A 55,120-nucleotide genomic window follows, 5' to 3' on the forward strand; every position below is an offset into this window, starting at 1 on the left:
GGAGATCATCTTCGACTTCTTCGACGCGCTGAAGTCCCGCACCCGCGGCTACGCCTCGCTGGACTACGAGGAGGCGGGCGAGCAGCAGTCCGACCTGGTCAAGGTGGACATCCTGCTGCAGGGCGAGCCGGTGGACGCGTTCTCGGCCATCGTGCACAAGGACTCGGCGTACGGCTACGGCACGACCATGGCCGCCAAGCTGCGCGAGCTGATCCCGCGGCAGCAGTTCGAGGTGCCGATCCAGGCCGCGGTCGGGTCGCGCATCATCGCGCGCGAGACCATCCGAGCGATCCGCAAGGACGTGCTCGCGAAGTGCTACGGCGGTGACATCAGCCGCAAGCGCAAGCTGCTGGAGAAGCAGAAGGAGGGCAAGAAGCGGATGAAGACGATCGGTCGGGTCGAGGTTCCGCAGGAGGCCTTCGTCGCGGCGCTGTCGACGGACTCGAGTGCGGAGAAGCCGAAGAAGTAGGTGCGGCTCGCTGGTGAACCGGGGAGCCGGGGAGTGGGGCTCTGGGGGAGACCGGGGAGCTAGAGGTCGTCGTCGGCCGGGGTGGCCAGGTCTTCGAGGAGCTGGGCGAGCTGGACGCGTTCGGGGGTCCGGCGGGCACCGAGGGCGGCGCCGACCCGGCGTTCGATGCTCCCGCACACGCGCTCGACGACCTCACGACCGCCCGCGGCGAGATGCACCAGCACCCGTCTTCGGTCCACGGGGTCGTTCTGCCGGTAGGCGTGGCCGTCCGACACCAGCCGGTCGACGACGCGGGTGGCGGTGGGGGCGGGGAGCGCGGTGTGGGAGGCGATCTCACCCATGCTGCGGCCACCGCCGCGGGCGAGCATCAGCAGGACGCGCCAGCCGTCTCGGCTGACACCCTGTGCCGAGGTCGCCGGGACGAGCGACGCCGCGACGGCGCGCTCGACCCGGTCGAGCAACTCGACGAGACCGGGAACTCGCGGCGCCGGGACGGTCGCGGTCCGACCGCGAAATCCCGGCGCCGTGGGACTGTATGGCTCAGGCACGATGACCGACTGTACTTGCTCGTCCGCCCGAATGCCTCAAGGAACGAGGAAAACGGACGCACAGCAACGTTACCCGTGTCAGTGAGTGAACACGATCTTGCCCGCTGTATCCCCGTCGAGCATCGCGCGAAAGCCCTCCTCGGCGCGTTCGAGGGGCAGCTCCAGGCCGATCTCGGGGCTGATCCCGGCGTTCGCGACGAAGGTCAGCAGGTCCGCCAGCTCCTGCCGGGTGCCCATCGTGGAGCCGATGACGCTCAGCTGGAGGAAGAAGAGTCGCTGCAGGTCGGCGCCGGGGTTGGGGCCGGAGGTGGACCCGCAGCAGACGATCACGCCACCCGGTCGCAGGGCCCGCATCGAGTGCTTCCAGGTGGCCTCGCCGACGGACTCGAACACGGCGTCGACCTTGCCGGGCAGCCGGGCGCCCGATTCGAACACCGCGTGCGCGCCGAGCTTCTCGGCGAGATCGCGCTTCTCCTCGGTGCGTCCGGTCACCCAGACGGTCATCCCGGCGGCCCGACCGAGCTGGACGAGCGCCGTGGACACCCCTCCGGAGGCTCCCTGGACGAGCATCGTCTGCCCCGGCATCAGCCCGGACTTGGTGAACAGCATCCGGTAGGCGGTGAGCCACGCGGTGCCCATGACGGCGGCCTGGCTCGCGGTCACCCCCGCGGGCTTGGGGACGGCGTTGCGGGCCGGGACGACGATGTGGTCGGCGAACGCGCCCTGGTGCTTCTCGGTGAGCAGCGTGCGTTTCGGGTCGAGCGTCTCGTCCCCGCTCCACGTCGGGTCGCCGATGATCGAGTGCAGGACGACCTCGGTGCCGTCCTCGAGCACCCCGGCGCCGTCACAGCCGAGGATCATCGGGAACTGGTCGGGCTTGATGCCGACCCCCCGCAGCGTCCACAGGTCGTGCATGTTGAGGCTGGCGGCGGTCACCTTGACCTTCACCCAGCCGTCCGGGACCTCGGGCTCGGGGCGCTCGCCGACGGTCAGCGAGTCGAGCGGAGCGTCGGCGTTGGGCTCTGCGGCGTACACGGCGAACATACCCGTGAACTTAACGCGCGCTCGGCGCCGCTACCGTGTGACGCATGACGAGGGCGATCGCGGACTGGTGGGACGCGCTGGAGCTGTGGCTCACCCAGCTCGCCTTCCCTCTCCAGGTCGCGCTCGCGATCGTCGTGCTGCTGCCGCTGTGTTGGCTGGTCGCGGGCCTGGCGGACCGGGTGGCGGGCACGCTGGTGGACGCCCTCCGCCGCCGCCGGTAGGCCCGCGGAGTCCGCCTCGCGGAAAGGTGAGTCCGCCCACGGACGTCCGACTCACCCGTCGGGGGCGGGGGACTCGTGGGTGCCCCGGGCGGGGTCAGGGGGCGAGGTCGCGCCACTGTGGGATCGGGGTGTCCTCGGCGGGCTCCGGGGTGGCGCCCGCCAGGGCGGAGAGGACCTCGGAGGTGCCCGCGTGCAGGCGGAGGACGGCGTGGGGGTCGCCGCGGGTCTCGCCGCGGTTGACGATCACCACCGGCACCCCGTGCTTCGCCGCGTGCTTGACGAACCGCAGCCCGGACATCACCGTCAACGACGAGCCCGCGACCACCAGCGCACCGCCGCTCGGGACGAGCGCGTCCACCATCGCGTAGGCCCGCGCGACCCGGTCCCTGGGCACGTTCTCGCCGAAGAACACCACGTCCGGCTTCAGCGGTCCGTCGCAGCGGGTGCAGGCGACGAGCCGGAACCCGTCCGTCTGCTCCAGCACCGCGTCCCCGTCCGGGGCGGTCTCGATCTCCGGGCCCACGGCGTCGGCGAAGCCGGGGTTGGCCTCCTCGAAGCGCTCCTGGAGCACCGTGCGCGAGGTGATCTCCTTGCAGAACAGGCAGACCACGTCCGCGATGCGGCCGTGCAGGGTGATCAGCGCGCGGCTGCCCGCCTCCTCGTGGAGACCGTCGACGTTCTGGGTGATCAGGCCGCGCAGCCTGCCGCGGCGCTCCAGCTCGGTGAGCGCGAGGTGTCCGGGATTCGGTGCGGCCCTGCGCATCCGGGCCCACCCGACGTGGCTGCGCGCCCAGTACCGGCGCTGCGCGGCGGGCCCGGAGACGAACTCGCCGTAGGTCATCGGGCGGCGCAGCGGCGAGTCCGGGCCGCGGTAGTCCGGGATCCCGGAGTCGGTGGACAGGCCCGCCCCGGTGAGCGCGACGAGCGGGCGGCCCGCGAGCACGTCGAGGACGCGGTCCAGTTCGGGGGACGGGGGAGCCTGCACGCTCTCAGGGTACGTCCGTCCGGCGGCGGGGGCCGGGGGTTCAGGCGAGGTCGGTGACCCAGCGGGGTGGGCGCTTCTCGGCGAAGGCGCGGATGCCCTCCTGGCCGTCCTCGCCCGCGAAGTAGCGCGCGGAGAGGGCGTTCATCTCGGCGAAGTCCTCGCTCATGGACGCGGGCCGCGCGCGCAGCAGCAGGTCCTTGGTCCCGGCGAGGGCGGCGGGCGCGCCGAGCCGGAGCATCTCGACGTACCGGGCCACCTCGGCGTCCACGTCCGCGACCGCGCGGGTCAGCAGCCCGATCTCGGCGGCGCGGGCGGCGTCGAAGGTCTCGCCGGTGAGGAGGAGCTCCTGTGCCGCACGGGGACTCAGCCGCGGCAGCACCGGGACGGAGATCACCGCGGGGATCAGCCCGAGCCGGACCTCGGTGAACGCGAACGTGACCGTCTGCGCGGCGACGGAGATGTCGCACGCCGCGACCATCCCCACCCCGCCCGCGCGGGCCGCCCCGTGCAGCTTCGCGACGACCGGCGTCGGCGAGGTCCACAGTGTCTCGAGGATCCGGGGGACCTCGGTGACCCCCTGGTCGTCCGCGCTCGCCCCGCGGGACTCCTTGAGGTCCATGCCCGCGCAGAAGACGGATCCGGTGTGGGTCAACACGATCACTCGCGCGGTGGGGTCGGCGATGGCCGCGTCGAGATGGTCGGTCAGCTCGCGGCGCAGCTGCCGCGACAGGGCGTTGCGGTTGGCGGGGGAGTCCAGGGTGATCGTCGCGACGCCTGCAGTGGTGTCGCGGTGTACGAGCTCGGTCACGCGCGGAGCGTAACCCCGCGGGCACCGGCGGCGAACGATCCGTTGTGGAGATCGCCACCCTCGTGGTGCAGGCGCTGGGCACGCTGGCCTGGCCCGCCGTCGTCGCGTTCGTCGTGTGGACCTTCCGCGGGCCGATCGGCACGCTGCTGACCAGCGGGACCGTGTCGGTCAAGGCGGGTGGGGTCGAGATCAGCACGGCCGCGCGGGCCGCGGCGGCCGGCGCGCTGCAGAACGCGGCCGCCGACAAGTCGACCCCGCTGGACGCCCTGGCCGCGGGCTCCCGGGTCGAGGCGGGCGCCGCCGCCGTCACCGCGCGGTCCAGCCCGCCCCGGGTGCTCTGGGTGGACGACCAGCCCGCCCGCAACGGACACGAGCGTGAGACGCTCATCCGGCTCGGCATGCTGCTGGAGCAGGCGACCTCGACGGAGCAGGCCGTCCAGGCGGTCATGCGCTCGGCGCCGTTCGACGTGATCGTGTCCGACATGTCCCGCGCCGACGACCCGGCCGCGGGCTACGACCTGCTCGAGCGGCTCCGCGGCGCCGGGGTGCGGACCCCGTTCGTCGTGTACTCGTCCTCCGCCGACCCGGCCCACGACGCCGAGGCGATCAGCCGCGGGGCCATGGGCAGCACGAACGACCCCGCCGAGCTACTCGACCTGATCGTCGAGGCGCTGCGTCGCCAGCCACCTCCGGGCGCGGGCGGGTGAGGCTCGGGCGAGCCACGCGTCCTGCACCACCTCCGCCAGCTCCTCCCGGCTGATCTCGCCCAGCCGCGAGGCCCGGACCAGCACCGACGGGTGGCCGTCGAAGTGCGGGGTGGTGAAGAACGGCGGCTGGGCGAGCAGCGCGAGCTTGTCCTCCTCGCCGCCGACCCAGAGCACGATCACGTCGGTGTACCGCTCGCCGGTGTCCGGGTCGACGGCGTCCGGGCGCGGGGTCCGGAAGAACACGAACGACTTCCCGCCCACCTGGTAGACCGGGTTCTCCTTCGACCCGTGCACCACCGTGACGTGCGGCATCCCGGCCGCGAGCTCGTGGACGTCCTCGACCCCGGCCATCGCCCTACCCCGCGAACAGCTGCGACGGATCGGCGAAGGCCTTGAACTCCAACGCGTTCCCGGCCGGGTCCCGGAAGAACATCGTGTGCTGCTCGCCGGGCTCGCCCGCGAACCGGACGTACGGCTCGATCACGAACCGGATCCCGGCCGCCCGCACCCGCTCGGCCAGCGCCTCGAACTCCGGCACCGGCAGGACCACGCCGAAGTGCGGGACCGGGACGGCGTGGCCGTCCACCTCGCTCGTGCCCGCCGAGCCGGGGTGTCGCGCCACCCGGTGCGTGACGACCTGGTGGCCGTGTACGTCCCAGTCCGTCCAGGCCTCGGCGGAGCGGCCCCGCGGGAACCCGAGCACCTCGCCGTAGAAGCGCCGGGCCGCGTCGATGTCGTCCACCGGGATGGCCAGGTGGAACGGGGGGAGGGCCATCAGACCGGTCGTTCGAAGGTCACCAGCAGCCCGTCGACGCCGCCCGGTCCGACCCGGCCCTTGACGTCCGCGCCGGTGATGGCCTTGAGCTGCCAGCCGTCCGCGGCCTCGCCGTTGAGGATCTTCTCCAGCTTGGAGTCCGACAGCTTCCCGCCGATCAGACCCTCGCGCAGCTGGACCACCTTGTACTCGAAGCGTCGTGCCATGACCCGAGGATGCCGGCAAAGCCCTCCGTTCGGCCGAATGCGAGCCGCCTGGTCGATGCGACACTCGCCTTCGTGCTGCTCATGGAGCGAGACGACGCCCTCGACGGGCTCGTCGACCACGCCCGGGCGGCGGTCCGTGGGCGGGGGTCGGTCGCCCTGGTGACGGGCGAGGCGGGCATCGGCAAGACGGTGCTGCTCCGGGCCGTGGCCGAGCGGGCGCGCGCCGAGCTGCCCGAGGCGGCCGTCCTCTGGGGGATGTGCGACCCGCTGAGCACTCCGCGGCCCCTCGGCCCGCTCCGCGACGTCGCCGGGACGCTCGGCGCGGACCTGCCCGGGCTCATGCGCGGTCCGGCCGACCAGCACGAGGTGTTCGGGGCGGTGCTGGACGCGCTGCGCGCCACGCCTCGGGTGTTCGTCGTCGAGGACCTGCACTGGGCGGACGAGGCCACGTTGGACATGGTCCGGTTCCTGGCCCGGCGGATCGACGGGCTGCCGCTGCTGTTGGTGCTGTCCTTTCGCGAGCCGCTGCCCGCCGAGCATCCGCTGGTCCCGGTGCTCGGCGACCTGGTGTCCGCCCCGGGGGCGCGGCGGGTGCCGCTGGCGCCGCTGAGTCCCGCGGCGGTCGGGAAGATCCTGGCCGGGCACGGGGTCGACGCGGCCGAGGTGCACCGCCGCACGGCGGGCAACCCGTTCTTCGTCAGCCAGATCGTGGCGCAGCCGGACTCCCCGCTGCCCGGGAGCGTGCGGGACGCCGTGCTGTCCCGGATCGCGGGGCTGGCGCCGTCCGCCCGGCGCAGCCTGGAGCTGCTGTCCTGCAGCCCGGAGCCGATGGGGCGGGCGCTGCTGGCCGCCCTCGACGTGACCCCCACGACGACGGGGGTGCTGTGCGCGACCGGCCTGGTCGACCCCGTCGGGCACGGGGTGGCCTTCCGGCACGAGATCGCGCGGTCCGCCGTACTCGGGGCGGTCGCGCCGGGGACGGCGCCGGAGCTGCACGCCGCCATGATCTCCGCCCTGGAGACGGTCGGCTGCGAGCCGAGCGTGCTGGCCCACCACGCCGTCGCGGCGGGGGACGCCGAGCGGATCCTGCGCTACGCGTCCGAGGCGGCGGTCCAGGCCTCGCGCGCGGGCGCGCACCGCGAGTCCGTGGCCTTCTACGAGTCCGCGCTGGGCGCGGCCCAGGACCCGGCGACCCGCGCGCCGCTGCTCGAGGCCTACTCGGACGAGCTCTACCTCACCGACCGGCTGCCCGCGGCCATCGCGACCCGCGAGCAGGCCCTGGAGCTGCGCAGGGGGCTCGGCGAGCGGGCCGCGGTGGGTGCCGCGCACTCCGCCATCTCGCGTTTCGCCTGGTACGCCGCGGACCGGGCCACCTCCGAGGCCCACGACAGGGCGGCGATCGAGATCCTGCTCGAGACCGACGACCACCGGACCCTCGGTCTCGCCATCGCCTACCACGCCCTGCTGGCGGCCCAGTCCGGGGACCCGGGCGAGGCCTGGCGGGCCGCGGACCAGGTGGCCCGGATCGCCGACGGCCTCGACGATCCCGTGCTCCTGCACAGCACGGCCGCGATCGGGGTCGCCGTGGCGCGGCTCAGCGCCGGGGACACCGCGGCGCGCACCGACCTGATCGCGGCGAGCGAGGTCGGCGTCCGGCACCGGATGGACATGCTGGCCACCATGCCGATGAGCAACCTCTGCATGCTGGACGTGGCCCAGGGCAGGTTCGCCGACGCCGAGGTGACCATCGCCCGGGCCCTGGAGATCAGCGAGGTCCGGGACACCCCCATCTGCACCGCCCTGCAGATCGGCGTGCGGGCGCGGCTGCGGTTCCTGCAGGGCCGGTGGACCGAGGCCGAGCGGGACGCCCGCACCGTCCTGGAGACCAGCGAGCTGCCGCTGAGCCGGGTCTGGCCGCACCTCGTGCTCGGGCTGCTCCTCGCGCGCCGCGAGGCCCCGCCCGCCAACCCGCACCTGGACGAGATGTGGCGGCTGGCAGGCGGGCTGGACGTCCCGGGCACGGTGGCACCCGCCGCGGCCGCGCTCGCCGAGAACGTCTGGATCACGCGGACCCCGGACCCCCGCCTGGAGGACCCGCTGGTCACCGACCTGTTCACCCGGGAGTACCCGGGACGCGAGGTCATGACGGACGAGCTGCGGCACTGGCTGAGCCGGCTCGACGGGACCGCCGAGCCGCGGCCCGCGCCGCCCGAAAGGCCGTACGAGCGCGCGCTGGCGCTGTGGGACGCCGGATCGACCGAGGACCTGCTGGCGGCGCTGCCGGTGCTCGACGAGCTGGGCGCCCGGGCCGTCGTCGACCTCGTCCGGGCGCGGCTGCGGGAGGTGGGGGTCACCCGCATCCCGCGCGGGATGCAACCCACGACCCGGGCCAACCCCGCGGGGCTCACCGCCCGGCAGCTGGACGTCCTGGCCCTGCTCGCGGACGGGCTCACCAACGCCGAGATCGCCGCCCGGCTGGTGATCTCACCGCGGACCGCCGACCACCACGTCTCGGCGATCCTGGCCAAGCTCGGCGTGCACTCCCGGGCCGAGGCGGCCGCCGCGGCCCGCCTGCTCGACGCACCGTCCACGGCGTAGGAGGAGAACCCGTGCTGCTCAGGGAACGCGAGCATGCGCTCGACCTGCTGGAGACCCACGCCCGGTCGGCCGTGCGCGGGTGCGGGTCCGTCGTGCTGGTGACGGGTGAGGCGGGCATCGGCAAGACCGTCCTGCTCCGGGAGCTGGTCGAGCGCACCCGGTCCGCGGCGGGCTCGCTGTGGGGGATGTGCGACCCGCTCAGCACCCCGCGCCCGCTCGGCCCACTGCGGGACGTGGCGCGCGCGCTCGGCGGGGGCGTGCCCGAGCTGCTGCGCGCGGGCGCCGACCAGCACGAGGTCTTCGCGACGGTCGTCGATGCGCTGCGGGGGAGGCCGCGCGTGTTCGTGGTCGAGGACCTGCACTGGGCGGACGAGGCCACCCTGGACCTGGTGCGGTTCCTGGCCCGGCGGATCGAGGCGCTGCCGCTGCTGCTCGTGCTGTCCTTCCGCGAGCCGCTCCCGCCGGACAACCCGCTGGTCCCGGTGCTCGGCGACCTGGTGGCGTCGGCGGGGGCGGGCCGGGTGTCGCTCGCGCCGCTGAGCGTCGAGGCGGTCGCCGCGCTCCTCGACCGGGACGAGCGGGATGCCGCCGAGGTGCACCGGCGGACCGCGGGCAACCCGTTCTTCGTCAGCCAGATCGCGGCGCAGCCGGACTCCCCGCTGCCCGGCAGCGTCCGGGACGCGGTGCTCGCCCGTATCGCGGGGCTGGCCCCGTTCGCGCGGCACTGCCTGGAGCTGCTGTCCTGCACGCCGGAGCCCGTCGGGCGCGAGCTGCTGGCCGCGTTGGACATGACCCCGACGACGGTCGGGGTGCTCTGCGCGACCGGCCTGGTCGACCGCCGAGGGCACGGCGTGGTGTTCCGACACGAGATCGCCCGCTCGGCGGTCCTGGAGGCGGCGGCGCCGGGCAGCGAGCCCGCCCTGCACGCCGCGATGACCACGGCACTGGAAGCGGTCGACGCCGACCTCAGCGTCCTCGCCCACCACGCCGCGGCGGCGGGGGACACCGCGCGGATCCTGCGGTACGCGTCCGCGGCGGCGGTCGAGGCCTCACGCTCCGGCGCCCACCGGGAGTCGGTCTCGTTCTTCGAGACGGCGCTGCGCGTGGCGGAGGACCCGGCCACCCGGGCGGGCCTGCTGGAGGCGGTCGCGGACGAGTACTACCTGACCGACCGGCTGGGCTCCGCGATCGGGGCCCGGGAGCGGGCCCTGGAGCTGCGCCGGGGGCTGGACGACGCCGTCGCCGTCGGGTCCGGACACTCCGCGCTGTCGAACTACGCCTGGTACTCCGCCGATCGGGCCGCCGCCGAGCGGCACGACGAGGCCGCACTCGAGATCCTCGCGGCCGCCGGGGACCGGTGGGCCTTGGGCATGACGCTCGCGCACCACGCGTTCCTGGCGGCCCAGCGCGGCGACGTGGACGAGGCGCAGCGGTCCGTCGAGGCGGCGACCCGGATCGCGGACGAGCTCGACGACTCCCGCGGGGCCGCGGTGCTGCGCGGCGCCGCCCGCCTGGGGCGCGGGGTGACCCGGCTGGCGAACGGCGAGGTGGCGGGCCGGGAGGACCTGCTCGCCGCGGCCGAGGCGGGCCTGCGGCACCGCGACGACGACCTGACGACCACCCCGATGAGCAACCTGTGCGCCTTCGACGTGGCACAGGGCCGTTTCGCCGAGGCCGAGGTGTCGGTGGCGCGGGCGCTGGAGGTCAGCGAGGACCGGGACACCCCGATCTGTTCGGCCTGGCAGCGCGGCGTGCGGGCCCGGCTGCGGCTGCTGCAGGGCCGGTGGGCGGAGGCCGAGCGGGACGCCCGCACCGTCCTGCGTTCCGGCGACCTGCCGCTGAGCCAGCTGTGGCCGAACCTGGTGCTCGGGCTGCTGCTGGCCCGCCGCGAGGCGCCGCGGCACAACCCGTACCTGGACGAGCTGTGGCGACTGGCGTCCAAGCTGGACACCCCGGGTGTGGTGGGGCCCGCCGCGGCAGCGCTGGCCGAGAACGCCTGGATCACCCGGACCCCCGATCCGCGGTTGGACCGTCCGCCGTTCGCCGAGGCTCCCGGGCTCGCGGTGTGGACGCGCAGGCTGACCGGCGAACCGGGTCCTGCGGAGCCGCCGTCGGTGCTGCCGTACGAGCGGGCGCTCGCCCTGTGGGACAGCGGATCGGGCGAGGACCTGCTCGCGGCGCTGGCCGCGGTGGACGAGCTGGGCGCCAAGGCCGTCGCCGACCTCGTCCGGGCCCGGCTGCGGGAGGCGGGCGTCAGCGGCATCCCGCGCGGCCGCCAGCCCGCGACGAGGGCGAACCCGGCCGGGCTGACCGCCCGGCAGCTGGACGTGCTGGCCCTGCTCGTGGACGGCCTGACCAACGCGGACATCGCGACCCGACTGGTGATCTCGCCCAGGACCGCCGACCACCACGTGTCGGCGATCCTGGCCAAGCTCGAGGTGCACACGCGGGCCGAGGCGGCGGCCGCCGCGGTGCGGCTGGGCGTCACGACCGCCTCGCGGGCCGCCGGGTGAACCTCCCGTCGACCACCACGCCCAGGTAGACCCCCGCGGCCACCCCGAGGGCGTAGCCGACGACGTTCGCGGGCCGGTCCAGGTGGGTGACCACCTGGCCCAGCGCGACCACCGAGATCACGGCGTTCACGGCGCCGAGGGCCGCCGCCACCCGCTTGTTCCCGCGGGTCGCCATCGCGACCCGCACCTGCCAGACCGCGACCTCGATCACGACGAGGACGGCGATCAGCACCGGCTGCAGGACCGTACTCACCACCGTGCTCACTCCCGCACACACGCGGTGACGACCACGTACTCCCACTCCAGCACCGTGGACCCGGTGCCTCGGTCGAACCGGCCCGCGACGGCCAGCAGCGCGCGGTCGAGGGCGGCCACCCGGTCGGGGTCGTCGGCGATGCCGCGGTAGGCCGCGACGGTCGGTCCGTAGACCGTCTTCCAGTGGTCGAGCCAGGCCTGCGGCGTGGCGAACCGGTCGATCAGCACCGACGCCCGGGTGACCCCGACGTCGGTCACCCGGTCGCCGAGCAGCGACCGCACGTACTCCACGTCCCCCCAGAGCGCGGCGGGCTGCACGCCGGGCGGCGGCGCGGGCACGTAGGGCTTCATGGCCCGGAACATCTCGCCGACGAAGCCGTCGACGGCCCAGTTGAGGACGCCGACCGTGCCGCCCGGGCGGCACACCCGGACCAGCTCGTCCGCCGCCCGCCGGTGGTGCGGCGCGAACATCACGCCCACGCAGGACAGGACGCGGTCGAAGGACCCGTCGGCGTAGGGCAGGTCCTCGGCGTCGCCCTCCTCGAACTCCACCGTCGCGCCGTGCCGGTCGGCGAAGGCGCGGCCGGCGACGAACAGCTCGGGGGTGAGGTCCGAGGCCGTCACCCGGGCGCCGGTCAGGGCGGCGGGAACGGCGACGTTCCCGGCTCCGGCGGCGACGTCGAGCACCGTCTCGCCCGCCCGGACCCCGGCCGTGGCGACCAGCACCGGTCCCAGCTCCGCGATCAGGTCGATGGCGACGGACGGGTAGTCGCCGAGCGCCCAGGTCGCGCGGTGCGCCGCCTTGAGGGCCCGGTCCGCCTCGGTGGTGGTCGTCGTAGTGGTCATCTCGTTCTCCTGGTCGGTTCTCCGTGGAATGCGTGTGTCGTGCACGTAGAGGACGCTAGGAGTGGGGAGGGGGTCGGCTCGTCGGGTGCACCACCCCATCTCGGTGGCGCCGACACCTATGCCGGGCGTGGGTACCCCGCGCAGGAGTAGGGTCGTAAACGGAGGACATTCCGATTACTCCGACGAACGAGGAGCGCACGGTGGAACTCGGCCTGCACATCGCGGACTTCACGTACCCGAGCGGCCCGACCGGCCTCGCCGACGACCTCACCAGGATCGCCGTCGCGGCCGAGGAGTCGGGCTTCGCACGGGTCAGCGTGATGGACCACGTGTTCCAGATCGGCCCGGTGGGCCCGATCGAGAACGACATGCTGGAGGCGTACACGACGCTGGGGTACCTGGCGGCGCGCACCGAGCGCGTCGAGCTGCTGGCGTGGGTGACCGCGGTCAGCTACCGCGACCCCGGCCTGCTGGCCAAGATGGTGACCACGCTGGACGTGCTGTCGAAGGGTCGGGCCATGCTCGGCATCGGCGCGGCGTGGAACGAGGAGGAGTCCCGCGGGTTGGGCCTGTTCTTCCCGTCGACGAAGGAGCGCTTCGAGCGGCTGGAGGAGACGCTGCAGATCTGTCTGCAGATGTGGAGCGACGAGGACGGTCCGTACACGGGCACGCACTACCGGCTCGAGCGGACGATGAACGTGCCGCAGTCGCTGCGCCGCCCGCACCCGCCGATCCTGATCGGCGGCGCGGGGGAGAAGAAGACGCTGCGGATGGTCGCCCAGTACGCGGACGCCTGCAACCTGTTCGACGGCCCGGATCTGCCGCACAAGCTGGACGTGCTGCGCAGGCACTGCGACGACCTCGGCCGCGACTACGCCGAGATCGAGAAGACCGTGATGGGCCGCGGCTACGGCAGCGACCCGAAGGAGCTGGTCGCGCACCTGGAGGAGCTCGCGAAGCTCGGCGTCCAGGAGTACCACGGCCTGATGCCGAACGTGTCCGAGATCGAGCCGATCCGCGAGGTCGGCCGGGAGGTCGTCCCGGCCGTCGCGGGCTTCTGAGACCGCTCCGCCGCCTGCGCACGAACGGCACTCTCGTGCGGTAGGTCCGCACGAGAGTGCCGTTCGTGCGTCATGGGCTCAGGCGGCGGCGGCGTCGCGGCGCGCGACCTCCTGGCGGACGAGCGGGATGACCTGCTCACCGAACTCCGTCGCGTCCTCCAGGAGGTCGTAGCCCCGTGCGGACAGGATCCGCACGCCGAGGTCGTAGTAGTCCAGCAACGCCGCCGCGACCGTCTCCGGGGTGCCGACGAGCGCGGTGGAGTTCCCTGCGCCGCCGGTGGCCCGGGCGGTGACCGTCCACAGGGCCCGGTCGTGGCGCTCGCCCTCGATCGCGAGCAGCCGCTGAGAGCCCGCGTTCTCCGGGCTGGTCAGGGAGTGCCTGCGGGTGAGCTGCCGCCCGCCCGCGGTGCGCTCACGGATCCGCGCGACGGTCGCGTACGCCTTCTCCCAGGCCTCCTGCTCGGTGCGCCCCAGGATGGGGCGGAACGCGACCTGGAAGGTGGGCGCGGGACGCCCGGCCTCCTCGGCGAGCCGGGTGATCGTGGCGATCTGCTCGGCGGTGCCCGCCAGCGGCTCGCCCCAGAGCGCGTAGATGTCCGCCTCCTCGGCGCCGACCTTGTACGCGGCGGTGGACGAGCCGCCGAAGGAGATCTTCGGCCGCGGCTGCTGCGCGGGCCGGACGTCCAGGACGAAGTCGGAGAAGTCGTAGTGCTCGCCGTGGAAGTCCCACGGCTCGGTCTCGGTCCACGCCCGCTTGAGGATCCGGATCGCCTCGCGGGTGCGGTCGTAGCGGCGGTCCTTGGGCAGGGTGTCGCCCTCGCGCTGCTGCTCGTGGTCGTTCCCGCCGGTGATCACGTGCAGGGTGAGGCGGCCGCCGGACAGCGCGTCCAGCGTCGCGACGGTCTTGGCGGTGAAGGTCGGGTACGAGACGTTCGGCCGGTGCGCGAGCAGCAGCTGCAGGGTGTCCGTGTGGTCGGCGATGTAGGCCGCGGCCTGCGCCGGGTCCGGGCTGCCGGAGGAGTAGGCGGTGAGCACCCGGTCCCAGCCACTCGCCTCGTGCGCGCGGGCCAGCGCGAGGGTGAACTCGGGATCGAAGGCGGGACCGGAGCGGGCACGGGTCTCCGTGCCGTCGTTCGTGGCTCCGATGCCGAGGAACTCGACGGGCATGGTGGTCTCCTGACGTCGGTGGAGTGCGGACGGCAGGCGACTAGAGGGCCGAGGCGGTGCGGCCGAGGTCGATGTGCCGACGGGAGACCAACGGCGTCATGGCCCCAGACCAGCACTGCGCGGCCCCGCGGTCAACCGGGCACCCGAGCCGCTCACAGGCCGGAACACGGCAGTGACCGGCGCCGCACCGGGAATGCGGGAGGGGGTGCTCGGCGCTACCGTCGGGTGATGGACAAGGCACGCTCGACATGGCCGGCGCTGCGCCGCCACGTCGACCTGTGCCGCACCGCCGCCGCGCTGTAGCCCCGCTCTCCCCGTCGACCATCCACCGGAGAGAGGACTGCTGTGGCCGCCATCGCGATCGTCGGCGCCGGACCGCGCGGGGTCGGGATCCTGGAACGGATCTCCGCGAGCGTGCGGGAGCTGTACCCCGGCGAGCTGGACGTGCACCTGGTCGACCCGTACCCGGCGGGAGCCGGGCGGATCTGGCGGGACGCGCAGTCGCCGCTGCTCGCGATGAACTCCATGGCCGCGGACGTCACGATGTGGACGGACGCCTCGGTGGTGTGCGACGGGCCGATCGTGCCCGGACCGTCGTTCTGGGAGTGGGCGCAGGCCGGGCCGGACGTGTCCGGGTGGCCCGCGGACCTGGTCGCAGAGCTGCGGGCGGTCACGCCCTCGACCTTTCCCAGCCGCCGGCTGCAGAGCCGCTACCTGGGCGGGGTGCTGGACTCGGTGGTCGCGGACCTGCCCCCGGGGCTGCGGGTGCACGTGCACGCCACCCGGGCCACCGGGCTGACCAAGCGGGCCGGACGGCAGGTCGTGGCGCTGGAGGGTGAGCCGTCGCTCGTCGTCGATGCGGTGGTGCTCGCCTCCGGCCACCTGGACGCCACCCCGGCGCCCGCCGAGCTGGACCTGCTCGCGGCGGCGCGGGAACGCGGGCTGCGGTACATCGCGCCGGAGCAGACCACGGACACGGACCTGTCGATCGTCGAACCGGGGGAGACGGTGCTCGCGCGGGGGCTCGGGCTGGCGTTCGTCGATCTCGTGGTGCTGCTGTTCGAAGGCCGCGGCGGGCGGTTCGTGGACGGGCAGTACATCCCGTCCGGGCGGGAGCCGCGCCTGGTCGCGGGCTCGCCGCGCGGGGCGCCCTACCACGCCAAGCCGGAGTACCGGCTGCGCGCGGGCAGGCCGCCGACGCCCCGGTTCCTCACCCCCGAGGCCACCGACGCCCTGCCGCGCCCGCTCGACCTGGCCCGCGACCTCGGCCCGCTGATGGACAAGGAGATCGCGTTCGGCTGGTACCACGAGCTCTTCGGCGGGCACCCGTCGCTGGTCGCCCTCTCGTGGGAGGACTTCCTGGCGCGGTACGCGGAGCTCGAGTGGGGCACCCCCGAGATGGAGGCGCTGCTCGCGTCGGCGGTGCCCGACCCGCTGGACCGCATCGACTTCGACCGCCTGGACCGGCCGTTCGAGGGACTGGCCGCGGACACGCTGGAGGAGCTGCAGCCGCTCGTCCGGGAGCGGATCGCGGAGGACCTGCGCCAGCACCGGGACGAGCGGCACACCCCGCACCTGGGTGCGTTCACCGCGATGCTCACCGTCTACGGCGAGGTCATGCGGGTGCAGGGCGACCTCACGGCCGAGTCCGCGGCGCGGGACCTCCCGCGCTGGCAGAGCTTCTTCAACTCGGTGGCCAGTGGCCCGCCCGGCTTCCGGGTGGAGCAGATCCTGGCCCTGTCCGAGGCCGGGTTCCTGCGGTTCACGGGCCCGGGCATGGCCGTCACGCTGGACGGGGACGGGTTCCGTGCCACGAGCACGGCGGTCGCCGGGGGCGAGCCGGTCCGCTCCACCGTGCTGATCGACGCCCGGCTCGCCGATCCCAGCCTCGACCGCACCGCCGACCCGCTGCTGGCCGGGCTGCTGGCCGCCGGGGAGGCGAGCGAGCAGATCCTCGTGTCCGCGGACGGGGTGGAGCTGCGCCGGACCGGGCTCCTGCGGGTCCGGCCCGCGGACGGCGCGATCCTGGACGCCGCCGGGCGCCCGCAGGAGCACCGCTTCGCCGTGGGCCCGCACACCACCGTCAAGGTGGCGGGCGCCTTCACCCGCCCCGGCATGAACGCGCAGAGCCTGCGCTACAACGACGCCGTGGCCCGCGCGGTCCTCCGCTCCCTACCCGGCGCCGCGACCGCCGCCGCCTGAGCGCACGTTTCGTGCTCTGAGCGGGGCCCGGGATCGCACGTTCCGTGCTCTCAGGGCTGCATGATCGTTGGTTCCGTGCCTCCAGCGCTGCCGGCACAGCGCTGAATGCACGGAGAATCATCAGGCGCGGGCCTGCTCCTCCTGCTCCACCACCTCCTTCTCCACCGCCCGCTCCGACGCCGATTCGGCCGGAACGGTCCCGCGACCGTCGCCACGGCCGCGACCCACCCGGGCGACGATCACGACGTAGATCGCCACGCCGGCGCTGACCCGGCACTCGCGGGCGGCGCCACCAGGAACTCCTGGTCGGGCTCGGCATCGAGGTGCTCGACCCCCAGCCCCCGCCACCCGAGGCGTCGACGAAGCCGCCGACGAGATCGAGCGGGGAGAGGAGCGCCGCGCCGTGCGGTGACGTGCGGGCGGTCGCGACCCGCGGCGAGCGTGGTGCCGACCTCGGCGAGGTGCACCGAGGCGCCGGCCGTCGCCGGGTTCACCCCCGCGACCGGCAACAGCGAGGTGGACGTGACGCCGTAGGCCATGCCGAGGGCGCCGTCGACGAGCTGGGCGCCGAAGCCCACGAGGGCGAAGACGATCAGGGTGCGCATGAGTGTTCTCCGGACGGACGACCGGCGGGGCGGGGCGACCGGGCTCAGCGACAGAGCTCGTCGAACGCGTGACCGCGCCGGGACGGCCGGAACAGCTCCAGGTCCGGCACGACGCCCCCCAGCGGGGATGCGCGGCGCTCCCGCCGTCCATGGTGCGTGGCCCGTCCAGGTGGCTCCACCGGACGTCCGTGACCCGAGAAATGTCCGGACGTATCCCCCGACCTCGCCCGATGCGTCCGGACTCTCCTCCGGCGGCGGGTCAGCCCGATCAGCCCGCCGCGGCGAGGAGGGGTCGGGTGGCGGCGGCGAAGCGGGCCAGGACGACCTCGGCGACGGCGGGATGGGCACCGAGCGCCTCGGCCACCGGCACGCCGCCCGCCTGCTCGTGCACCCGGTCCAGCAGCCTGCCGGGGGCGAGGAACCAGGAGGCGACGGCGATCCGCTCGGCTCCGCGCGCCTGCAGGGCCGCGATCGCCTCGGGCACGCGGGGCGCGGTCGTCGCGAAGGCGGCGACCGCACCCAGGTCCCCGGCCAGCCGGTGCACGACGGCGTTCGCGGCCGCATGCCCGGAACCGGTGCCTGCGAGCACGATCCCCCGGGGCTCGCCGCCGAGTGCCGCCAGCCGCTCGCGCGCGACGGCGAGCAGCCGGGGGTCCGGGCCCAGCACGTCCGCGACCCGCACCGGGTGCGCCGGTCCCGCGGCCGCGACGACGGCGGGGATGTCCACGCGGGCGTGGTAGGCCGAGCCGAGCAGCAGCGGGACGACGACGGCGGGTCCGTCGAGCCCGTCGAGCACCTCGCCGAGGGACGGGGCGTCGAAGTCGAGGAAGGCGGGCCGGACGTCCAGCCCCGGAGCCTGGGCGCGCACCTCGTCCACCAGCGCCCGCACGGTCGCCGCCGACCGCGGGTCCCGACTCCCGTGCGCGACGGGCACCAGCACGGGCCTCGTCCCGCGCCCCCGGATGTCCGACACGGGTGTCCGGAGCGGGGGACCCGGGCGTCGGGAGTGGGGGACTCGCGGGAGGTCGGGGGTCATGTGCGGGTGATCACCGACAGGGGGTTGCCCACCAGGCCCGCGGCCAGGGTGTTGCCGCTCGGCGGGTCGATGAGCAGGAAGCTGCCGGTGGCGCGGATGTCCGCGTAGTCGTCCACCGGGAGGGGGTCCGCGGTGCGCAGCGTGACTCGGCCGATGTCGTTGAGCGCCAACGTGTCCGTGTCGACCTCGGTCAGCGTCTCGGTGTCCACCCTGGACTCCGGTGCGCCCACCATGACCTGGGTGGTGCGGGTGCCGTGCTTGAGCAGCAGGCGGGCGTGGGGCCGCAGCGGCTTGTCGCCGAGCCAGCACAGCGTGGCCTCGATCTCCGAGGTCACCCGCGGCTCCGTGCCCGCCGCGACGAGCATGTCCCCGCGGGAGAGGTCGATGTCGTCCGCGAGCCGGATCGTGATCGACCGCCCCGCCGCGGCGGACTCCAGGGGACCGTCGGCGGTGTCCACGTGCGTGACGGTCGTCGAGAGGCCCTCGGGCAGGACCGTGACGGCGTCCCCGGGGGAGACCGAGCCGGAGGCGACCCGGCCCGCGTAGCCCCGGTAGTCGTGGAGGTCGTCCGTCCTGGGCCGGATCACGTACTGCACCGGCATCCGGAACGGCGCCGCGACCTCCGGCCCGACGACCGGGACCGACTCCAGGTGCCCGAGCAGCGTCGGGCCGTCGTACCAGGGGGTGCGCTCGGAGCGGTCGACGACGTTGTCCCCGACCAGCGCCGACAGCGGGATCGTCTGCACGGCGTCGTCCGCGAACCCGAGGGACCGGGCCAGGCCCGCGAAGTCCTTCTCGATCGCGCGCAGCAGGCCCTCGTCGTACTCCACCAGGTCGATCTTGTTGATCGCCAGCACGAGCCGCGGCACCCGGAGCAGCGCCAGCACCGTGGCGTGCCGCCGGGTCTGCTCGACGACGCCGTTGCGCGCGTCCACCAACAGCACGGCGAGCTCCGCGGTGGACGCGCCGGTCACCGTGTTGCGGGTGTACTGCACGTGCCCGGGGGTATCCGCGAGCACGAACTCGCGGGTCGGGGTGGAGAAGTAGCGGTAGGCGACGTCGATCGTGATGCCCTGCTCGCGCTCGGCGCGCAGGCCGTCCACCAGCAGAGACAGGTCCGGAGTGGACAGTCCCTTGTCGACCGAGGCGCGCTGCACGGCCTCGATCTGGTCCGCCAACACGGACTTGGTGTCGTAGAGCAGGCGCCCGACCAGGGTGGACTTGCCGTCGTCCACCGAGCCCGCGGTCGCGAAGCGGAGAAGGTCGCGGCGTGGAGTAGGAGAGCTCATCTCTAGAAGTACCCCTCGCGCTTGCGGTCCTCCATGGCGGCCTCGGAGAGGCGGTCGTCGGCGCGGGTGGCGCCGCGCTCGGTCAGCCGGGAGGCGGTCACCTCGGCGATGATCTCGTCGAGGGTGGTGGCGGTGCTCTCGACGGCGCCGGTGCAGGACCCGTCGCCGACGGTGCGGTAGCGGACCGAGAGGTTCTCGAGCCGCTCGGTCGCGCGCGGCCCGCCCCACGGGCCCTCGGCGAGCCACATGCCGTCTCGCAGGTAGACCTCGCGGCGGTGCGCGTAGTAGATCGACGGCAGCTCGATCTGCTCGCGCTGGATGTAGCGCCAGACGTCCAGCTCGGTCCAGTTCGAGATCGGGAACACGCGGACGTGCTCACCCGGCGCGTGCCGTCCGTTGTAGAGATCCCACAGCTCGGGCCGCTGCTTGCGCGGGTCCCAGCGGCCGAAGGCGTCCCGGAGCGACATGATCCGCTCCTTGGCCCTGGCCCGCTCCTCGTCCCGGCGACCGCCGCCGAACACGGCGTCGTACCTGTTCTCGACGATGGCGTCCAGCAGGGGCTGGGTCTGCAGCGGGTTGCGGGTGCCGTCCGCGCGCTCGACCAGCCTGCCGTCGTCCAGGTAGTCCTGCACCTTCGCGACCTCGAGGCGGAGCCCGAGCCGCGAGACGATCGAGTCCCGGAAGTCGATGACCTCGTCGAAGTTGTGCCCGGTGTCCACGTGCAACAGCGGGAACGGCACCGGCGCCGGGGCGAACGCCTTGACGGCCAGGTGCACCAGCAGCGTGGAGTCCTTGCCGCCGGAGAACAGGATCACCGGGCGGTCGAACTCGCCGGCGACCTCACGGAAGATGTGGATCGACTCGCTCTCGAGCGCGTCGAGGGCATCCAGAGCCAGGGTCATGAGGGGTGCAGCCCACATTCGATCTTCGACGTGCCCGCCCAGCGGCCGCTGCGCGGGTCCGCCCCGGGGAGGGGCTTGGCGGTGCAGGGGGCGCAGCCGATGCTCGGGTACCCCGCCCCGACCAGCGGGTTCACCAGGATCCCGTGGTCGGCGATGTACTGCTCCATGTCCTCGTCGCTCCACGCGGCGATCGGGTTGATCTTGACCAGCCCGAACTTGTCGTCGTAGGTGACGAGCGGGGTGGTCGCGCGGGTGGGCGCCTCGACCCGGCGGACGCCGGTGACCCAGGCGTCGTACTTCGCGAGGGTGTCCTGCAGCGGCGCGACCTTCCGCAGCGCACAGCAGCGGTTCGGGTCGCGGGCCCAGAGGTCCTTGCCCTCGGCGGCGTCCTGCTCGGCGACGCTCTGCGCGGCCTGCGCGTTGTGGATCCGCACGTCGTAGACCTGCTCGACCGCGTCCCGCGTGCCGATGGTCTCGGCGAAGTGGTAGCCGGTCTCCAGGAACAGGATCTCGACGCCGGGGCGGGCCTTCGCGGCCAGGTCGACGAGCACCGCGTCCTGCATGTTCGACGCGACGATCAGCCGGTCCCCGAAGGTCTCCGCCGCCCAGGCGAGCACCTCCTCGGCGGTGGCCGCCGGGCCCAGCAGGTCCGCGCCCCGCTCGGCGACGGCACGCAGGTCGGTCTCCAGCGCGATGCTCATGACTCGGCTCCTTCCGGGACCCCGATGCCGACGAAGGTCACCACGAACGTGCGCAGACAGCAGGCGCACCACCAGGCGGCTCCCGGCACCTTCTCGGAACGCTCGGCGGGGGAGAGATCTTCCTCGCCGCAGTACGGGCAGTGGTAGGGGACCACGCGGCTCACTTCAGGTCCGCCTCGTCGGCCCGGAGCACCCACTGCGCGAACCGCTCGCCCTGCTCGCGCTGGGCGACGTAGTTCCGCACCACCCGCTCGACGTACTCGCCGAGCTCCGTGCTCGTGACCTTCAGCCCGCGCAGCTTGCGGCCGAACCCGGCGTCGAGGCCCAACCCGCCACCCAGATGGACCTGGAAGCCCTCGACCGAGTTCTTCTCCGCATCCTGGACGATCATGCCCTTGAGCCCGATGTCCGCGACCTGCGTACGCGCGCACGAGTTCGGGCAACCGTTGAGGTGGATGGAGACCGGGGTGTCGATGTCCCCCTGGACGTCCGCGAGGCGCTCCTCCAGGTCGCTGACCAGGCGGATCGCCCGCTCCTTGGTCTCCACGATGGCGAGCTTGCAGAACTCGATGCCGGTGCAGGCCATGGTCGCGCGGCGCCACGGCGACGGGTTGGCCTGCAGGCCGAGCGCGTCCGCCTCGGCGGTGAGGGCCTCGACGGCGGCGTCCGGGACGTCGAGGACGACGACCTTCTGCTGGGCGGTGAGCCGCACCCGTCGGGAGCCCGCGGACTCGGCGGCCTTGGCCAGCGCGACCAGGGTGTCCCCCGAGACGCGGCCGGACGCGGGGGCGAGCCCGACGTAGTTCAGTCCGTCCTTCTGCTTGTGGACGCCCACGTGGTCGATCGGGCGCTCGGGCGTGGCCGGGGCGGGCCCGTCGACCAGGGCGCGGCCGAGGTACTCGGTCTCCAGCACCCGGCGGAACTCCTCGGGGCCCCAGTCCGCGATCAGGAACTTGATCCGCGCGCGGTGGCGCAGCCTGCGGTAGCCGTAGTCCCGGAACAGGCCGCAGACACCGGCCCACACCTCGGGGATCTCGTCCAGCGGCACCCAGGCGCCGAGCCGCTGCGCGATCTTCGGGTTGGTGGACAGGCCGCCGCCGACCCAGAGGTCGAAGCCGGGGCCGTGCTCGGGGTGCTCGACGCCGACGAACGAGATGTCGTTGATCTCGTGCGCGACGTCCTGCTCCCAGGAGATGGCGCTCTTGAACTTCCGCGGGAGGTTCGAGAACTCCTTGGAGCCGATGTAGCGGTCCAGGATCGTGCGGATCGCGGGCTCGGGGTCGATCGGGTGGTTCGCGGCGATGCCCGCCACGGGCGAGCCGAGGATGACGCGCGGGGTGTCGCCGCAGGCCTCCGTGGTCAGCAGGCCGACGCCCTCGATGGCCTCCCAGATCGCAGGCATGTCCTCGACCTGGATCCAGTGGTACTGGATGTTCTGCCGGTCGGTGATGTCCGCGGTGTTGCGCGCGTAGCGCTTGCTGACCTCGCCCAGCACCCGCAGCTGCTCGGTGGTCAGCGCCCCGCCGTCCGAGCGGACGCGGAGCATGAAGTAGCGGTCGTCCAGCTCCTCGGGCTCGAGGGTGGCCGTGCGGCCGCCGTCGATCCCGGGCTTGCGCTGGGTGTAGAGGCCCCACCAGCGGAACCGGCCGCGCAGGTCGCCGGGGTCGATCGAGTCGAAGCCGCGCTTGGCGTAGATGTTCTCGATCCGCGCCCGGACGTTCAGCCCGTCGTCGTCGCGCTTGGTGCGCTCGTTCGGCGTGAGCGGCTCGCGGTGGCCGAGCTTCCACTGGCCTTCGCCGCGCTTGCGCTTGGCAGGGGTGTCCGTGGGCGCGGGAGTGGGCATGGTGGTGGGAGCTCCTGAAGCTCTAAAGGCGGAACGACGACGTTCGGGAGGGAGCCGTCGGCCCGGCCGGGGGATGGCAGGGGCGGGACGATCTACCGCCGACAGAGCGCGCTGTTCACCCGGTGCAGGTCCACGTGGCGACGCACCACGAGACGCAGGATGAGCGCGGACATGAGCACCAGGGTGCCATGCTGTCCGGACGTAGGCCACAGGGTGCCCGGATGCTGGGAGTGGGGTCACAGGCGTTCGCGAGGGTGGACGGTTCCCCGGAACGGGCCCGGACACCGCTGCCTGGGGCGGAGCCGGGTCGTCGGGCCGCGCGGACGCTCCTCGATCCGGGGTCGGCGGGTCGGGCTCCGCTCCCTCGCCTCGGCAGACGGCTGCGGTGGTCCGAGCCGTCGAGGTGGCAGGCCTCGCCGAGTCCGTCGTGCGTGTCGCGGGGGCGGGCCGTCCGGAGGTGGCGGTGCTCCCGGGCCGGCGGCGTGCGTTGCTCCGAGTGCTGTGACAGGGTCATCCTCCCGGGTGAACGTCGGAGGAGGACCCATGCGGCACCGGCCGGGAGGCGAGCGCATCCCCGCGGCGACCCTCCTGCGCGTCGACCGCGCGGGGCCGGGTCGTCGCCGCGGCGTCGTCACGGTGCTGGCAGCCGTCCTCGTGCTGCTCGTGGGCGGGGGCGCGGGGTGGGCCGTGGTCGCGACCTCGACCCCGTCGGAGACCGCGACCCTGGCCGCCCAACCCTCCCGCCGGCCGGACCCCACGCCCCGCGAGTCCGACCCCACGCCCCGCGAGTCCGACCCCGCGCCCCGCGAGTCCGACCCCACGGCCGGCGAGCCCGACACCGCGGCCCGCGAGTCCGACCCCACGGCCGGCGAGTCCGACCCCACGGCCCGCGAGTCCGACCGCACGCCCCGCGAGTCCGACCCCGCGCCTCCCGAGTCGGACACCGGCCGCGGTTCGCACGCTCGGGGTCTCCCCGTTCCGGGCGCTCCGTCGCAGGCCACTGCGGAACCTTCCGAGCCGGCGGTCGCGGCGCCTGCACCCGTCGAGCCGCAGCCGGTCGCTCCGTCACCGCCTGCCGACGGGGCTGCCCCGGCTGCCCCGGCCCCGGCAACGGCGTTGCCGCCCGCAGGATCGGCCGCCTCGCCGCCCGTGGGACCGGCCGTGCCGTCACCACCGGTGTCGCCGGCTCCGATAGCGCGACCTGCCGACACACCGCCCGCGGCGCGCCCCAGCGTTGCGCAGCTGCGCGAGGTCGCCCTGCGCCAGGCCGCCGAGCTGCGTCGACAGGCTGCTCTGGCGCGCGAGGAGGCGCTCCGCCAGGCCGCCGAGGCGCGGGAGACGGCCTTGCAGCAGGCCGCCCGGGCCAAGGGCGCAGCTGCGCGACGCCCCGGGTCGATGACGCACCCTCCGTGATCACGTTCTGCGGTTCGGAAGTGCCGGATCCGGCACCTGTGAACCGCATCCGGTGATTCACTCGGTCGGGTTGACCGGGAGGAGGACGGCTGTCGGGTCCTCCTGTTGCGGGTGCGGCCGACCTCGGCGAGCTGCCGGTGGTCTGGAAGTCGCATGCCGCGGTGGTCGCCGTACCGTGGAGGGGTGAGCAGGCCACCGTTCGGGATCTACGTGCACGTGCCGTTCTGCGCGTCCCGGTGCGGGTACTGCGACTTCAACACCTACACCGCGTCCGAGCTGGCGGGGTCCGGCGCGTCGCCGGACGGGTGGCTGGCCGCCGTCCGCACCGAGCTGGCCCAGGCCCGTGCGGTGGTGGGGGAGCGGCCCGTCGACACCGTGTTCGTCGGCGGGGGGACGCCGTCGTTGATCGGTGCGGAGCGGCTCGGTGCCGTGCTCGCCACCATCCGCGACGAGTTCGGGCTGGCCCCCGGCGCGGAGGTCACGACCGAGTCCAACCCGGAGTCGACGTCACCGGAGTTCTTCGCCGGGCTCGTCGAGGCGGGGTACACACGGGTGTCGCTGGGGATGCAGTCCGCGGCGCCGCACGTCCTGCGGATCCTCGACCGGCGGCACACGCCCGGCCGGGCCGTCGACGCCGCGCGGGAGGCGCGCGCGGCCGGGATCGAGCACGTCAACCTCGACCTGATCTACGCGACGCCGGGCGAGACCGTCGCCGACCTGCGCGGTTCGGTCGAGGCGGTGCTCTCGGCGGGGGTGGACCACGTGTCGGCGTACTCGCTGATCGTCGAGGACGGGACGGCGATGGCCCGGCGCGTCGCCCGCGGGGAGCTGCCGCCGGTGGACGACGACGTCGCCGCCGAGCGCTACGAGCTCGTCGACGACCTGCTCTCCGCCGAGGGTCTGCGCTGGTACGAGGTCTCGAACTGGGCGCGCTCGCCGGAGGCCGAGTGCCGGCACAACCTCGGCTACTGGCTGGACGGGGACTGGTGGGGCGTCGGCCCAGGGGCGCACTCGCACCTGGCCGGGCGGCGCTGGTGGAACGTCAAGCACCCGGCGCGGTACGCCACCGCGGTCGCCGCCGGTTCCGCGGAGGCCGACCACGAGGTGCTCACCGCGGAGGAGCGGCACACCGAGCGGGTGATGCTGCGGCTGCGGCTGGCGTCGGGGCTGGACCTGGGGCTGCTGGACGACGCCGCCCGCGACGAGGCGAACCGCGCCGCCGCGTCCGGTCTGCTCGAGATCGGGGACGGACGGGCGGTGCTGACCCGACGGGGGCGGCTGCTCGCGGACCGGGTGGTGCAGGACCTGCTGCTGGCCTCGGAGACCGCTCCGGCATGAGCGGTGCTCCGGCCGAGTCGCGTTCCGGGTCGTCGCAGTCCGCGAGTCCCCCACTCCCGACGCGCGAGTCTCCCGTTTCCGACACGCGAGTCGGACAAAGCACCCCGCGAGTCCGACGTGGCGAGGGGCGAGTCGGACAGGGTGGGGCGCGAGTCGGACAGGACGGCGCGCGAGTGGGACAGGGCGGGGCGCGAGCCGGAGGGATCGATCCGCCGGCCGGGCTCGGCCTCCGCGTCCGCGTCGGTCGAGGGGTGAGACGGTGAGTCCACGCCGTCGGGTGCTGGTCGCGGTGCTGGCGGTGGTGGTCCTCGTGGTGGCGGTGGTCGTCGGGGTGCGGGTCGTCGGGTCGGCCGGGCCGTCGGTCGACCCGGACGCCCGGCCGGCGCAGGACCGTCCGGGCCCCGTGCTGCTCGTCCCCGGGTACGGCGGCGGGCGGGACGGGTTGTTGCGGCTGGCCACGCGGATCGAGGCGACCGGTCGTCAGGCCGAGGTGCTGACCCTGCTCGGCGACGGCACCGGGGACCTGTCCGCGCAGGTCCAGGTGCTCGACGCCGCCGCGGACGCCGCGCTGGCCGCGGGCGCGCCGTCGGTCGACGTCGTGGGGTACAGCGCGGGCGGGGTCGTGGCCGGGCTGTGGGTGGCGCGGGACGACGGCGCGGCGAAGGCCCGCCGGATCGTCACGATGGGCTCGCCGCTCAACGGCACCACGCTCGCCGCGGCCGCGGCCACCCAGGCGCCCGACGCCTGCCCCGCGGCCTGCCGCCAGCTCGCCCCGGGTTCGGCGGAGCTGCGGGAGATCGCCGGGGTCGGCGCGGAGGTGCCGTGGCTGTCGATCTTCACCGCGGACGACGAGACCTCCACACCCCCGGACACCGCCCGGTTCGGGGGCGCCACCAACGTCGAGGTGCAGCAGGTCTGTCCGGGAGCGCGCGTGTCGCACTCCGGCCTCCCCACGGACGGCACGGTCGCGGGCCTGGTCCTGCGCGGTCTCGGCGCGGCGCCGATCGACCTCGGGGGCGCGGGGTGTGGAACGACCTCGTGATCGTGTGCTCGCCCGCGGGTCGCGCCGTGTCCGAGTGCACGCAGACGGCGATCATGCAGCCCTGAGAGCACGAAACGTGCGGTCGTGACGCAACACCCGCTCAGGTCGTGACGTCCTTCGTCCCGAAGTTCGCCCAGGCTGCGCCGAAGGCCACGACCACGTAACCCAGTTGCACGAGGGCGCCTTCGCGGACGTTCGTCCAGAGGATCGGGTCGCGGTAGAGGTCGATCCAGTCCAGCCAGTGCTCGGTGGGCAGGTACGGCTCGATCGCGGCCGCGGCATCCAGCGGTTGGAGCGCGACACTGGCCACCACCAGCGCCAACACCCCCAGTGCCGCGGCGAGCGGGGAGTCGGTCAGGGTCGACAGGAACAGCCCGACGGCGCCGAGCGCGAGCATGCACAGCGCGAGGTAGCCGACGGTCGCCGCGGTCCGGAACGCGACGTCCGCGGGGGTCAGCTCGACCCCGGACAGCGACGGGATGCTCCCTCCGCCACCGAGCGTGGCGTCCGGGCCGAACCCGAACGCGAGGACCCCGACGACGTACGACACCACGGTCACGAACAGCACCGCGAGCAGCACGAACGCCGCGATCGACACCAGCTTCGCGACGAGCAGCCGCAACCGCCCGACCGGTCGCACCAGCAGGTACCGCAGCGTGCCCGCCGAGGCCTCGCCTGCGATCGTGTCCCCGGCGACGATCGCCACCGTGATCGGCAGGAACACCGGGATGACGAGGGCGAGCGCGGCAGCCGGGAAGATCTGGCCGTTGCTGACCACGGCGGACAGGAACGCGCCGCCGCGCCCGGGCGGCGGGGCCAGCCGGGTGGTCGCGAGCAGGACGGCGACGAGTGTGGGCAGGGCGCAGAGCAGCGCCCAGCACAGCCAGACGCGCCGCTTGCGGAGCAGCAACCGCAGCTCGACGCCGATCACCGCGGCCCTCCCGCGCCCGGTCCCGGGCCCTGCCGCGCCGCCTCCGGACGCCCGTCCACCCGGTCCGATCCCGCGCCCGTCACCTCCAGCACCACCTGCTCCAACGTCCGCCGTTCCTCGACCAGCCCGCTCACCGGCACCCCCGCCGCGACCAGCCGGGCGTTGAGCGCCACGGGATCCGTCCCCGTCACCGTGACGAGATCACCGGACCGCCCGACCACCCGCCCGTCGAGCAGGCCGACGACCCCCGCGGCGTCCGGCGTCCGGACCACGATCCGGCCGGTCGGGGTCTGCAGGGCCGCGATCTCGGAGGTCAGGGCCAGCCTGCCCCGGTCCATCACGCCCACCGCGGTGCACAGCGCCTCCACCTCGGATAACAGGTGCGAGGACAGCACGACGGTCGTGCCCGCCTCGTTCAGCGACGTCAGCAGGGCGCGCATCTCCTGGATGCCCCGCGGGTCCAGGCCGTTGGTCGGCTCGTCCAGCAGGAGGAGCTCGGGTCCGCGCAGCAGCGCCGCCGCGATGCCCAGCCGCTGCCGCATCCCCAGCGAGTAGGCGTGCACCGGCCGTCGGTCGACGCCGCCGAGCCCCACCTGCTCCAGCGCCTCGTCCACCCGCCGCCGCCGGTGGCGGGCCCGGCCGGGGCCCGCCGCGTCGAGCAGGCGGAGGTTCGCCCGCCCCGACAGGTGCCCCCACGCCGCGGGACCCTCCACGAGCGCCCCGACCCGCGGGAGCACCGACGAGGCCCGCCGGGGCATCGGCTCGCCCAGCACCTCGATCGAGCCGGACGTCGCGTGGACCAGACCGAGCAGCATCCGGACCAGCGTGGTCTTGCCGGAGCCGTTGGGTCCCAACAGGCCGAACCGGGCGCCCCGCCGGACGGCCAACGACACCCCGTCCACCGCGACGACCCGGCCGAAGCGCTTCGTCAGGTCCTGTGTGGACAGGATGTCGCTCATGCGCGCCGCCCGGGCAGCTCGCGCAGCGCCTGCTCGAGCACCGCGGGGGCGACGGTCCCGGCGACCAGCACGCCGCCGCGTCGGATCCCGCCCCGCGCGGCGACGGACAGCAGCGGCGTGGTCAGGATCGCCGCCCGTCCGACCGGGACCTCGACGACGGTCCCGCCGGCGGCGGGCGCCCCGTCGACCACCCGGTCGGCGACCCCGCGCGAGGCCGGGACCAGCACGAACCCCGACGCCCCCGTCCCGTACACGCCGACCCCCGGCAGCTCCCCGCCCCACGGCACGAGGTCGCGGCCCGCGAGCCGCGGCGGGGGCGGCGCCGCGTCCAGCTGGCGCAGGGCCCCCGCGAGGTCGGCGGCCTGGGCGGTCACCGAGCCCGCACCCGGCGGCGCGGTCGGCACCGTGATGTCGGGCGTGGTCAGGGCGACCTCCCGGAACTCGGTGAACAACAGGGGGAGGTCCTGCCCGCGGGCGGCGACCTCGACGCGCAGCGGCAGGCCGGACGTCGGGTCGCACCAGACGTCGATCCGGCCGACGGTCGTGTCCGGGTCGGCGGGGGAGACCCGGAAGCCCGCCGCGTCGAACCCGGCCACCCGGCGCGCGTCGATCGGGGCGACGGGATCGGCCCGGGTGAGCGAGACCAGCCGTCGGGCCAGCTCGGACGGGACCAGGTCGGCCGGGCGCGGCAGCCGGACCGGCGTCTCGCCCTCGACGACGGTGAGCTGGTTCGCGCCGAAGTCCCAGACGTACTCGCGCCCGGCCAGGCGGTAGGTGTCGCGCTCGCCGGCGGGGGTGAGCTCGTCGACCCGCCACGAGTCCGCACCCGCGTACCGCACCCGCAGCCGGGTCACGCCGCTGAGCAACGCCGTGACCTGCTCCAACGCCGCGATCTCCGGCAGCCCGAGCCGCCCGGTGCTCTCGGCGTAGCCCTCGTGCGGGGGCACGCCCGCGAGGATCCGCGCCCGCAGGTCCTCGGGGGCGGCCGAGGCGGCGGCGGGCAGCGTGACGGCGGCCGCGCCGACGAGCACCGCGGTGCCGGCGGCCACCAGCACCCAGCGCCTCGTGACCTGAGCCGTCACCCGGGGAGCACCCATCTCGACCCCACCCTGGCCGAGCGGCCGTGAACCCCGCGTGTGTCCGAGGTGCGGAGGGGGCCGCGATCCGATGAGGTGGGGGGCGTGCGAACCGGTGTGGTGTTCCGGCCCCAGTCGTCGATCGGGCGGCTGCGGGAGGTGGCGGGGCTCGCGGAGACCGCGGGCCTGGACGAGCTCTGGCTGTGGGAGGACTGCTTCCTCCACGGTGGCCTGACGGCCGCGACGGTGGCCCTGGCCTGGACCGAGCGGCTCCGCGTCGGGATCGGCCTGCTGCCGGTGCCGCTGCGCAACCCCGCGCTCGCGGCCATGGAGATCGCGACACTGGCCCGGCCGGTTCCTGCCGGCGCTCGGCCACGGCGTACAGGACTGGATGGGCCGGGTCGGCGCCCGCGCGGAGTCGCCGGTGACCCTGCTGCGGGAGTACACGCCGGCGGTCCGCGGCCTGCTGGACGGCGACCGGCTGGACGTCCGGGGCCGCTACGTCCACCTCGACGCCGTCGCGCTCGACGACCCCGTCCCGGACGTCCCGCCCCTGCTGATCGGTGCCCGGGGCCCACGGAGCGTGCGGCTGGCGGGCGAGGTCGCCGACGGCCTCCTGCTCGACGCCGTCGCCACCCCCGAGTCGGTCCGTACCGCCCGCAACGCCGTCGACGCCGCCCGGAGCGGGGCCGGGATCGAGGGCGCGGCCGAGGTCGTGGTGTTCGTCGAGACCACGCCCGAGGACGCCCGCGCCGCCGTCGACCGCTTCGCCGCCGCGGGTGCGGACGCGGTGGTCCTGCTGGCTCCCGAGGACGACCCGGACCCCGAGCCGCTCATCGCCGCGTTGACGCGACACGTGTTGCATGAGGGGCGCGGGTGGCTACCGTGACCGCATCATGCTGATCCTCCGCTGAGCTCCCACGCTGTTCAGGCTGGTCGGGACGGACGCGGCGACCATGCGGGGGTTCGCGGTCCCCGCCGCTCAGGGCGCCAGGTACGACTCCCCGCGCGGCGAGAGGCGGTAGCCCACCTCCAGCGATTCGGTGAGCCCCAGCTCCTTGAGCTTGCGGACGTCCCGCTTGAACGGCGCGGTCTCCCGCCCGAGCTGCGCGGCCAGGTCCGGGGCGCGGACCCCGGGCTGCGCGGCGATGATCGCCAGGGTCTCGGCGGTCCACGGGCGGGTCCGGTCGAGGCGGGCCAACCGGGCGTCGAGCGCGGCCCGGTCCGCGGGGGTCACCGGGGTCGACCGCAGCGCGACCCGCGGATCGGGGCCGTCGGCGTGCAGGGCGATCCGCCAGACCTCCCCGGTGCTGCGGGAGAGCATGGCCTGCAGGTCGGCGAGGGTCTGCCCGCTCGCCTCGGCGTCCTCGGCGGTGAGCTCGGCCGGGTTCACCGGGGTGACGTCGGTGACCGCGACGACCCCGACCGGCGTTCGCAGCCGGGTGCCCGCCTTGACCCGCGGCCGCTCCCACCGGCGGAAGGCGCACGTCACCCGGCCCGCGACGATCCCGTCGAGCGTCTCCTGGCGCAGCAGCACCCCGCCAGCCAAATCCTTGAGCCGACCCGGCGCAAGCATCACAGGCGGCGAACCGTCCCGAACGCCTAGACTTGGACGAACACCCGACGACGCCCGAGGAGGTGCGACGATGAACTCCGACGACCGCCGCTTCGCGGTCCTCCAGGCGATCGTCGCGGACTACGTTTCCACCCAGGAGCCGGTGGGCTCCAAGGCGATCGTGGACCGGCACAACCTCGGCGTCTCCTCCGCGACCGTGCGCAACGACATGGCCGCGCTCGAGGAGGAGGGCCTGATCGCCCAGCCGCACACGAGCGCAGGCCGGATCCCCACCGACAAGGGCTACCGGCTGTTCGTCGACCGCGTCGCGCAGGTCAAGCCGCTGAGCAAGGCCGAGCGCCAGGCGGTGCAGAGCGTCCTCGAGGGCGCCGTCGACCTGGACGACGTGCTGCGCCGCAGCGTCCGGCTGCTCGCGCAGCTGACCCGGCAGGTCGCCGTCGTGCAGTACCCCACGCTGACCCGCTCCACGGTCCGGCACCTGGAGGTCGTCCAGCTCACGCCCGCGCGGCTGATGCTGGTGCTGATCACCGACTCCGGCCGGGTGGACCAGCGCATGGTCGACCTCGGGCAGGTGGTGACCGAGGAGGACACCGCACGGCTCCGCAGCATGATCAACTCCGCGCTCGTCGGGCAGCGGCTCGCCGAGGCCTCCGCCCGGGTGGCCGAGCTGCCGCAGACCGCGCCCGCGGAGCTCAAGGACGTCGTGGTGACCTTGTCCACGGTGCTGATCGAGACGCTCGTCGAGCATCCCGAGGAGCGCCTGGTGCTGGGCGGCACGGCCAACCTCACGCGCAACACCGCGGACTTCCCGGGGTCGCTGCGGCAGGTCCTCGAGGCGCTCGAGGAGCAGGTCGTGGTGCTCAAGCTGCTGGCCGCGGCGCAGGACCCCGGCCTGGTCACGGTGCGGATCGGCGAGGAGAACGAGTCGGTCGACCTGCACACCGCGTCCGTCGTGTCGATCGGCTACGGGCCGGGCACGGTGGTGGGCGGAATGGGTGTCGTGGGGCCCACCCGGATGGACTACCCGGGCACCATGGCGGCGGTGCATGCCGTCGCCCGATACGTCGGTGAGATCCTGGCAGGACGCTAGATCCCGTACGAGCAGAAGGATTCATGGGGAACCAGAGGGTGGCACGCGACTACTACGGCATTCTCGGCGTCGAACAGGGCGCCGATGCCGCCGAACTGAAGCGGGCCTACCGGCGGCTCGCCCGGGAGCTGCACCCGGACGTCAACCCGGATCCGGCGGCGCAGGAGCGCTTCGCCGAGATCAGCACGGCGTACGAGGTGCTGACCGACCCGGAGAAGCGCCGGATCGTCGACCTGGGCGGGGATCCGCTGGACAACGGCCGCGGCGGTGGGGGCGCAGCGGGGGACCCGTTCAGCGCCTTCGGTTTCGGCGACATCATGGACGCCTTCTTCGGCGGCTCGGCGGGCGGCCGCGGGCGCGGTCCGCGCAGCCGGGTCCAGCCGGGGGCGGACGCGCTGATCCGGATGCAGCTCACCCTGGAGGAGTGCGCCACCGGCGTGCAGCGCGAGCTCACCGTGGACACCGCGGTGCTCTGCACGGAGTGCGGCGGCAACGGCTGCGCCCCCGGGACCTCCCCACAGGGCTGTGAGACGTGTGGCGGCCGCGGCGAGGTGCAGAGCGTGCAGCGCTCGTTCCTCGGCCAGGTCGTCACCTCGCGCCCGTGCCCCACCTGCCGCGGCCTCGGCGAGGTCATCCCGGAGCCGTGCCGCATCTGCGCCGGGGACGGGCGCGTCCGCTCGCGCCGCAGCGTCGGCGTGCGGATCCCCGCCGGCGTGGCGGACGGCATGCGCGTCCGGCTGGCCGGGCAGGGCGAGGTCGGCGCGGGCGGTGGTCCCGCCGGGGACCTGTACGTCGAGGTCGAGGAGATCGCCCACGAGGTCTTCGAGCGGGACGGGGCCGACCTGCACGTCCGGCTCCCGCTGCCGATGACCGCCGCGGCGCTCGGGGCCACCCTCCCGCTCCCGATGCTGGACGGCACGACCGAGGACCTGCACGTCGAGCCCGGGACCCAGGGCGGCACGCTGCGCACGCTGCGCGGCAAGGGCATGCCTCGGCTGCGCTCCACCGGCCGGGTGGACGGGTACGGGGACCTCGTCGTGCACGTCGACGTCGCCGTCCCGACCAGGCTGGACAAGGAGCAGACCGAGCTGCTGCGCCAGCTGGCCAAGCTGCGCGGCGAGGAGCAGCCGGACCTCACCACGCGCAACAACGGGCACGGGCTGTTCGGGCGGCTGCGGGACTCCTTCCGGGGATGAGCACGCCGCCCCTGTTCCTGGTCCCCGAGCTGGGGGACCGGGTGCTGCTGGACGGGCCGGAGGGCAGGCACGCCGCCGCCGTCAAGCGGATCCGGGTGGGCGAGGTCGTCCAGCTGTCGGACGGCCGCGGCGCGGTCGCGCGCGCCGAGGCCGTGGTCGTCGGGAAGGACACGGTCGAGTTCGCCGTGCGCTCCCGCACCGAGGTCCCCGCGCCCGCGGTGCGGATCACCCTCGCGCAGGCGTTGATCAAGGGCGACCGGGCCGAGCTGGCGGTGGAGACCGCCACCGAGGCCGGGGTGGACGCGATCGTGCCGTGGCGGGCGGCACGGTGCGTCGCGAAGTGGGAGCAGGGTCCGCGCGGGGAGAAGGCGCTGGCCAAGTGGCGCTCGACCGTCCGGGAGGCCGCCAAGCAGGCCAGACGACCGTGGGTCCCGGCGGTCGCGGAACCCGCGTCGACGAAGGAGCTGGCCGCCTTCGCCGGGCGGGTCCTGGTGCTGCACGAGTCGGCGCCGTCCGTGCTGCGCGCGGGCGACCTGCCGCCGTCGGGTGAGGTGCTGCTGGTCGTCGGGCCCGAGGGTGGGATCGCGGACGAGGAGCTGGAGCTGCTGGTCGGCGCGGGCGCCCGGGTCGTGCGGCTCGGCCCGGAGGTGCTGCGCGCGTCGACGGCGGCGGCCGTGGCGCTGGGCGCGATCGGCGCGCTCGGTGACCGGTGGTGTGACCGGGCGCACGGGGGACCGACTGTGTGACCGCGCAAGAACCTGGGCTACCCTCCCGTACGGCTCACCCACCCCCCTGGTGAGCACCCGGCCCCGCCGCCCTCCGGGCGCGGGGGCCGCCATTGGGCGGCCGCGCCGCGGCGGTCATCCCCCCGATCGTCGCGGCGCTCCGGTGCCGGGGTGTCCCACGCGGCGGAACGGATCCGCTCCCGCCCGGTCGGATCGGCCGCGGTGTCCCCGGGCCGACCGCCCACCCGGTGGTCAACGCCGTCCCGCACGTGATCAGGGCCGACCCCGGCCACCCGGAGACCCGGGACCCGCCGTTGCGCACGCCCGTGATGATCGAGGAGCGGGGCGGAGTGCCAACTGGGGCGCGTTCTGTCGGTGGCCGGCGCTATCATCGCTGCGGTCACACCCCGAGGCACAGGAAGCAGGCGACCAGAGCACGTGACGCAGCCGGACCCCGTCCAGTCCCGCATGGCAGTCCCGGACACCGCGCTGCTCGCGCTGCTCGGCTCGCGAGACGAGTCGCTCCGCACCGCCGAGGAGATGCTGGCTGCGGACGTGCACGTGCGCGGCAACGAGCTGACCCTGTCCGGAGACCCGGGGGACGTCGCGTTCGCCGAGCGGGTCTTCACCGAGCTGATCACCCTGGCCCAGCGCGGCCAGCAGGTCGGCTCGGACACCGTGCGACGCACCGTCGAGATGCTCGGCGAGGCCGACCCGGCGATCGCCGCGGTGCGCGGGGAGTCGCCCGCCGAGGTGCTCTCGCTGGACATCGTGTCGCGGCGGGGCAAGACGATCCGCCCGAAGACGCTGAACCAGAAGCACTACGTGGACGCGATCGACGCGCACACCATCGTCTTCGGCATCGGCCCGGCGGGTACCGGCAAGACGTACCTGGCCATGGCGAAGGCCGTGCAGGCGCTGCAGGCCAAGCTGGTCAACCGGATCATCCTCACCCGGCCCGCGGTCGAGGCGGGGGAGCGGCTCGGGTACCTGCCGGGCACGCTGTTCGAGAAGATCGACCCGTACCTGCGCCCGCTGTACGACGCGCTGCACGACATGATCGACCCCGAGTCCATCCCGAAGCTCATCGCCGCCGGGACGATCGAGGTCGCGCCGCTGGCGTACATGCGCGGTCGCACGCTGAACGACGCGTTCATCGTCCTGGACGAGGCGCAGAACACCACGCCCGAGCAGATGAAGATGTTCCTCACCCGGCTCGGCTTCGGCTCGAAGATCGTCGTGACGGGCGATGTCACGCAGATCGACCTGCCGGGCAACGCGCGATCCGGGCTGCAGGTGGTGCAGGACATCCTCTTCGGCGTGGAGGACGTGGCGTTCCCCGAGCTGACCAGCCAGGACGTGGTGCGCCACCGGCTGGTCGGGGAGATCGTGGACGCCTACGCGCGGTTCGACGCGGACCAGCAGAACCGCCCGCAGCTGCGCAGCACGGGCAACTCCGCCCCCCGCACCGGCCCACCCCAGAACCGCGCCGCCCGCCGCTCCCAGCGCTGAGCGCGCCCCCGGGTCTGATCAGCAGCTTCTCAGGCAGGTTCGGGGTGCGGATCCCTGCGTCGGGGTCCGATGATCATCAGGCCCTCACGCGGAGGCGGCCTCGTCCTCGGCGGCCGGCGGCCACGTGCTCGCGCCCAGCTCCCGGCTGACCGCGCGGGCGGTCTGCCGGAGGGCGTCGAAGGCGGGCGGGGGCAGTGGCCAGTCGCCCGCCGGGACCACCAGGCCGATCGCGCCGCACACCTCGTCCGCGGTCGCCACCGGTGCGGCCAGCCCGCACTCGCCGAGCACCGCCTCCTCGACCTCGGTCGCCAGTCCCGTGCGCCGCACCGCGGGCAGGTCGCGCGGGGGCAGCTGGGTCTCGCCGGTCATCCGGCGCGGGCGGTCGGTGGGTGTGCAGGCGCCGTACGCGAGCAGCACCTTGCCCAACGCGCAGGCGTGCGCGGGGATCACGATCCCCACCTCGACCGGGGTCGGCGCCGCGGCGACGACCACGACGTCGTCCGCGAGCGGGACGGCCACCCGCACCGCGCACCCGGTCCGGTCCGCGAGTGCGGAGATCCACGGCTGCGCGTGCGCCCGGAGCTCGAGATTGTCCAGGTAGACGTTGCCCAGGCGCAGCGTCGCGGGGCCGAGCCGGTACAGCCCCGAGTCCCGTTCCTGGACGACCATCCCGTGCGAGACCAGCGTCCGGACGATCCCGTGCACGGTCGACGGGGCGAGCCCCATCGCCGTGGCGATCTCGCCGAGGCTGCGCCGCCGGGCGCCCTGCAGCACGGCCAGCACACGCAGCGCCCGGTCCACGGACTGAATCACGCTCGACTCCTTGTGAAGTGACCGGAGTCATACTAGCTTTCGGCATGGTCGAACGCTTTTCGAGGGTGCGACGGAGGACCCTTCCATGAAGAAGCTGATCAACGATCCGGCGGCGGTGGTCCAGGAGGCCCTGCGCGGCATGGCCGCGGCGCACCCCGAGCTGCGGATCGACCACGAGAACCGGATCGTCTTCCGCGGCGACGCACCGGTGCGCGGCAAGGTCGGGCTGGTCTCCGGCGGCGGGTCCGGGCACGAGCCGATGCACGGCGGCTTCGTCGGTCCCGGGATGCTGGACGCCGCCTGTGCGGGCGAGGTCTTCACCTCGCCGGTGCCGGACCAGATGCTCGCCGCGACCCGGGGCGTCGACGGCGGCGCGGGCGTCCTGCACATCGTGAAGAACTACACCGGCGACGTCATGAACTTCGAGATGGCGGCCGAGCTGTCGGAGGGCATCGAGGTCGAGACCGTCGTCGTGGACGACGACGTCGCCGTCCAGGACTCGCTCTACACCGCGGGCCGTCGAGGGGTCGGGACCACGGTGCTGCTGGAGAAGATCGTCGGTGCCGCCGCCGAGCAGGGACGGCCGTTGTCCGAGGTCGCGGCGCTGGCCCGGAAGGTGGACCAGCGCGGTCGGAGCATGGGCATGGCGCTGACCTCCTGCACCGTCCCCGCGGCGGGCCATCCGACGTTCGACCTGCCCGAGACCGAGATGGAGATCGGGATCGGCATCCACGGCGAGCCCGGCCGACGCCGCGTCCCGCTGGCACCCGCGCGGGAGATCGCGGAGATGCTCGTCGAGCCGGTGCTGTCGGACCTCGACTTCACCGCGGACCCGGTCATCTGCTTCGTCAACGGGATGGGCGCCACGCCGCTCCTCGAGCTCTACCTCATGTACGGCGAGGTGGCGGCGCTGCTGGAGAAGGCGGGCGTCCGGGTGGCACGGTCGCTGGTCGGGCCGTACATCACGAGTCTGGACATGGCGGGCTGCTCGGTCACCCTGCTCAGCGCGGACGACGACCTGCTCTCGCTCTGGGACGCCCCCGTCACCACCCCCGGCCTGCGGTGGGGCGCATGACGGACGTCTCCGCCGTCACGGCCTGGCTGCGCGCCTTCGCGGGCGTGGTCGAGGAGAACAAGGACGCGCTGACCGCCCTGGACTCCGCGATCGGGGACGCCGACCACGGCATCAACATGTCGCGCGGGATGACGGCCGTGGTCGCCGCGCTCGACGCCGGGCAGTTCGACACGATCGGAGCGCTGGCCAAGAAAGTCGGGATGACCCTGGTCAGCACGGTCGGCGGCGCGAGCGGACCGCTCTACGGCACTTTCTTCCTGCGCTTCGCCACCACGGCGGGGGAGGCGACGTCGCTGGATCCCGCCGAGGTGGCCAAGGCACTCCGCGCGGGGTTGGAGGGTGTGGTCGCCCGCGGGCGCCCCGAACCGGGGGACAAGACCATGTACGACGCCCTCGCCCCCGCCCTGGACGCCCTCGACACCGCCCTCGCCGGCGGCGGCTCGCTGGCGGAGGGACTACAGGCCGCGTCCGAGGCGGCGGACGCGGGTCGGGACGCGACGATCCCGATGCTCGCCCGCAAGGGCCGCGCGAGCTACCTGGGCGAACGGAGCGTGGGCCACCAGGACCCGGGCGCCACCTCCACCGCCCTCCTCATCGCCACCGCCGCCCGGACCCTCCCCTGACCGTGCCCTCCCCACCCCCGACGCCCACCCCACCGACCCCCCGGCCCGCGAGTCCGACAGCCCGGACCGCGAGTCCGACAGCACTGCTCAGGAGACCGACGCCAAGGCCCGTGACTCGGACACCGGGCTCGGCGCGGGGGAGGGTCGCACCGCGAAGGGAGGGGTCCCGTGAGTGACGGCGTGGTCGGCGTGGTCGTCGTGTCGCACAGCCGTGCGCTCGGGGAGGCGGCGGCCGGGCTCGCGCGGGAGATGGTCCCCGGTGACGAGGTGCGGATCGAGGTCGCCGCCGGGCTCGACGAGCACACCCTCGGCACCGACGCGACCGCCATCGCCGAGGCCCTGACCAGGGCGGACAGCGGGGCCGGAGTGGTCGTCCTGATGGACCTGGGCAGCGCGGTGCTGTCCGCCGAGCTCGCGCTCGAGTTCGTGGACGACCCGTCCGGGGTGTTGCTCTGCTCGGCTCCGCTGGTGGAGGGGCTCGTTGCGGCGGTGGTGGCCGCGGCGGGTGGAGCGGACCGTGCGACGGTCGCGGCGGAGGCGGAGCAGGGCGCCGCGGCGAAGCGCGCCCAGCTCGGCGAGGCGCCTCCCGCGGCCGTCCCGCCCACCGAAGCATCCTCGGCTGCGGATGACGACCAGCGCCTCGGCACCGAGGACCGCACTGAGCGCGGCGGCGCGCTCCCGGACGACGATCAGGAAGTGGGGCGGTTCGTGGTCACGCCCCCGCACGGACTCCACGCCCGACCCGCGGCACTCCTGGCCCGGACCGCTGCGGGGTTCGACGCTGCCGTGGACCTGCTCGACCTGACCAACGGTCGCGGCCCGGTGACGGCGGCGAGCCTCACCCGGGTCGCGTCCCTCGGCGCGGGCGTGGGCCACGAGGTGGAGGTGCGGGCCCGCGGGGCACAGGCGAGGGAGGCGGTGGCGGCGCTGCTCGACCTGGCTCGTCGCGGATTCGGCGAAGCGCCTTCCGGTGATCCACTCGTCGGGAGCACGACGGTCGCCGAACGACCGCCTCCCGCCCCGACGGTGGATCATGGTCCGGTGGGCGGCGCCCCCGGCATCGCGATCGGGCGGGCCCGGATACTGCGGGCGGTCGCCCTCGTCGTGCCCGACGTGCCCGCGGGGAGCGTGGCCGAGGAGCACCGGCTGCTGGACGAGGCGCTCGCCACCGCGCAGGCCTCGATCAGCGCCACCCGCGACGCCACACCGGGCCCCGAGGCCGCGATCTTCGACGCCCATCTCGCGATACTCGCCGACCCGGCCCTCCTCGACCCCGCCCGCGCCGCGATCGCCGCAGGCCGGAGCGCCGCCGTGGGCTGGTCCACCGCGGTCGACCGGGCCGCGGCCGAGCTGGCGTCGTTGTCGAGCGACTACCTCCGCGCCCGCGCCGCCGACGTCCGCGCCGTCGGCGACGACGTGCTCCGCGCCCTCCTGACCCACCCCGGCTCCGCACCGGGCCCCACCGTCGATGCGCCCCGGACGACCGGCGACGCCGATGTCCGACACGCACGTCAGGACCGGGGGACTCGCGCGTCGGAGGTGGGGGACTCGCGGGGGGTGTGGGTGGCGGAGGAGCTGACTCCTGCCGAGGCCGCGACGATCGACGCCGCGGGGGTGGTGGTCGCCGGGGGGAGTCCGACCTCGCACGCCGCGATCATCCTGCGGGCCAGGGGGATTCCGGCGGTGGTCGGGGCGGGGGAGGCGGTGCTCGGGGTCGCGGAGAACACGGTCGTCGCGCTCGACGGGGAGACCGGTGAGCTGAGCATCGACCCGGATCCCGCGACCCTCGACCGCTTCCGCCGCAGACGCACGGCCACGGCCGAGCGGGAGGACCGGGCCCGCTCCCGGCTGCACGAGCCCGCGATCACCCCCGACGGCGTCCGGGTCCTGGTCGGGGTGAACCTCGGCGCCGAGCCGGACCCGGCACCGGGTGCCGATCTGGCGGGGCTCGTGCGCACCGAGTTCCTCTTCCTCGACCGGGCCCAGGCCCCGGACGTCGACGAGCAGGTGGCCGCCTACCGCGCCGTCGCCGACGCGCTCGGCAACCGGAGGATCGTGCTGCGCACGCTGGACGTCGGCGGAGACAAACCGCTGCCCTACCTCCCGCGCCCCGCGGAACAGAACCCGTTCCTCGGCGTCCGCGGGCTCCGCCTGGCCCTCCGGACGCCGGGTCTGCTGGACGAGCAGCTGCGGGCGATCGTCCGCACGGCCCGGGACACCCCCGTCAGCGTGATGTTCCCGATGGTCACCGTCCCCGCCGAGCTGCACGCCGCCCGCGAGGCCCTGGCCGCGGCGCAGCGCGCGGAGGGCCCCGCGGAACTCGAGGTCGGCATCATGATCGAGGTTCCCGCGGCGGCGCTGACCGCGGACCGGTTCGCCCCGGACGTGGACTTCTTCAGCATCGGCACGAACGACCTGACCCAGTACGTCACGGCCGTCGAGCGGGGGAACCCGCAGCTCAGCGCCCTGGCCGACCCGCTGCACCCGGCAGTCCTGGAGCTGATCGCCCGGGTCGCGGGCACCGGGGTCCCCACCGCCGTCTGCGGCGAGCTGGCCGCCGACCCCCGGGCGACCGGGCTGCTGGTCGGGCTCGGCGTGCGGGAGCTGTCCGTCTCGCCGCCCGCCGTCGCCCGGGTCAAACAGGCGGTCCGGGAATCGCGGGGTCTCCCGCCGAACCTGTGGACAACCCCCGATGCGGAGGCGGTCCGCGCACTGCTCCCCGACGCCTGACGACTACCCTTGCCCCGAAGGAAGCGTCAAGAGGGGAACCGTTGAGTATCGAGGTCGTCAACGAGTCCGGCGTCGCCGTGGACGAGGCACTGATCGTGTCGGTCGCCCGGTACGCGCTGGACAGGATGCGGGTCAGCCCCGCGGTCGAGCTCGCGATCACCGCGGTGACCGTGGACGCCATGTCCGAGCTGCACGAGCGGTGGATGGACGAGCCCGGCCCCACGGACGTCATGGCCTTCCCCATGGACGACCTGGCCGAGGACACCCGCCGACCGGACGCGCCGGACATCGGCCCCGCACTGCTCGGCGACATCGTGCTCTGCCCGGCGTTCGCCGGGGACCAGGCGGTCAAGGCGGGCCACACGATGGACGACGAGCTGCACCTGCTCACCGTGCACGGCTGCCTGCACCTGCTGGGCTACGACCACCACGAGCCGGACGAGGAGCGCGAGATGTTCGCGCTGCAGAACCGGCTGCTGCACGACTGGCGCACCGAGCGCGCCGAGTCCGCCGCCCGCGCGGCGCAGGCCCGGATCGACGCGAAGGTGCTGGGTACGGTCGGCCTGGACAGCGACGAATGAACGCCGCAGGGCTGCTCGTCGTCGCGATCATCCTGATCCCCGTCGCGGGGATCTTCGCCGCGGCGGACGCCGCGTTCACCTCGGTCTCGAGCGCCCGGGTCGCCGATCTGGTCCGCGCGGGCAGGCCGGGCTCGCGGGCGCTGGCGAAGATCGTCGAGGACCGCGCCCGCTACCTCAACCTGCTGATCCTGCTGCGGCTGATGGGCGAGACGGTGGCGACCGTCCTGCTCACCATCGCCCTGGCGACGTGGATCACGCCCGCCTGGGCGGGGGTGCTCACCGCGGCGGCGGTCATGGTCGTGGTCAGCTACGTGCTGATCGGGGTCGGGCCGCGCACGCTCGGTCGCCAGCACCCGTACGCGCTGGGTATGGCCGTCGCCGCCCCGATCCGGGTGATCGCCACCCTGCTCGGCCCGATCACGAAGCTGCTGATCCTGTTCGGCAACGCGATCACCCCCGGCCGCGGCTTCCGCGAGGGCCCGTTCTCCTCCGAGGTCGAGCTGCGCGAGCTCGTCGACATGGCCAGCACGACCGGCGTCGTCGACGAGGGCGAGCGCAAGATGATCCACTCGGTGTTCGAGCTGGGGGACACGATCGTCCGGGACGTCATGCAGCCCCGGCCGGACGTCGTGTGGGCCGAGCGGGACACCCCCGTGCAGAAGGTCGTGCGGTTGGCGCTCAAGAGCGGCTACTCGCGGATCCCGGTGCTCGGTGAGGACATCGACGACATCGTGGGCGTCGCATACCTCAAGGACCTGGTCGGCACGGCCTGGGAGCGCCCGGAGGCCGCGTTGGTGGACGTCGTGCGCCCGCCGGTGTTCGTGCCGGACTCCAAGCGGATCGACGAGCTGCTGTCGGACATGCAGCGCACCCGCAACCACATGGCGATCGTGGTGGACGAGTACGGCGGCACCGCGGGCCTGGTCACCATCGAGGACATCCTCGAGGAGATCGTCGGCGACATCTCGGACGAGTACGACACCGCCGAGGTCCCCGAGGTCCAGCGGCTGGACGGCGGCACCCTGCGGCTGGCCGCCCGGCTGCCGGTCGAGGACCTGCAGGAGCTGTTCGCGGGCGAGTTCACCGGCACCGAGCGCGCGGAGCAGCTGCGCGAGGTGATCGAGGAGGCGGACGTCGACACGATCGGCGGCCTGCTGGCGCAGCGGCTGGGGAAGGTCCCGCTGCCCGGCGCGGAGTGCGACCTGGAGGGCCTGCTGCACCTGCGCGGCGAGGGCGGCAAGGACGCCCGCGGCCGCGTCCGCATCACCTCCGTGCTGGTCACGCCGCTGTCGGCCCCCGAATCCGAGAACGACTACGAGGCGGAGCGCGAGACCGTGTCCGCCGCCCGCGAGGAGAGCGATGTCCGGCAGTGATGAGCTGGCACCCGAGGACGCCAAGATCGTGACGCTGGCGCGGTCCTCCCGCGCGCGCACCGGCGCCGCCGAGGGGGCCGCGGTCCGCGACACGGACGGCCGGACCTACGCCGCCGCCAGCGTCGACCTGCCGTCGCTGCGGCTCACCGCGCTGCAGGCGGCCGTCGCCGCGGCCGTGTCCAGCGGTGCGCCGGGCCTGGAGGCCGCCGCGGTGGTGACCGACGGCGAGCCGGACGAGGCGTCCGTCGCCGCCGTCCGCGACCTGACCGCGACCGCGCCCGTCATCGTGGCGAACGCGAGGGGCGAGGTCGTTCGGGTGCTGGCCACCGCATGAGCAGCGGCACCCCGCGCTACGACGTCGTGGTCGTCGGCGGCGGCATCGTCGGCCTCGCCACCGCCCACGCCCTGGTCCGCAGTGGACGGACGGTCGCCGTGGTGGAGCGGGAGCCCCGGCTCGCGAACCACCAGACGGGCAACAACTCCAACGTCATCCACTCCGGCCTCTACTACGCCCCCGGCGGGTACAAGGCGCGGCTCGCGGTCGCCGGATGCGCCGAGACCGTCGCCTTCTGTCGCGAGCACGACCTGCCGCACAAGGTCAGCGGCAAGCTCGTCGTCGCGACCGAGCCGCAGGAGCTGCCCCGGCTCGCCGAGCTGGAGCGGCGGGGGCGGGCGAACGGCGTCGAGACCCACCGGCTGGACGCGCACGGCATGCGGGAGCGCGAGCCGCACGTCCGCGGGATCGAGGCGTTGTGGGTGCCGTCGACGGGTATCTGCGACTACCGCCTGGTCGCCGAGAAGATCGGTGAGCTGGTGGTGAAGGAGGGTGGGGAGATCCACCTCGGCCGCACCGTCACCGGGCTCGCGCCGCGCAGCGAGGACGTCGTCGTCCGGACCGACCGGGGCGACCTGCTCGGCGCGCAGGCCGTGGTCTGCGGCGGGCTGCGCTCCGACGAGCTGGCCGAGGCCGCGGGCGCCGATCCGGGCGTGCGGATCATCCCCTTCCGCGGCGAGTACTCCGGTCTCACCGAGGACGCCGCCGAGCTGGTCAAGGGCCTGATCTACCCGGTCCCGGACCCGGCCTTCCCGTTCCTGGGCGTGCACGCCACGCGGGGGATCGACGGCCACGTGCACGCCGGGCCGAACGCCGTCCTGGCGCTGGCGCGCGAGGGCTACACCTGGGGCACGGTCAAGCCGAGGGAACTGCTCGGCAGCCTGCTGTACCCGGGCATGCTCCACGTGGCGCGTACGCACTGGCGCTACGGGCTGGGCGAGGTGCACCGGTCGCTGTCGAAGTCGGCGATGGTCACACAGATCCAGCGGATGCTGCCCGAGGTCGAGGCCCGGCACCTCACGCCCGCGGGGGCCGGCGTCCGTGCCCAGGCCGTCAAGCCGGACGGGACCCTCGTGGACGACTTCCTGTTCCTCGAACAGGGGCGCGTCCTGCACGTGCTCAACGCCCCCTCGCCCGCCGCCACCGCGGCGCTGCCGATCGGGCGCGAGATCCTCAGCAAGCTCACCGGCGACACCCTGGGACCACTATGACCTCGTTCGGATCGTGGCCGGAGGACTTCCGCTCCGGGTTCGCCTGCTTCGTCGGGCGGCCCAACGCGGGCAAGTCCACGCTGACCAACGCGCTGATCGGGCAGAAGATCGCGATCACCTCGTCCCGGCCGCAGACCACGCGGCACGCGATCCGCGGCATCCTGCACCGGCCGGACGCGCAGCTCGTCGTCGTCGACACCCCCGGCCTGCACAAGCCGCGCACGCTGCTCGGCTCCCGGCTGAACGACGTCGTCCGTGAGACGTGGGCCGAGGTGGACGTGATCGGGTTCTGCGTGCCCGCGGACCAGCCGGTCGGGCGCGGGGACGAGTTCATCATCAATGAGCTCAAGTCGGTCGCGGCCCGCACGCCGGTGCTCGGGGTCGTCACGAAGACGGACAAGGCGCGTCCGGAGCAGATCGCCGAGCGGCTCACCCAGATGACCGAGCTGATGGAGTTCGCGGACATCGTGCCGTGCTCGGCGAAGTCCGGGGACCAGGTCGGGTTGCTGTCGGACCTGCTGGTCGCGCGGCTGCCGGAGGGCCCACCGCTCTACCCGGACGGCGAGCTGACGGACGAGCCGGAGGAGACCCTGGTCGCCGAGCTGGTCCGGGAGGCCGCCCTGGAGGGCGTCCGGGACGAGCTCCCGCACTCGATCGCGGTGACCGTGCAGGAGATGATCCCGCGCGAGGACCGGCCCCCGAACGACCCGATGCTGGACGTCCACGCCACGATCTTCGTGGAGCGGTCCAGCCAGAAGGGCATCGTGATCGGGCACAAGGGGGAGCGGCTGCGCCAGGTCGGGACCGATGCCCGCAGGCAGATCGAGGCCCTGCTGGGCACCAAGGTCTTCCTGGACCTGCACGTCACGGTGGCGAAGGACTGGCAGCGGGACCCGCGCCAGCTCCGCAAGCTCGGCTTCTGAGCTCCCGCGCCCGCCCGGGAGTCCTCTCGGCGGGCGCGGCCGGCCTCAGTCCGTGCGGCCGCCGGCGAAGGACCAGCGCCCGGAGAACCGGCAGCCGCCCGGTGCGGCCACGGCGGTGCCGGTCGCGTTGATCACGCCGGTGTGTGACGGCTAAGCCTCGTACCGCTAGTCGGGACGGGCGTGCGGAGCTCCCCGGTGACGCTTGGGGTCCCCAAGCGTCACTCAGCGGTGCTCGGGGTCCCCGAGTGTCAGGGCGGGCGGTGCTTGGGGTCCCCGAGCGTCACTCAGCGGTGCTTGGGGGCCCCGAGCGTCAGGGGGTGGGCGCTTCGTCCGCGGGCTCGGGGGCCGAGCGGGGCTCTGCGGCGGGGTGGGCTTCTGCCTGCGGGGGAGGCTCTGCGGGCTCGGCCGGCGGGTGGGGTTCCGGGCGGGCCCGGGGGTCCACGTCGACCAGCAGGATCTTGACGAACAGCGTCAGCGGCACGGCCAGCACGGCACCGAGCGGGCCGAGCAGCCAGCCCCAGAACACCAGCGCGACCAGCACGACCGTGACCGACAGCCCCACGGCGTCACCGACGAACCGCGGCTGGACCAGTGAGGTCAGCACGAAGTTGACCACCAGGTAGACGGCCACGACGACGAGCATCAGCGGCCAGCCGCCGATCAGCAGCGCCAGGATCATCGGCGGCAGCAGCCCGATCCAGAATCCCACGTAGGGGATGTAGTTCGTCAGGAAGGCCAGCAGGCCCCACAGCAGCGCCTGCGGGACGCCGAGCAGCAGCAGCGCCACGGTGTCGACCGCGCCGGTCACCGCCCCGATCGCCGTGGTCACGCCGACGAACCGGCGGGTGCCGCGGGCGAAGTCCCGCAGTGCCCCGGCGACCTCCGGATGGTCCTGCGCGAGCAGCGCCCGCCTCCGGTCGGCGCCGCCCGCCTCGAGCGACAGGAACAGCAGCAGCGACAGCAGGAACACGAGGTTGCCGAGCAGCCCGGTCAGCCCGGCCAGGAGCCCGCCGACGAGCCCGACGATCCGGCTCGTGTCCAGCGAGGAGGCGAGGGCCCGCAGCTGCTCCGGGCCGACGCCGAACTCCGCGAGCCGGGCGGTGGCCCCGGCGAGCAGCCCGTTCGCCTCGGCCGCGTAGCCGGGCAGCACGGTCGCCAGCCTGGCCACCGACACGACGACCACCGCGACGAGCACGACCAGCACGCCGTACACGCACACCAGCACCACTCCGGACGCCGCCCAGCCGGGCAGCCCTCGGCGAACCAGGGCGCCGTGCACGGGATGGACGCCGATCACGATGACCAGCGCCAGGAACAGCGGGCCGACCAACCAGGACACCGCGGCGGCGCCCGCCATCACGACGACGACGGCCGCCGTCGCGAGCAGGACGACGAGCGCACGGGGCAACGGTGCGCGGGCGCCCGGCGGGGTCCCGACGGGGCCGTCGGTCATGCGGCCTTGGCCAGCGCCCGGATCCGGAAGGCGAGGACCGCCAGCATGATCCCGCCGACGACCGCGAAGATCCCGACCACCCAGAGCAGGGCGAGGATGCCCGACGCGGGCCAGACGAGCAGCACGATGCCGAAGATCACGTCCAGGACGCCCTTGGCGACGGTCCAGCCCCAGCGGTCGTCCGTGCGGCGGGAGCGGATGCCCTCGGCGACCCCCGCGATGCCGAGCACGATGGCCCAGAAGGCGATCACGAACAGCAGCGACAGCGCGGTGACCCCCGGCCACACCAGGGCCACGATGCCGGCGAGCACGGAGATCACGCCCTGCGCCACGATCCAGCCCCACGACCGCTCCGTGCCGCGGGACTTGATGCCGAGGTAGACGGCGGTGATCCCGTCCATGATCGCGTACACGCCGAAGACGACGACCAGGGCCAGCAGCGCGATCCCCGGCGACGCCAGCGCCACGACCCCGAAGATCACCAGCAGCACGGCCCGGATCAGCACCAGCCACCACGCGGTCTTCAACAGCGCGCCGAGCCCGGCGTCCAGCCCGGGGTCGCTCGTGGACGGGTCGGTCATGGGTCCCCCCTGACGGGTCAGCGGACGGGCCCGAGCCGCAGCTCGGACACCCGCCCGTCGGTGAAGTCGGCCTCGGCGAGGCCGGCGCCCTCGGTCAGTCGCAGTGTCCATGGCGCACGGTCGCCCGCGACCTGCTTGCGCATGGGACGATCCGCGCCCCACCTGCGAGAACGGTACTCAGATGAGCGCGCAGCGGAACACCCGATCGGGGGTGGAACGGCGCCGTCGCATGGAGCACGGCGTCCTCTGTGGTCGCCGCGCGTCAGGGTCCCCGTCGAGCACGCCCAGTTCGGAGGCGGGCGCGCGAGCAAGCGGTCGGGCTGCGCGCGCCCGCTGCGCTGCACGCCGCCGAGGAACCGGACGTCCCGGTTCATCGTCGACGCCGCGCCGAGGACCCGGTTGGTGATCCGGCTCGGCATCTCGATCAGCCGGACGGTGACGTGCCGGTAGCCGCGGTCGACCCCGATCGCGTCGAAGTCGACGTGCCTGCGCAGCACCGCCTTGAACCTCGAGACGCCGGAGAGTGCCCTCGGGATCGCACAGGGGTGGTCTGGGGCAGCAGGCCCCCCTGGATCGCCCCGGCCGCCACCATCCCGGCGTTCTGCAGCCGGGCGACCGGGTTCCGGGCGGCGTCGTCCCGCCAGAGGGCCTCCAGCAGGTCCGCGGCGCCGTCGCGGTCCTTCGCCCGCAGCCCGACCCAGGCGAGCAGCGCGCAGATCGCACCCCGGAGGTCCCGGAGATGCCGACTCACTCCAGCTCGCGCAGCTCGGGGGCGCGGAGCAGTCGGGCCGGCACGCCCCCGGTGAATGCGGTGTGGCTGCCCCCGCCCTGGCGGACGACGGCGATGCGGCGGGTCACGACAGGGACGTCAACCGTCCACTGTTGACCTTCGGCAGGGCCGAACGGCGCAGGTCGGCGCGGTCCGGAGGCGGTATCGCGCACCGCTGCGTGCGGTGATGCTCGGACCATGTGCCGATGGCTGGGGTATCACGGGAGTCCGATCGCGCCGCGGGAGCTGGTCCACGACACCGCGCACTCGCTGATCGAGCAGAGCAGACGAGCGGCGCCGGACATGGCCACCGCGAACGGCGACGGCGTGGGGCTGGGCTGGTACGGGGGCGATCCCGAGCCCGCGTTGTTCCGCAGCGAGTCCCCGGCCTGGGGGGACGCCAACCTGCGGGAGGTCGCGGGCGCGGTCCGGTCGGGGCTGTTCCTCGCGCACGTCCGGGCCGCCACCGGCACCCCGGTCCAGCAGACCAACTGCCATCCGTTCCGCTACCGGTCGTGGCTGTTCGTGCACAACGGCTACATCGCCGACTTCGCGCGGATCCGCCGTGAGCTGCTGCTGAGCGTCGCCCCGGAGCTGTTCGGGAACATCGAGGGGAGCACGGACTCCGAGCTCATGTTCCATCTCGCGTTGACCTTCGGCCTCGAGGGCGACCCGATCGGGGGTCTGGAGCGCATGGCGGGGTTCGTCGAGGCCGTCGGGCGGGCGGCGGGGATCGCCGAGCCGCTCCAGATGACGGTCGGGGTGACCGATGGTGAGCGGCTGTACGCCGCGCGCTACGCCAGCGGCCCCGTCGTCAACACGCTCCACGTCAGCGAGGAGGTCGGGGCCCTGCGGGCGCTGTACCCGGCCGACGAGCGGTGGCGGCACTTCGCCGAGGACTCCCGCGCCGTCGTCTCCGAGCCGCTGGCCGACCTGCCCGGGCTGTGGCACGAGGTGCCGGCCGGGACCGCGCTGACGGTGCAGGCGGGCGAGGACGAGGAGGTGCCCTTCCGGCCGACGCAGCCCTGACCCGGGAGGGAGCCGGGTGGCCCGGGTGTCGCAGCGCCGGGTGGGGGCCCGGGTCGTAGGCTCGGTGCATGAGCACCCTGTACCGCGACACCGGTGTGGTGCTGCGCGTGCAGAAGCTCGGCGAGGCGGACCGGATCGTCACCCTGCTCACCCGGCGCTGCGGCAAGGTCCGCGCGGTGGCCAAGGGCGTCCGGCGGACCCGGTCGCGGTGGGGTGCTCGGCTCGAGCCGTTCAACCACGTGGACGTGCAGTGCTACTCCGGTCGCAGCCTGGACGTCATCACCCAGTGCCAGACGCTGGACTCCTTCGGCTCGGGGGTGGTCAGCGACTACTCCCGCTACACCGCGGGCTGCGCGATCCTCGAGACGGCGGACCGGCTGGTCTCCGAGGAGGGCTCCGCTGCCCACGGGGACTCGCTGCGCGTCTACCTGCTGCTCGTCGGCGCGATCCGGGCGCTGGCCGGGCGGGAGCGGGACGCCTCGCTGATCCTGGACGCCTTCCTGCTCCGGGCGATGAGCCACGCGGGCTGGGCCCCGTCGATCACCGAGTGCGCCAAGTGCGCGACCCCGGGCCCCCACCGCGCGTTCAGCGTGCCGGGCGGGGGAGCGGTGTGCGAGGTCTGCCGCCCGCCCGGCTCGGTCCTGCCCGGCCCCGAGGCCTTCCGCCTCCTCGACGCCCTCCTCCACGGCGACTGGGCGGTCGCGGACGCCGCGGACGCCCCCACCCGTCGAGACACCTCCGGCCTGGTCGCCGCCCACCTGCAGTGGCACATGGAACGCCGGCTCAGGTCGCTCCCCCTGGTGGAACGCAAAGGCGACCCCACCCTCCGCTGATCCACTCGTCGGAAGCGGAGCGGTCGAGAGTCGACCGGGACGCTCCCGAGAGGTGGATCAACCCACGGCGAGCCACTCCAGGACCGCGGCGTTCACGGCGGCGATCTGGTCGGGGTGGTCGCGGTAGTCGTGCTGCACGCCCGGGAGGATCCGCAACGTCTTGTCGGGGCTCCCGCACTCGTCGTAGAGATCGCGAACCACGTCGGGGCCGATCACCTCGTCACGCTCACCGCCCACGAACAGGACTCGCCGCACCAGCGACTTGCGGGCGAGGTCCACGTCGTAGCGGAGGGCGTCGTCGAGCACGGCGCGGGGGAGCGCGACGCTCCGGGTTCCCCGGACGAACGCCTTCGACTCACCCCAGGTGTCCTTCGCGGGGTCGTAGGCCTCCGCCCAGATGAACTGCCGGGTGGGCATCAGGAGCACGACGTCGCCGAGCCGCTCGTCCGCGGCGAGCACCGCGAGGTGCGCGCCGTAGCAGAACCCGATCAGGATCGTCGGCCCGACGAGGCGGTCGCGGATCTCGGCGAGGTGGCCCGTCGTCGTCCCCGGCCCGGCGGCGACCGTGTGGCAGGCGAACCCGGCCGCCTCGAGGTCGGCGCGGAGGGTCCGTGTGGAGGGGAGGTCGGGGCCGTCGAGGAAACCGGGCAGCAGCAGGGCGCTTCCGGCGGGCACGGTTCCTCCCTAGGCGACGAGGTCGGTGATCGTACCGTCGAGACCGAGGAAGTCCCACGCGGCGTCGAGCGTGGAGAGGCGGGGCAGGTCGACCGTCCGAAGCCGCCACACGTCGAGGTCCTCACGCCAGGCCTCGTAGTAGTCCGCGCACTGGTTGGCGGTGATGTCGACGAGCGCCGAACGTGCCTCGCGGAGGCTGGTGAGCGCGGCGTCCGCACGTGAACAGGTTATCGCTGGTCATCGGGGTCACCCAAGGTCCAACAGGGTCATCGGGGCTCCTCGCCGTGGCCCTGGTCGTCGTGATCGTGGTCGGTGGGTCCGCGGTGCTCGCACTGCTCGGGGCGCTGCTGAGCCTGATCTGGCAGGCGTTGGCGATCGCGTTCCTCGGCCTCCGGGCGCTCGGCCTCATGATCGCCGTCGCCGGGGTCGCGCTCTTCCTGGCCTTCGGAAACAGCGGCGGGAAGGAGACGTCGGTGCCGAAGGAGCCGCCCGCCGTCGTCCGACAGCCCGGTGGGGACCCCACGATCCTGGCTCCGGGGCCGTCCTTCGCCCCGCCGCCCCCGGTCGGTCCGGTCGGCGGGCAGGAACCGGACCCGCGGGCGGACGGGCCGCGCTGAACCCGGTCCGCGTCCCGTCGGGGTCGGCGCCCGCCGTGCGACCGTCGGTGTCAGGCTGCCCCGATGCGAGCCAGACTGAGACCCGGCCTTCTGCTCCGCCCCCTCGACCTCGCGGGCACCGGGCTGTTCGCGCTGCAGGGTGGGCTCACCGCGGCCGCGGCGGGGTTGGACGTGTTCGGGGTGCTCGTCATCTCCTTCGTGACGGCGGTGGGCGGCGGCATCGTGCGAGACGTCCTGCTCGGCGACACCCCGCCCGCGGTCTTCCGGGACCTCGCCTACCCGGTCACCGCCGTCGCGGGCGGAGCGGTCGTGGTGCTGTCGTACGGGCTGGTCCGGGACGTGCCGCGCGAGCTCCTGCTGCCGCTCGACGCCGCGGCGCTGGGGTTGTTCGCCGTCGTCGGCGCGGCGAAGGCCGTGGACCACGGGATGTCGCCGCTGCTCGCGGCCCTGCTCGGTGCGATGACGGGGGTCGGGGGCGGCGTGATGCGAGACGTCCTGCTCGGCGGCGTGCCGCTCATCCTGCGGTCGGACGTCTACGCGGTCGCCGCCCTGGCCGGTGCGGCCGTGACCGCGGTGGGCCTGCGGTACGGCGGGCCCCGCGTGCTGATGCTCGCGGCGGGGTTCGCGGTGTGCGTGGTGATCCGGCTCCTGGCGCTCCGGCAGGGCTGGAACCTGCCCCGTGTCGCAGGCTGACACAGTGTCCTGAGTCACATCGGGGGGAGGATCGGGGGCGCATGTCCGCGGATCCGACGAAGGAGTCGACCCATGAGCCAGACCATGCGCGCGTTCGTGATCGAGGAGGTCGGCCGGACGGCGGTCGTCGAGAAGCCGGTTCCCGAGCCCGGGCCGGAGGAGGCCATCGTCCGGACGACGGCGGCCCTGATCTGCACCTCGGACGTCCACACGGTCAAGGGTGCGCTGCCCGTCGAGCCGGTCGGACGCTCGGGCACGAGTCCGTCGGCGTGATCGAGAAGCTCGGGTCGGCCGTGACGGGCTTCCAGGAGGGGCAGCGGGTCCTGGTCTGCGCGGTGACGCCCTGCTACCGCTGTGAGTACTGCCAGCGCGGCTTCACCAGCCAGTGCGGCGGGCCGCTGGGCGGCTACAAGTACACGACCCAGATGGACGGCAACATGGCGGAGTTCTTCGTCGTGCCCGCCGCCGCGGCCAACCTGACCCCGATCCCGGACGACGTCACCGACGCCCAGGCCGTGTACTGCTGCGACATGTTGACCACCGGGTTCGTCGGGGCCGAGCACACCTACCTGCAGCTCGGCGAGACCATCGCGGTCTTCGCGCAGGGCCCGGTCGGGCTCTGCGCCACGATGGGGGCGAACCTGCTCGGCGCGGGCCAGATCATCGCGGTGGAGTCCCGGCCGGAGCGGCAGGCGCTCGCCAAGCGGTTCGGCGCGGACGTCATCGTCGACTACACCCGGGGTGACTCCGTCGAGCAGATCATGGACATCACCGGGGGCGTCGGGGTGGACGGGGCCGTGGAGGCGTTCGGCTTCCCGCAGACCTTCGAGGCCTGCCTGCGGGTGACGAAGGCGGGCGGCCGGATCTCCAACGTCGGGTACCACGGCGAGAACCCGGCGCCGCTGCAGATCCCGCTCGACGCGTTCGGCCTCGGCATGAACGACAAGTCCATCCACACCGCGCTGTGCCCGGGCGGCAGCGCGCGGATGACCCGGCTGCTGCGGCTGCTGCAGTCCGGCCGGATCGACCCGACCCCGATGACCACCCACACCTTCGGCTTCGACGAGATCGAGCACGCGTTCGCGCTCATGACGTCGAAGGAGGACGGCATCATCAAGCCGCTGATCACCTTCTGAGTACTCAGGCGTGCGCGGCGGCGTGGCGGGCGGCGTCGGCCGCGCGGTCCGTCGCGGCGTCGTGCGCGGCCTGGGCGGCCTCGGTCGCGGCGGTGACGATGACCGGGTCGAAGCGCCCGGCGATCGCCTCCTGGACGGCGATCTTGGCTCGGATCACCGGCCTGCGGTAGGTCTTCTCGCGGTAGACCGCCTTGTCCAGCTTCTTCGGGCGGGTGGCGTAGCGCCACCGTGCCCAGGGTGAGTGCGGGCGGCCCAGCCGGATCGCCGTGACGATCAGCAGCGGGCCGATGAACAGCCCCACCAGCCCGCTCCACACCTTGCCCTTGGCCAGCGTGATCACCGCCAGCAGCAGCTGCAGGACGAAGAACGCGATGACCAGCGCGGCCTCGGCGGCGTCCGCCTGGGACAGCCCGTCGAAGTCGCCCTGGAAACCCAGCGGGTGGATGCCGAGCAGGAAGAAGGACGTGATCGCGAAGGCCACGAACACGGCGTCGATCGAGGAGCGGCCCTCCTGGGACCAGTAGACGTCCGACAGGTGCAGGATCAGCGCCCACTCGTCGAGCACCAGCGCGGCCCCGATCCCGAACACGGACGCCAGGACGATGTTCGGGACCGGGGTGTCGTAGGAGGCCACGGCGATCAGCACGAACCCCGAGACCAGCATCATGACCAGGCCGAACACCATGTGGTGGATGTGCATCCCGCCCGGGGTGACGTTGCCGGGCCACCACTTCACCTGCGCCCGGATCATCCGCACGGAGAACCGGATGAACAGGAACGCCAGGAGGAAGGAGCACAGGAAACAGAACAGCGGCAGCCGCCCCGTGTCGACGATCGTGTCGGTGAACCAGCCCGCCATGAGCAGTGACTACTCCTCCACGGGCACCGGAGTCCAGGGCCGTAGGCTGTGCAGCCGTGCCCTTCCAGCCCCCGCCGCCGCATCCGTCGGGCGCCCGGCCCCCGGTGATCCCGGCGGAGCTGGTCCCGAACCACGTCGCGCTCGTCATGGACGGCAACGGACGCTGGGCCAACGCCCGCGGCCTGCCGCGCATCGAGGGGCACCGGCGCGGGGAGGCGTCGTTGATGGACGTCGCGCGCGGGTGCATCGACATCGGCGTGAAGTGGTTGTCCGCCTACGCCTTCTCCACCGAGAACTGGAAGCGCAGCCCGGACGAGGTGCGGTTCCTGATGGGCTTCAACCGGGACGTCATCCGGCGCCGGGTGGACGAGATGCACGCCATGGGCGTGCGCGTGCGGTGGGCCGGGCGACGGCCGCGGCTGTGGCGGTCGGTGATCAAGGAGCTCGAGGTCGCCGAGGAGAAGACCCGCCACAACGACGTGCTCACGCTGACCATGTGCGTGAACTACGGCGGCCGGGCCGAGATCGCGGACGCGGTGCGGCAGATCGCCCGCCTCGTGCAGGAGGGCCGGATCAGGCCGGACAAGATCGACGAGCGCACCATCGCGCGGTACCTGGACGAGCCGGACATGCCGGACGTCGACCTGTTCGTGCGGTCGAGCGGCGAGCAGCGGACGTCGAACTTCCTGTTGTGGCAGAGCGCCTACGCCGAGATGGTCTTCCTCGACACGCTCTTCCCCGACTTCGACCGCAGACACATCTGGGAGGCGATCGAGATCTACGCGCGCAGGGACCGCCGGTTCGGCGGGGCAGTGGACAACGCGGACAAGGCCTCGACGTGAGCCTGGAGATCGCCCGGAAGGCGTTGGAGCGCTACCACGACGTCGAGGTGGACGCGGACGGCGCGCTCACCTTCGCCCACGGCGGCGTGCTCTGCGTGGTGCAGGGGACGGAGCTGGAGGAGGGGCTGCCCGTCCTCAACCTGACCTGCATCGTCGCCTGGGACCTGACGGACGACGACATCCCCGCCCGGGTCGCGCTCGGCGTGGGGGAGGGGCTGTTCGGCACTCCGCGGGTGATCGAGGGTGAGCGCGGCTGGGACGTCACGCTGCGGTACGCGTTCCCCTCGGTCGGCCTGGAGGAGGGGCCCATGGGGACCCTGCTGATGCTGGT

At 73.9% G+C, this 55,120-nt stretch carries 58 protein-coding genes and 1 pseudogene (2 of these 59 cut by a window edge); 31 read left to right on the forward strand and 28 right to left on the reverse strand.

Features of this window, described 5'->3' with window-relative positions:
• Positions 1–469: the 3' portion of a translation elongation factor 4 gene (gene lepA / locus ABD993_RS35890; protein ID WP_345428743.1), read on the forward strand. The gene continues 1,373 nt to the left of window position 1, outside the view; only the last 469 of its 1,842 coding nucleotides appear in the window; its start codon lies beyond the left edge, outside the window; it ends in the stop codon at positions 467–469.
• A 59-nt stretch (positions 470–528) separates the two neighbouring features.
• On the opposite strand, the gene ABD993_RS35895 is transcribed toward lepA, so the two are convergent.
• Both ABD993_RS35895 and ABD993_RS35900 read right to left on the reverse strand, forming a co-directional pair.
• On the reverse strand, positions 529–1,017 hold the full coding sequence (locus ABD993_RS35895; protein ID WP_345428745.1) for a MarR family winged helix-turn-helix transcriptional regulator: 489 nt from the start codon (positions 1,015–1,017) through the stop codon (positions 529–531).
• Positions 1,018–1,095: 78 nt separating this feature from the next.
• Positions 1,096–2,061, reverse strand: coding sequence for a zinc-binding dehydrogenase (locus ABD993_RS35900; protein ID WP_345428747.1), 966 nt, complete (start codon positions 2,059–2,061; stop codon positions 1,096–1,098).
• A gap of 44 nt (positions 2,062–2,105) precedes the next feature.
• Here ABD993_RS35900 and ABD993_RS35905 point away from each other — a divergent pair, with 44 nt between their 5' ends.
• Positions 2,106–2,282, forward strand: a complete 177-nt coding sequence (locus ABD993_RS35905; RefSeq protein ID WP_345428749.1) for a hypothetical protein — start codon at positions 2,106–2,108, stop codon at positions 2,280–2,282.
• Positions 2,283–2,376: 94 nt separating this feature from the next.
• Here the strand turns inward: ABD993_RS35905 and ABD993_RS35910 are convergent, their stop codons facing one another.
• Both ABD993_RS35910 and ABD993_RS35915 read right to left on the reverse strand, forming a co-directional pair.
• The gene (locus ABD993_RS35910; RefSeq protein ID WP_345428751.1) at positions 2,377–3,267 is read right to left on the reverse strand and encodes a Sir2 family NAD-dependent protein deacetylase; all 891 of its coding nucleotides are present in this window, start codon (positions 3,265–3,267) and stop codon (positions 2,377–2,379) included.
• A gap of 40 nt (positions 3,268–3,307) precedes the next feature.
• Positions 3,308–4,075, reverse strand: a complete 768-nt coding sequence (locus ABD993_RS35915; protein WP_345428753.1) for an enoyl-CoA hydratase-related protein — start codon at positions 4,073–4,075, stop codon at positions 3,308–3,310.
• Positions 4,076–4,119: 44 nt separating this feature from the next.
• On the opposite strand from ABD993_RS35915, the gene ABD993_RS35920 reads away from it, so the two are divergent.
• The gene (locus ABD993_RS35920; protein WP_345428755.1) at positions 4,120–4,782 is read left to right on the forward strand and encodes a response regulator; all 663 of its coding nucleotides are present in this window, start codon (positions 4,120–4,122) and stop codon (positions 4,780–4,782) included.
• On the opposite strand, the gene ABD993_RS35925 is transcribed toward ABD993_RS35920, so the two are convergent.
• From ABD993_RS35925 to ABD993_RS35935, 3 genes are read right to left on the reverse strand one after another with little or no spacing between them, the layout of a single operon-like run.
• Complete coding sequence (locus tag ABD993_RS35925; protein ID WP_345428757.1) at positions 4,723–5,133, reverse strand: MmcQ/YjbR family DNA-binding protein; 411 nt, start codon at positions 5,131–5,133, stop codon at positions 4,723–4,725. The two genes, ABD993_RS35920 and ABD993_RS35925, sit on opposite strands and share 60 nt — an antisense overlap.
• Before the next feature lie 4 nt (positions 5,134–5,137).
• On the reverse strand, positions 5,138–5,557 hold the full coding sequence (locus ABD993_RS35930) for a VOC family protein (protein WP_345428759.1): 420 nt from the start codon (positions 5,555–5,557) through the stop codon (positions 5,138–5,140).
• Positions 5,557–5,763, reverse strand: a complete 207-nt coding sequence (locus ABD993_RS35935) for a DUF4177 domain-containing protein (RefSeq protein ID WP_345428761.1) — start codon at positions 5,761–5,763, stop codon at positions 5,557–5,559. The genes ABD993_RS35930 and ABD993_RS35935 overlap by 1 nt, the downstream gene beginning before the upstream one ends.
• An 81-nt stretch (positions 5,764–5,844) precedes the next feature.
• Here ABD993_RS35935 and ABD993_RS35940 point away from each other — a divergent pair, with 81 nt between their 5' ends.
• Positions 5,845–8,361, forward strand: coding sequence for an ATP-binding protein (locus ABD993_RS35940; protein ID WP_345428909.1), 2,517 nt, complete (start codon positions 5,845–5,847; stop codon positions 8,359–8,361).
• A gap of 11 nt (positions 8,362–8,372) precedes the next feature.
• Positions 8,373–10,874, forward strand: a complete 2,502-nt coding sequence (locus ABD993_RS35945; protein ID WP_345428763.1) for an ATP-binding protein — start codon at positions 8,373–8,375, stop codon at positions 10,872–10,874.
• Here the strand turns inward: ABD993_RS35945 and ABD993_RS35950 are convergent.
• Both ABD993_RS35950 and ABD993_RS35955 read right to left on the reverse strand, forming a co-directional pair.
• Entirely contained in the window at positions 10,846–11,127 is a 282-nt protein-coding gene (locus ABD993_RS35950; RefSeq protein ID WP_345428765.1) for a DUF5698 domain-containing protein, read from the reverse strand. The two genes, ABD993_RS35945 and ABD993_RS35950, sit on opposite strands and share 29 nt — an antisense overlap.
• Before the next feature lie 8 nt (positions 11,128–11,135).
• Complete coding sequence (locus tag ABD993_RS35955; RefSeq protein ID WP_345428767.1) at positions 11,136–11,975, reverse strand: class I SAM-dependent methyltransferase; 840 nt, start codon at positions 11,973–11,975, stop codon at positions 11,136–11,138.
• Between the two features lie 200 nt (positions 11,976–12,175).
• On the opposite strand from ABD993_RS35955, the gene ABD993_RS35960 reads away from it, so the two are divergent.
• Positions 12,176–13,036 (forward strand): LLM class F420-dependent oxidoreductase, encoded by an 861-nt coding sequence (locus ABD993_RS35960; RefSeq protein WP_345428769.1) that lies wholly within the window; start codon positions 12,176–12,178, stop codon positions 13,034–13,036.
• A 78-nt stretch (positions 13,037–13,114) separates the two neighbouring features.
• On the opposite strand, the gene ABD993_RS35965 is transcribed toward ABD993_RS35960, so the two are convergent.
• Entirely contained in the window at positions 13,115–14,203 is a 1,089-nt protein-coding gene (locus tag ABD993_RS35965; RefSeq protein ID WP_345428771.1) for an LLM class flavin-dependent oxidoreductase, read from the reverse strand.
• Positions 14,204–14,548: 345 nt separating this feature from the next.
• Here ABD993_RS35965 and ABD993_RS35970 point away from each other — a divergent pair, with 345 nt between their 5' ends.
• Complete coding sequence (locus tag ABD993_RS35970; RefSeq protein WP_345428773.1) at positions 14,549–16,405, forward strand: FAD/NAD(P)-binding protein; 1,857 nt, start codon at positions 14,549–14,551, stop codon at positions 16,403–16,405.
• 120 nt (positions 16,406–16,525) lie between these two features.
• Here the strand turns inward: ABD993_RS35970 and ABD993_RS35975 are convergent, their stop codons facing one another.
• From ABD993_RS35975 to ABD993_RS36010, 8 genes are all read right to left on the reverse strand, one after another.
• Entirely contained in the window at positions 16,526–16,663 is a 138-nt protein-coding gene (locus ABD993_RS35975) for a hypothetical protein (protein WP_345428775.1), read from the reverse strand.
• The gene (locus ABD993_RS35980; protein ID WP_345428777.1) at positions 16,645–17,010 is read right to left on the reverse strand and encodes a hypothetical protein; all 366 of its coding nucleotides are present in this window, start codon (positions 17,008–17,010) and stop codon (positions 16,645–16,647) included. The genes ABD993_RS35975 and ABD993_RS35980 overlap by 19 nt, the downstream gene beginning before the upstream one ends.
• Before the next feature lie 268 nt (positions 17,011–17,278).
• Entirely contained in the window at positions 17,279–17,950 is a 672-nt protein-coding gene (locus tag ABD993_RS35985) for a sirohydrochlorin chelatase (RefSeq protein ID WP_345428779.1), read from the reverse strand.
• A 92-nt stretch (positions 17,951–18,042) separates the two neighbouring features.
• Positions 18,043–19,335 (reverse strand): sulfate adenylyltransferase subunit 1, encoded by a 1,293-nt coding sequence (locus ABD993_RS35990; RefSeq protein ID WP_345428781.1) that lies wholly within the window; start codon positions 19,333–19,335, stop codon positions 18,043–18,045.
• Between the two features lie 2 nt (positions 19,336–19,337).
• Positions 19,338–20,237 carry a sulfate adenylyltransferase subunit CysD gene (cysD, locus tag ABD993_RS35995; protein WP_345428783.1) on the reverse strand — a complete coding sequence of 300 codons (900 nt, stop codon included), beginning with the start codon at positions 20,235–20,237 and terminating at the stop codon, positions 19,338–19,340.
• Complete coding sequence (locus tag ABD993_RS36000; RefSeq protein ID WP_345428785.1) at positions 20,234–20,938, reverse strand: phosphoadenylyl-sulfate reductase; 705 nt, start codon at positions 20,936–20,938, stop codon at positions 20,234–20,236. Before ABD993_RS36000 ends, cysD begins: the two co-directional genes overlap by 4 nt.
• Positions 20,935–21,102 carry an Insertion element protein gene (locus ABD993_RS36005; protein WP_345428787.1) on the reverse strand — a complete coding sequence of 56 codons (168 nt, stop codon included), beginning with the start codon at positions 21,100–21,102 and terminating at the stop codon, positions 20,935–20,937. The genes ABD993_RS36000 and ABD993_RS36005 overlap by 4 nt, the downstream gene beginning before the upstream one ends.
• Complete coding sequence (locus ABD993_RS36010) at positions 21,099–22,781, reverse strand: nitrite/sulfite reductase (protein WP_345428789.1); 1,683 nt, start codon at positions 22,779–22,781, stop codon at positions 21,099–21,101. Before ABD993_RS36010 ends, ABD993_RS36005 begins: the two co-directional genes overlap by 4 nt.
• A 543-nt stretch (positions 22,782–23,324) precedes the next feature.
• Between ABD993_RS36010 and ABD993_RS36015 the strand changes: the two genes are divergently transcribed.
• The 3 genes from ABD993_RS36015 (at position 23,325) to ABD993_RS36025 (ending at position 26,574) form a co-directional block, all read left to right on the forward strand.
• Positions 23,325–24,194, forward strand: coding sequence for a hypothetical protein (locus ABD993_RS36015; RefSeq protein WP_345428791.1), 870 nt, complete (start codon positions 23,325–23,327; stop codon positions 24,192–24,194).
• A 153-nt stretch (positions 24,195–24,347) separates the two neighbouring features.
• A complete protein-coding gene (hemW, locus tag ABD993_RS36020) occupies positions 24,348–25,532 on the forward strand; it encodes a radical SAM family heme chaperone HemW (protein ID WP_345428793.1) in 1,185 nt (394 codons plus the stop codon).
• Positions 25,533–25,791: 259 nt separating this feature from the next.
• Positions 25,792–26,574: an esterase/lipase family protein gene (locus tag ABD993_RS36025; protein ID WP_345428794.1), complete on the forward strand. Its 783-nt coding sequence runs from the start codon at positions 25,792–25,794 to the stop codon at positions 26,572–26,574.
• Between the two features lie 100 nt (positions 26,575–26,674).
• On the opposite strand, the gene ABD993_RS36030 is transcribed toward ABD993_RS36025, so the two are convergent.
• From ABD993_RS36030 to ABD993_RS36040, 3 genes are read right to left on the reverse strand one after another with little or no spacing between them, the layout of a single operon-like run.
• Positions 26,675–27,505 carry an ABC transporter permease gene (locus ABD993_RS36030; protein WP_345428796.1) on the reverse strand — a complete coding sequence of 277 codons (831 nt, stop codon included), beginning with the start codon at positions 27,503–27,505 and terminating at the stop codon, positions 26,675–26,677.
• Positions 27,502–28,455 carry an ABC transporter ATP-binding protein gene (locus tag ABD993_RS36035; RefSeq protein WP_425569249.1) on the reverse strand — a complete coding sequence of 318 codons (954 nt, stop codon included), beginning with the start codon at positions 28,453–28,455 and terminating at the stop codon, positions 27,502–27,504. Before ABD993_RS36035 ends, ABD993_RS36030 begins: the two co-directional genes overlap by 4 nt.
• 5 nt (positions 28,456–28,460) lie before the next feature.
• Positions 28,461–29,561: a LolA-like protein gene (locus tag ABD993_RS36040; RefSeq protein ID WP_345428800.1), complete on the reverse strand. Its 1,101-nt coding sequence runs from the start codon at positions 29,559–29,561 to the stop codon at positions 28,461–28,463.
• 138 nt (positions 29,562–29,699) lie between these two features.
• Here ABD993_RS36040 and ABD993_RS36045 point away from each other — a divergent pair.
• Positions 29,700–30,429, forward strand: a pseudogene (locus ABD993_RS36045) (LLM class flavin-dependent oxidoreductase).
• Positions 30,430–30,522: 93 nt separating this feature from the next.
• Here the strand turns inward: ABD993_RS36045 and ABD993_RS36050 are convergent.
• Positions 30,523–31,077 (reverse strand): ASCH domain-containing protein, encoded by a 555-nt coding sequence (locus ABD993_RS36050; RefSeq protein ID WP_345428802.1) that lies wholly within the window; start codon positions 31,075–31,077, stop codon positions 30,523–30,525.
• A gap of 109 nt (positions 31,078–31,186) precedes the next feature.
• Here ABD993_RS36050 and hrcA point away from each other — a divergent pair, with 109 nt between their 5' ends.
• From hrcA to ABD993_RS36070, 4 genes are all read left to right on the forward strand, one after another.
• Entirely contained in the window at positions 31,187–32,206 is a 1,020-nt protein-coding gene (hrcA, locus tag ABD993_RS36055; RefSeq protein ID WP_345428804.1) for a heat-inducible transcriptional repressor HrcA, read from the forward strand.
• 38 nt (positions 32,207–32,244) lie between these two features.
• Positions 32,245–33,402, forward strand: a complete 1,158-nt coding sequence (dnaJ, locus tag ABD993_RS36060) for a molecular chaperone DnaJ (RefSeq protein ID WP_345428911.1) — start codon at positions 32,245–32,247, stop codon at positions 33,400–33,402.
• Positions 33,399–34,148 carry a 16S rRNA (uracil(1498)-N(3))-methyltransferase gene (locus ABD993_RS36065; RefSeq protein WP_345428806.1) on the forward strand — a complete coding sequence of 250 codons (750 nt, stop codon included), beginning with the start codon at positions 33,399–33,401 and terminating at the stop codon, positions 34,146–34,148. Before dnaJ ends, ABD993_RS36065 begins: the two co-directional genes overlap by 4 nt.
• Positions 34,149–34,565: 417 nt before the next feature.
• Complete coding sequence (locus tag ABD993_RS36070; RefSeq protein WP_425569245.1) at positions 34,566–35,639, forward strand: PhoH family protein; 1,074 nt, start codon at positions 34,566–34,568, stop codon at positions 35,637–35,639.
• A gap of 84 nt (positions 35,640–35,723) precedes the next feature.
• On the opposite strand, the gene ABD993_RS36075 is transcribed toward ABD993_RS36070, so the two are convergent.
• Positions 35,724–36,452, reverse strand: coding sequence for an IclR family transcriptional regulator (locus ABD993_RS36075; protein ID WP_345428810.1), 729 nt, complete (start codon positions 36,450–36,452; stop codon positions 35,724–35,726).
• 85 nt (positions 36,453–36,537) lie between these two features.
• On the opposite strand from ABD993_RS36075, the gene dhaK reads away from it, so the two are divergent.
• The 8 genes from dhaK to era all read left to right on the forward strand — a co-directional run bounded on the left by dhaK (position 36,538) and on the right by era (position 45,302).
• Positions 36,538–37,527, forward strand: a complete 990-nt coding sequence (gene dhaK / locus ABD993_RS36080; protein ID WP_345428812.1) for a dihydroxyacetone kinase subunit DhaK — start codon at positions 36,538–36,540, stop codon at positions 37,525–37,527.
• Positions 37,524–38,150 carry a dihydroxyacetone kinase subunit DhaL gene (gene dhaL / locus ABD993_RS36085; protein ID WP_345428814.1) on the forward strand — a complete coding sequence of 209 codons (627 nt, stop codon included), beginning with the start codon at positions 37,524–37,526 and terminating at the stop codon, positions 38,148–38,150. The genes dhaK and dhaL overlap by 4 nt, the downstream gene beginning before the upstream one ends.
• A gap of 168 nt (positions 38,151–38,318) precedes the next feature.
• Positions 38,319–40,880: a phosphoenolpyruvate--protein phosphotransferase gene (ptsP, locus tag ABD993_RS36090; RefSeq protein ID WP_345428815.1), complete on the forward strand. Its 2,562-nt coding sequence runs from the start codon at positions 38,319–38,321 to the stop codon at positions 40,878–40,880.
• Between the two features lie 41 nt (positions 40,881–40,921).
• Positions 40,922–41,461, forward strand: coding sequence for an rRNA maturation RNase YbeY (gene ybeY, locus ABD993_RS36095; RefSeq protein ID WP_345428817.1), 540 nt, complete (start codon positions 40,922–40,924; stop codon positions 41,459–41,461).
• Positions 41,458–42,834, forward strand: coding sequence for a hemolysin family protein (locus tag ABD993_RS36100; protein ID WP_345428819.1), 1,377 nt, complete (start codon positions 41,458–41,460; stop codon positions 42,832–42,834). The genes ybeY and ABD993_RS36100 overlap by 4 nt, the downstream gene beginning before the upstream one ends.
• Positions 42,821–43,168, forward strand: coding sequence for a cytidine deaminase (locus ABD993_RS36105; RefSeq protein WP_345428821.1), 348 nt, complete (start codon positions 42,821–42,823; stop codon positions 43,166–43,168). Before ABD993_RS36100 ends, ABD993_RS36105 begins: the two co-directional genes overlap by 14 nt.
• Positions 43,165–44,379: an L-2-hydroxyglutarate oxidase gene (lhgO, locus tag ABD993_RS36110; protein ID WP_345428823.1), complete on the forward strand. Its 1,215-nt coding sequence runs from the start codon at positions 43,165–43,167 to the stop codon at positions 44,377–44,379. The genes ABD993_RS36105 and lhgO overlap by 4 nt, the downstream gene beginning before the upstream one ends.
• A complete protein-coding gene (gene era / locus ABD993_RS36115) occupies positions 44,376–45,302 on the forward strand; it encodes a GTPase Era (protein WP_345428825.1) in 927 nt (308 codons plus the stop codon). Before lhgO ends, era begins: the two co-directional genes overlap by 4 nt.
• 310 nt (positions 45,303–45,612) lie before the next feature.
• Here the strand turns inward: era and ABD993_RS36120 are convergent, their stop codons facing one another.
• From ABD993_RS36120 to ABD993_RS36130, 3 genes are read right to left on the reverse strand one after another with little or no spacing between them, the layout of a single operon-like run.
• On the reverse strand, positions 45,613–46,755 hold the full coding sequence (locus ABD993_RS36120; RefSeq protein ID WP_345428827.1) for an AI-2E family transporter: 1,143 nt from the start codon (positions 46,753–46,755) through the stop codon (positions 45,613–45,615).
• Positions 46,752–47,336 carry an HdeD family acid-resistance protein gene (locus ABD993_RS36125; protein WP_345428829.1) on the reverse strand — a complete coding sequence of 195 codons (585 nt, stop codon included), beginning with the start codon at positions 47,334–47,336 and terminating at the stop codon, positions 46,752–46,754. The genes ABD993_RS36120 and ABD993_RS36125 overlap by 4 nt, the downstream gene beginning before the upstream one ends.
• A 17-nt stretch (positions 47,337–47,353) precedes the next feature.
• Entirely contained in the window at positions 47,354–47,833 is a 480-nt protein-coding gene (locus tag ABD993_RS36130; protein WP_345428831.1) for a hypothetical protein, read from the reverse strand.
• 470 nt (positions 47,834–48,303) lie between these two features.
• Here ABD993_RS36130 and ABD993_RS36135 point away from each other — a divergent pair, with 470 nt between their 5' ends.
• Both ABD993_RS36135 and recO read left to right on the forward strand, forming a co-directional pair.
• Positions 48,304–49,134, forward strand: coding sequence for a class II glutamine amidotransferase (locus ABD993_RS36135; protein ID WP_345428833.1), 831 nt, complete (start codon positions 48,304–48,306; stop codon positions 49,132–49,134).
• Positions 49,135–49,202: 68 nt separating this feature from the next.
• Positions 49,203–49,967 (forward strand): DNA repair protein RecO, encoded by a 765-nt coding sequence (gene recO / locus ABD993_RS36140; protein WP_345428835.1) that lies wholly within the window; start codon positions 49,203–49,205, stop codon positions 49,965–49,967.
• Between the two features lie 57 nt (positions 49,968–50,024).
• Here the strand turns inward: recO and ABD993_RS36145 are convergent, their stop codons facing one another.
• Positions 50,025–50,642: an alpha/beta hydrolase family protein gene (locus ABD993_RS36145; RefSeq protein ID WP_345428837.1), complete on the reverse strand. Its 618-nt coding sequence runs from the start codon at positions 50,640–50,642 to the stop codon at positions 50,025–50,027.
• 284 nt (positions 50,643–50,926) lie between these two features.
• On the opposite strand from ABD993_RS36145, the gene ABD993_RS36150 reads away from it, so the two are divergent.
• From ABD993_RS36150 to ABD993_RS36165, 4 genes are all read left to right on the forward strand, one after another.
• Positions 50,927–51,259: a hypothetical protein gene (locus tag ABD993_RS36150; RefSeq protein ID WP_345428839.1), complete on the forward strand. Its 333-nt coding sequence runs from the start codon at positions 50,927–50,929 to the stop codon at positions 51,257–51,259.
• A gap of 63 nt (positions 51,260–51,322) precedes the next feature.
• Positions 51,323–51,952, forward strand: coding sequence for a trimeric intracellular cation channel family protein (locus ABD993_RS36155; RefSeq protein WP_345428840.1), 630 nt, complete (start codon positions 51,323–51,325; stop codon positions 51,950–51,952).
• A 72-nt stretch (positions 51,953–52,024) separates the two neighbouring features.
• On the forward strand, positions 52,025–52,225 hold the full coding sequence (locus tag ABD993_RS36160; RefSeq protein WP_345428841.1) for a hypothetical protein: 201 nt from the start codon (positions 52,025–52,027) through the stop codon (positions 52,223–52,225).
• Entirely contained in the window at positions 52,222–53,088 is an 867-nt protein-coding gene (locus ABD993_RS36165) for a zinc-binding dehydrogenase (RefSeq protein ID WP_345428843.1), read from the forward strand. Before ABD993_RS36160 ends, ABD993_RS36165 begins: the two co-directional genes overlap by 4 nt.
• 4 nt (positions 53,089–53,092) lie before the next feature.
• Here ABD993_RS36165 and ABD993_RS36170 read toward each other — a convergent pair whose 3' ends face one another.
• Positions 53,093–53,947, reverse strand: a complete 855-nt coding sequence (locus ABD993_RS36170; RefSeq protein WP_345428845.1) for a hypothetical protein — start codon at positions 53,945–53,947, stop codon at positions 53,093–53,095.
• A gap of 56 nt (positions 53,948–54,003) precedes the next feature.
• On the opposite strand from ABD993_RS36170, the gene ABD993_RS36175 reads away from it, so the two are divergent.
• Positions 54,004–54,789, forward strand: a complete 786-nt coding sequence (locus ABD993_RS36175; protein ID WP_345428847.1) for an isoprenyl transferase — start codon at positions 54,004–54,006, stop codon at positions 54,787–54,789.
• Positions 54,786–55,120, forward strand: partial view of a hypothetical protein gene (locus tag ABD993_RS36180; RefSeq protein WP_345428849.1) — the 5' portion only. Its footprint extends 43 nt past the window's final position; only the first 335 of its 378 coding nucleotides appear in the window; its start codon is at positions 54,786–54,788; the stop codon falls past the right edge of the window. The genes ABD993_RS36175 and ABD993_RS36180 overlap by 4 nt, the downstream gene beginning before the upstream one ends.

Source organism: Pseudonocardia xishanensis (assembly GCF_039541715.1).
Lineage (GTDB): Bacteria > Actinomycetota > Actinomycetes > Mycobacteriales > Pseudonocardiaceae > Pseudonocardia > Pseudonocardia xishanensis.

Excerpts from the sequence above, each read along its gene's own strand:
- ABD993_RS35900 (WP_345428747.1), bottom strand. The coding sequence starts at position 2,061 with ATGTTCGCCGTGTACGCCGCAGAGCCCAACGCCGACGCTCCGCTCGAC.
- ABD993_RS35905 (WP_345428749.1), top strand. The coding sequence starts at position 2,106 with ATGACGAGGGCGATCGCGGACTGGTGGGACGCGCTGGAGCTGTGGCTC.
- ABD993_RS35925 (WP_345428757.1), bottom strand. The coding sequence starts at position 5,133 with ATGGCCGGGGTCGAGGACGTCCACGAGCTCGCGGCCGGGATGCCGCAC.
- ABD993_RS35930 (WP_345428759.1), bottom strand. The coding sequence starts at position 5,557 with ATGGCCCTCCCCCCGTTCCACCTGGCCATCCCGGTGGACGACATCGAC.
- ABD993_RS35935 (WP_345428761.1), bottom strand. The coding sequence starts at position 5,763 with ATGGCACGACGCTTCGAGTACAAGGTGGTCCAGCTGCGCGAGGGTCTG.
- ABD993_RS35940 (WP_345428909.1), top strand. The coding sequence starts at position 5,845 with ATGGAGCGAGACGACGCCCTCGACGGGCTCGTCGACCACGCCCGGGCG.
- ABD993_RS35955 (WP_345428767.1), bottom strand. The coding sequence starts at position 11,975 with ATGACCACTACGACGACCACCACCGAGGCGGACCGGGCCCTCAAGGCG.
- ABD993_RS35965 (WP_345428771.1), bottom strand. The coding sequence starts at position 14,203 with ATGCCCGTCGAGTTCCTCGGCATCGGAGCCACGAACGACGGCACGGAG.
- ABD993_RS35980 (WP_345428777.1), bottom strand. The coding sequence starts at position 17,010 with ATGCGCACCCTGATCGTCTTCGCCCTCGTGGGCTTCGGCGCCCAGCTC.
- ABD993_RS35990 (WP_345428781.1), bottom strand. The coding sequence starts at position 19,335 with ATGAGCTCTCCTACTCCACGCCGCGACCTTCTCCGCTTCGCGACCGCG.
- cysD (WP_345428783.1), bottom strand. The coding sequence starts at position 20,237 with ATGACCCTGGCTCTGGATGCCCTCGACGCGCTCGAGAGCGAGTCGATC.
- ABD993_RS36000 (WP_345428785.1), bottom strand. The coding sequence starts at position 20,938 with ATGAGCATCGCGCTGGAGACCGACCTGCGTGCCGTCGCCGAGCGGGGC.
- ABD993_RS36010 (WP_345428789.1), bottom strand. The coding sequence starts at position 22,781 with ATGCCCACTCCCGCGCCCACGGACACCCCTGCCAAGCGCAAGCGCGGC.
- ABD993_RS36015 (WP_345428791.1), top strand. The coding sequence starts at position 23,325 with ATGCGGCACCGGCCGGGAGGCGAGCGCATCCCCGCGGCGACCCTCCTG.
- hemW (WP_345428793.1), top strand. The coding sequence starts at position 24,348 with ATGCCGCGGTGGTCGCCGTACCGTGGAGGGGTGAGCAGGCCACCGTTC.
- ABD993_RS36040 (WP_345428800.1), bottom strand. The coding sequence starts at position 29,561 with ATGGGTGCTCCCCGGGTGACGGCTCAGGTCACGAGGCGCTGGGTGCTG.
- hrcA (WP_345428804.1), top strand. The coding sequence starts at position 31,187 with ATGAACTCCGACGACCGCCGCTTCGCGGTCCTCCAGGCGATCGTCGCG.
- ABD993_RS36065 (WP_345428806.1), top strand. The coding sequence starts at position 33,399 with ATGAGCACGCCGCCCCTGTTCCTGGTCCCCGAGCTGGGGGACCGGGTG.
- dhaK (WP_345428812.1), top strand. The coding sequence starts at position 36,538 with ATGAAGAAGCTGATCAACGATCCGGCGGCGGTGGTCCAGGAGGCCCTG.
- dhaL (WP_345428814.1), top strand. The coding sequence starts at position 37,524 with ATGACGGACGTCTCCGCCGTCACGGCCTGGCTGCGCGCCTTCGCGGGC.
- ABD993_RS36100 (WP_345428819.1), top strand. The coding sequence starts at position 41,458 with ATGAACGCCGCAGGGCTGCTCGTCGTCGCGATCATCCTGATCCCCGTC.
- ABD993_RS36105 (WP_345428821.1), top strand. The coding sequence starts at position 42,821 with ATGTCCGGCAGTGATGAGCTGGCACCCGAGGACGCCAAGATCGTGACG.
- lhgO (WP_345428823.1), top strand. The coding sequence starts at position 43,165 with ATGAGCAGCGGCACCCCGCGCTACGACGTCGTGGTCGTCGGCGGCGGC.
- era (WP_345428825.1), top strand. The coding sequence starts at position 44,376 with ATGACCTCGTTCGGATCGTGGCCGGAGGACTTCCGCTCCGGGTTCGCC.
- ABD993_RS36120 (WP_345428827.1), bottom strand. The coding sequence starts at position 46,755 with ATGACCGACGGCCCCGTCGGGACCCCGCCGGGCGCCCGCGCACCGTTG.
- ABD993_RS36125 (WP_345428829.1), bottom strand. The coding sequence starts at position 47,336 with ATGACCGACCCGTCCACGAGCGACCCCGGGCTGGACGCCGGGCTCGGC.
- ABD993_RS36135 (WP_345428833.1), top strand. The coding sequence starts at position 48,304 with ATGTGCCGATGGCTGGGGTATCACGGGAGTCCGATCGCGCCGCGGGAG.
- recO (WP_345428835.1), top strand. The coding sequence starts at position 49,203 with ATGAGCACCCTGTACCGCGACACCGGTGTGGTGCTGCGCGTGCAGAAG.
- ABD993_RS36155 (WP_345428840.1), top strand. The coding sequence starts at position 51,323 with ATGCGAGCCAGACTGAGACCCGGCCTTCTGCTCCGCCCCCTCGACCTC.
- ABD993_RS36160 (WP_345428841.1), top strand. The coding sequence starts at position 52,025 with ATGAGCCAGACCATGCGCGCGTTCGTGATCGAGGAGGTCGGCCGGACG.
- ABD993_RS36170 (WP_345428845.1), bottom strand. The coding sequence starts at position 53,947 with ATGGCGGGCTGGTTCACCGACACGATCGTCGACACGGGGCGGCTGCCG.